Source organism: Agrobacterium tumefaciens, from assembly GCF_031801495.1.
In the GTDB taxonomy this organism is placed as follows: domain Bacteria; phylum Pseudomonadota; class Alphaproteobacteria; order Rhizobiales; family Rhizobiaceae; genus Agrobacterium; species Agrobacterium tumefaciens_K.
On record NZ_JAOEGC010000001.1, the window covers coordinates 56,586 to 100,098 of the forward strand.

Annotated in this window: 37 protein-coding genes and 2 pseudogenes (1 of these 39 running past the window's edge); 19 read left to right on the forward strand and 20 right to left on the reverse strand. The window is 56.4% G+C overall.

Annotation, left to right across the window (positions count from 1 at the left end):
* From N7578_RS00295 to N7578_RS00330, 8 genes are all read right to left on the reverse strand, one after another.
* Positions 1-438: the 5' portion of an amino acid ABC transporter permease gene (locus tag N7578_RS00295; protein ID WP_311108333.1), read on the reverse strand. Its footprint begins 246 nt before the window's first position; 438 of the gene's 684 nt are visible here — the first part of the coding sequence; the start codon lies at positions 436-438; the stop codon falls past the left edge of the window.
* Between the two features lie 3 nt (positions 439-441).
* On the reverse strand, positions 442-1,164 hold the full coding sequence (locus tag N7578_RS00300; protein ID WP_422646682.1) for an amino acid ABC transporter ATP-binding protein: 723 nt from the start codon (positions 1,162-1,164) through the stop codon (positions 442-444).
* Between the two features lie 53 nt (positions 1,165-1,217).
* Complete coding sequence (locus tag N7578_RS00305; protein ID WP_311108335.1) at positions 1,218-2,051, reverse strand: transporter substrate-binding domain-containing protein; 834 nt, start codon at positions 2,049-2,051, stop codon at positions 1,218-1,220.
* 85 nt (positions 2,052-2,136) lie between these two features.
* Positions 2,137-2,337, reverse strand: coding sequence for a hypothetical protein (locus N7578_RS00310; protein ID WP_311108336.1), 201 nt, complete (start codon positions 2,335-2,337; stop codon positions 2,137-2,139).
* 5 nt (positions 2,338-2,342) lie between these two features.
* Positions 2,343-3,818: an amidase gene (locus N7578_RS00315; protein WP_311108337.1), complete on the reverse strand. Its 1,476-nt coding sequence runs from the start codon at positions 3,816-3,818 to the stop codon at positions 2,343-2,345.
* 5 nt (positions 3,819-3,823) lie between these two features.
* The gene (locus N7578_RS00320) at positions 3,824-5,245 is read right to left on the reverse strand and encodes an MFS transporter (RefSeq protein ID WP_311108338.1); all 1,422 of its coding nucleotides are present in this window, start codon (positions 5,243-5,245) and stop codon (positions 3,824-3,826) included.
* 37 nt (positions 5,246-5,282) lie between these two features.
* The gene (locus tag N7578_RS00325) at positions 5,283-6,212 is read right to left on the reverse strand and encodes a polysaccharide deacetylase family protein (protein ID WP_311108339.1); all 930 of its coding nucleotides are present in this window, start codon (positions 6,210-6,212) and stop codon (positions 5,283-5,285) included.
* Complete coding sequence (locus N7578_RS00330) at positions 6,212-7,144, reverse strand: polysaccharide deacetylase family protein (protein ID WP_311108340.1); 933 nt, start codon at positions 7,142-7,144, stop codon at positions 6,212-6,214. The genes N7578_RS00325 and N7578_RS00330 overlap by 1 nt, the downstream gene beginning before the upstream one ends.
* A gap of 152 nt (positions 7,145-7,296) precedes the next feature.
* On the opposite strand from N7578_RS00330, the gene N7578_RS00335 reads away from it, so the two are divergent.
* The 5 genes from N7578_RS00335 to N7578_RS00355 all read left to right on the forward strand — a co-directional run bounded on the left by N7578_RS00335 (position 7,297) and on the right by N7578_RS00355 (position 15,768).
* Entirely contained in the window at positions 7,297-7,974 is a 678-nt protein-coding gene (locus tag N7578_RS00335) for a TetR family transcriptional regulator (RefSeq protein ID WP_311108341.1), read from the forward strand.
* Positions 7,975-8,231: 257 nt separating this feature from the next.
* Positions 8,232-10,994, forward strand: a complete 2,763-nt coding sequence (locus N7578_RS00340; protein WP_311108342.1) for an insulinase family protein — start codon at positions 8,232-8,234, stop codon at positions 10,992-10,994.
* Between the two features lie 113 nt (positions 10,995-11,107).
* Complete coding sequence (locus tag N7578_RS00345) at positions 11,108-11,632, forward strand: sigma-70 family RNA polymerase sigma factor (protein ID WP_311108343.1); 525 nt, start codon at positions 11,108-11,110, stop codon at positions 11,630-11,632.
* A 93-nt stretch (positions 11,633-11,725) separates the two neighbouring features.
* Entirely contained in the window at positions 11,726-12,748 is a 1,023-nt protein-coding gene (locus tag N7578_RS00350) for a FecR family protein (protein ID WP_311108344.1), read from the forward strand.
* Positions 12,749-12,870: 122 nt separating this feature from the next.
* A complete protein-coding gene (locus tag N7578_RS00355; protein WP_311108345.1) occupies positions 12,871-15,768 on the forward strand; it encodes a TonB-dependent receptor in 2,898 nt (965 codons plus the stop codon).
* Positions 15,769-16,356: 588 nt separating this feature from the next.
* Here N7578_RS00355 and N7578_RS00360 read toward each other — a convergent pair.
* Positions 16,357-18,003, reverse strand: a complete 1,647-nt coding sequence (locus N7578_RS00360; RefSeq protein WP_311108346.1) for a thiamine pyrophosphate-binding protein — start codon at positions 18,001-18,003, stop codon at positions 16,357-16,359.
* Between the two features lie 237 nt (positions 18,004-18,240).
* Positions 18,241-19,254 carry a zinc-binding dehydrogenase gene (locus N7578_RS00365; RefSeq protein ID WP_311108347.1) on the reverse strand — a complete coding sequence of 338 codons (1,014 nt, stop codon included), beginning with the start codon at positions 19,252-19,254 and terminating at the stop codon, positions 18,241-18,243.
* 156 nt (positions 19,255-19,410) lie between these two features.
* Between N7578_RS00365 and N7578_RS00370 the strand changes: the two genes are divergently transcribed.
* From N7578_RS00370 to N7578_RS00400, 7 genes are all read left to right on the forward strand, one after another.
* Positions 19,411-19,836, forward strand: a complete 426-nt coding sequence (locus N7578_RS00370) for an organic hydroperoxide resistance protein (protein ID WP_311108348.1) — start codon at positions 19,411-19,413, stop codon at positions 19,834-19,836.
* A gap of 19 nt (positions 19,837-19,855) precedes the next feature.
* Positions 19,856-21,034, forward strand: a complete 1,179-nt coding sequence (locus N7578_RS00375) for a thiolase family protein (RefSeq protein ID WP_311108349.1) — start codon at positions 19,856-19,858, stop codon at positions 21,032-21,034.
* Between the two features lie 152 nt (positions 21,035-21,186).
* On the forward strand, positions 21,187-22,284 hold the full coding sequence (locus N7578_RS00380; protein ID WP_311108350.1) for an SDR family oxidoreductase: 1,098 nt from the start codon (positions 21,187-21,189) through the stop codon (positions 22,282-22,284).
* 1 nt (position 22,285) lies between these two features.
* On the forward strand, positions 22,286-23,068 hold the full coding sequence (locus N7578_RS00385) for a cyclase family protein (RefSeq protein WP_311108351.1): 783 nt from the start codon (positions 22,286-22,288) through the stop codon (positions 23,066-23,068).
* Between the two features lie 26 nt (positions 23,069-23,094).
* The gene (locus N7578_RS00390; protein ID WP_311108352.1) at positions 23,095-23,919 is read left to right on the forward strand and encodes an aspartate/glutamate racemase family protein; all 825 of its coding nucleotides are present in this window, start codon (positions 23,095-23,097) and stop codon (positions 23,917-23,919) included.
* A gap of 60 nt (positions 23,920-23,979) precedes the next feature.
* The gene (locus N7578_RS00395) at positions 23,980-24,216 is read left to right on the forward strand and encodes a hypothetical protein (RefSeq protein ID WP_311108353.1); all 237 of its coding nucleotides are present in this window, start codon (positions 23,980-23,982) and stop codon (positions 24,214-24,216) included.
* A 541-nt stretch (positions 24,217-24,757) separates the two neighbouring features.
* Positions 24,758-26,188: an NAD-dependent succinate-semialdehyde dehydrogenase gene (locus tag N7578_RS00400; RefSeq protein ID WP_311108354.1), complete on the forward strand. Its 1,431-nt coding sequence runs from the start codon at positions 24,758-24,760 to the stop codon at positions 26,186-26,188.
* Between the two features lie 198 nt (positions 26,189-26,386).
* Here N7578_RS00400 and N7578_RS00405 read toward each other — a convergent pair whose 3' ends face one another.
* From N7578_RS00405 to N7578_RS00435, 7 genes and pseudogenes are all read right to left on the reverse strand, one after another.
* On the reverse strand, positions 26,387-26,785 hold the full coding sequence (locus tag N7578_RS00405) for a hypothetical protein (protein ID WP_311108355.1): 399 nt from the start codon (positions 26,783-26,785) through the stop codon (positions 26,387-26,389).
* A gap of 993 nt (positions 26,786-27,778) precedes the next feature.
* Positions 27,779-28,585 carry an aspartate dehydrogenase gene (locus N7578_RS00410; RefSeq protein ID WP_311108356.1) on the reverse strand — a complete coding sequence of 269 codons (807 nt, stop codon included), beginning with the start codon at positions 28,583-28,585 and terminating at the stop codon, positions 27,779-27,781.
* A gap of 173 nt (positions 28,586-28,758) precedes the next feature.
* Complete coding sequence (locus tag N7578_RS00415) at positions 28,759-29,307, reverse strand: 3-hydroxyanthranilate 3,4-dioxygenase (protein WP_311108357.1); 549 nt, start codon at positions 29,305-29,307, stop codon at positions 28,759-28,761.
* Positions 29,308-29,331: 24 nt separating this feature from the next.
* On the reverse strand, positions 29,332-30,288 hold the full coding sequence (locus N7578_RS00420) for a dihydrodipicolinate synthase family protein (protein WP_311108358.1): 957 nt from the start codon (positions 30,286-30,288) through the stop codon (positions 29,332-29,334).
* A 408-nt stretch (positions 30,289-30,696) separates the two neighbouring features.
* Positions 30,697-30,855 (reverse strand): annotated as a pseudogene (locus N7578_RS00425) (ATP-binding protein); the annotation flags it as partial.
* Between the two features lie 2 nt (positions 30,856-30,857).
* Positions 30,858-31,058: pseudogene (locus N7578_RS23725) on the reverse strand (IS21 family transposase); the annotation flags it as partial.
* Positions 31,059-31,146: 88 nt separating this feature from the next.
* On the reverse strand, positions 31,147-31,863 hold the full coding sequence (locus N7578_RS00435; RefSeq protein ID WP_311108359.1) for a hypothetical protein: 717 nt from the start codon (positions 31,861-31,863) through the stop codon (positions 31,147-31,149).
* Between the two features lie 202 nt (positions 31,864-32,065).
* Here N7578_RS00435 and N7578_RS00440 point away from each other — a divergent pair, with 202 nt between their 5' ends.
* Positions 32,066-32,977, forward strand: coding sequence for a LysR family transcriptional regulator (locus tag N7578_RS00440; protein ID WP_311108360.1), 912 nt, complete (start codon positions 32,066-32,068; stop codon positions 32,975-32,977).
* Between the two features lie 77 nt (positions 32,978-33,054).
* Here the strand turns inward: N7578_RS00440 and N7578_RS00445 are convergent, their stop codons facing one another.
* Positions 33,055-34,002, reverse strand: coding sequence for an ABC transporter substrate-binding protein (locus N7578_RS00445; RefSeq protein WP_311108361.1), 948 nt, complete (start codon positions 34,000-34,002; stop codon positions 33,055-33,057).
* Between the two features lie 554 nt (positions 34,003-34,556).
* Between N7578_RS00445 and N7578_RS00450 the strand changes: the two genes are divergently transcribed.
* The 3 genes from N7578_RS00450 (at position 34,557) to trpC (ending at position 37,169) form a co-directional block, all read left to right on the forward strand.
* Positions 34,557-35,354: an ABC transporter ATP-binding protein gene (locus N7578_RS00450; RefSeq protein ID WP_311108362.1), complete on the forward strand. Its 798-nt coding sequence runs from the start codon at positions 34,557-34,559 to the stop codon at positions 35,352-35,354.
* Positions 35,351-36,175 carry an ABC transporter permease gene (locus N7578_RS00455; RefSeq protein ID WP_311108363.1) on the forward strand — a complete coding sequence of 275 codons (825 nt, stop codon included), beginning with the start codon at positions 35,351-35,353 and terminating at the stop codon, positions 36,173-36,175. The genes N7578_RS00450 and N7578_RS00455 overlap by 4 nt, the downstream gene beginning before the upstream one ends.
* A gap of 202 nt (positions 36,176-36,377) precedes the next feature.
* The gene (gene trpC, locus N7578_RS00460; RefSeq protein ID WP_311108364.1) at positions 36,378-37,169 is read left to right on the forward strand and encodes an indole-3-glycerol phosphate synthase TrpC; all 792 of its coding nucleotides are present in this window, start codon (positions 36,378-36,380) and stop codon (positions 37,167-37,169) included.
* 120 nt (positions 37,170-37,289) lie between these two features.
* Here the strand turns inward: trpC and N7578_RS00465 are convergent, their stop codons facing one another.
* Positions 37,290-37,766 carry a MarR family transcriptional regulator gene (locus tag N7578_RS00465; protein ID WP_311108365.1) on the reverse strand — a complete coding sequence of 159 codons (477 nt, stop codon included), beginning with the start codon at positions 37,764-37,766 and terminating at the stop codon, positions 37,290-37,292.
* Positions 37,767-37,956: 190 nt separating this feature from the next.
* Here N7578_RS00465 and N7578_RS00470 point away from each other — a divergent pair, with 190 nt between their 5' ends.
* The gene (locus N7578_RS00470; protein WP_311108366.1) at positions 37,957-39,564 is read left to right on the forward strand and encodes an ATP-dependent acyl-CoA ligase; all 1,608 of its coding nucleotides are present in this window, start codon (positions 37,957-37,959) and stop codon (positions 39,562-39,564) included.
* A gap of 931 nt (positions 39,565-40,495) precedes the next feature.
* Positions 40,496-41,509 carry an NAD-dependent epimerase/dehydratase family protein gene (locus N7578_RS00475; protein ID WP_311108367.1) on the forward strand — a complete coding sequence of 338 codons (1,014 nt, stop codon included), beginning with the start codon at positions 40,496-40,498 and terminating at the stop codon, positions 41,507-41,509.
* A gap of 423 nt (positions 41,510-41,932) precedes the next feature.
* On the opposite strand, the gene N7578_RS00480 is transcribed toward N7578_RS00475, so the two are convergent.
* Positions 41,933-42,676, reverse strand: a complete 744-nt coding sequence (locus N7578_RS00480) for an SDR family oxidoreductase (RefSeq protein WP_311108368.1) — start codon at positions 42,674-42,676, stop codon at positions 41,933-41,935.
* Positions 42,677-42,766: 90 nt separating this feature from the next.
* On the opposite strand from N7578_RS00480, the gene N7578_RS00485 reads away from it, so the two are divergent.
* Positions 42,767-43,321: a helix-turn-helix domain-containing protein gene (locus N7578_RS00485; RefSeq protein ID WP_311108369.1), complete on the forward strand. Its 555-nt coding sequence runs from the start codon at positions 42,767-42,769 to the stop codon at positions 43,319-43,321.
* Positions 43,322-43,513: the final 192 nt, after the last annotated feature.

Below are 43,513 nucleotides of genomic sequence, written 5' to 3' on the forward strand. Positions count from 1 at the left end.
CAGGACCACATAGCGCAGCGTCTGGGCATTGGTCATGCCGGTGGATCGCGAGGCCTCCCATTGCCCCGGGCCGACGGCTGAGATCCCGGCCCAGAAAATCTCCTCGGCAAAAGCTGCAAGAATAAGAGAAAGTGTCAGCCAGAGGACCCACGGTGCAGACAGACTAATGCCGACGCTCGGCAGGCCGAAATAAAGCAGCAGAACGACCGAGAGTGGAGGAACGGCACGAAAACAGTCAACGAAAAGGCGTAAAAACCACACAACGACCTTGTTCGACACAAGACGGATCAGCGCCAGCGTAAGTCCGAACATCAGACCGGCGATCACGATCGCCAGCGACAGATAGATCGTAATCCAGGCGCCTCGCAGCAGATCGGGGAGATATGTTTGCGCGACTGCCCTGTTGAAGAAGAGATCGACAAGACCGGTTATATCCATCGCTCAGTGTCCGTGCGAGAGGAATTGGCAAGCGCGGCTTTCCGGCCCACGCGCCAGAATTTCGGCAGGCGTTCCGATCTCCACGATCTGCCCGGCCTCCATGAAGGCAACCCGGTCCGCAGCCTCGCGGGCGAAGCGCATCTCATGGCTGACAACCAGCATGGTCATGCCCTCATTCTTCATATCCATCATCGCCTGCAGAATTTCGCCGACAAGCTGTGGATCAAGTGCCGAGGTCGGCTCGTCGAGAAGCATGACTTTCGGCCCAAGCGCAAGCGCCCTTGCGATGGCGACTCGCTGTTGTTGGCCGCCGGAAAGCTGCGATGGATAATGCGTCAGGCGGGCACCCAGGCCCACCCGCATCAATTCGCGGTGCGCGATCTCCCGCGCCTCGCTCGTCGATTTCTTCTGCACCCTCTGCAATGCCAGCATCACATTCTGCTCTGCCGTCATGTGCGGGTAGAGGTTGAATTGCTGGAACACCATGCCGATGCGCTGGCGCATCTTGTTGATGTCCGTTGCCACGGCAGTGATATTGATCCCGTCGACAACGATCGCGCCGTCCGTCGGCTCTTCCAGCCGGTTGCAGCACCGCAGAAGAGTGGATTTTCCAGACCCCGAGGGTCCGATCAAGAACACCAGTTCACCCGGCATGACGCGCAGGTTGATGTTGTTGAGAACATTCACGCCGTTGAAGGACTTATACAGAGCATGAATGTCGAGCATGGGCTGCGCGATCGATTGCGACATGGTTCTAGGCCTTAATCAGTCAATCTGTTTCAGTTGCACGACAGTTCGTGCGGCGTCGCATCGTAATTGCCGAGGCCAACCGGACCGAAACCCGCCTGCGGGGTCACTTCCAGCGATCCGGCCTCAGGCGTCACGCCAAGCCATTTTTCATAAAGCGATGCTGCCGTGCCGTCCGACTTGATGCATTCGATTACGGTTTCGACCTGCTTGCGCAGTTCCGGCGAGGATTTAGGGATTGTATAGGCAAAGTAACGGCCGGTGGCTTCCTTCAGGTCGGCAGCCTTCAGTGCCGGATTCCGCTTGGCGAAGGTCAACGCAGTCGGCACGTTCATGATGGCCGCATCCGCGCGCCCTGCCTGAACGGCCTGCGCGGCATCGCTGAGCGAAGCATAGGACTCGATCGTCCAGCCGATTTCGCCGGCCTTCTCGCGCGCCCACTTCTCGTCGGCATTACCCTTGTTGGCGGCAATGACCTTGCCCTTCAGCTGGTCATAGCTGGTCAGCGCCGGCGCATCCTTTTTGGTCACGAAGGCGAGATCGGCAGACCAGATACCTTCCGTCAGGAGAAAGATGTCGGAGCGTTCCTTCGTTACCGTCATCGGAACCGATAGCATGTCGTAGGTACCCGCCTGAAGGGCCGGAATCAACGCCGAGAATGCCATCGCGTCGATGGTAATTTCGCGCCCGAGACGCTTCGAAATCTCTTTCGTCATATCGACGGTCAGACCTTCGATGGAACCATCCATCTTCGGTTGGGCGAAAGGTGGCGCATTGCCGTCGAGCGCACTCTTCAAAGGTTCCTGAGCGGAGGCGGGCCCAGCCAAAATGGCGAGCAGGATGGAGATGGCGTGAATTTTTTTCATGATCGTTCCCTTTTTATATTCAATCAGGCTACAGAATTCGAATGGACATTTCAAATGGATGTTTCATCCGCCTTTTGTTATTTTCTCATGCTTCCAGATCGCGGCGCGGTCCTACCAGTGGCTGGAAGGTTTTATCCGTGACTCGTGGGATCTTGCGCCCCACTTCAAGCGCCTTGCGAAACGTGATGGCAGCCGCGGCCAGTTCATCGCCGGTGGGGGCCGTCTCGCCGCAACCGGTCCATAGCGCCTGGACGGCGAGAACCAGATCCTTGGTGTCCTTGGACATGCGACTTACCCTTCTGCCGTAATGGCGGTTGAAAGAACGTGCTGCGGCTCTGCCCGCATCGGGTTAGGGGTCAGAACCTGTTCCAGCGCCCACGCTGCACGCATCAGCAGCGCTTCTTTTTTAAATCCGGCCGCCAGCTGCACGGACAGCGGCAAGCCCTGTGGCGAAAAGCCGGCGGGTAGCGCCAGAGCGGGATGCCCGGACAATGAGAACGGACTGCCTGCCGATCCCGCCGTGTAGGAAACCACCGCCGGATTGTCGTGAATGGGCGGCGCCACCCGATAGGTCATCGGCAGCAAAAGCACATCTACCCTGGAGAAAATCTCATCTGTGCGGGCAACAAGCGCCCGCCTCTGGCGCAGCGCGGCCAGATAGTCCGCGGCGCGTAGATACATGCCCATGTCGAGCTTTTCGCGCAGCGAACGACCCATCAGGTGCCGATGCTCCAGATAGTCGCGTTCGTGAATGGAAAAACTTTCCGCCCGGTTGATCGGCATGGCGATCGAGCGATATTCAGATGGCGCGATCGGCAGGTCGAGCTCGATCACCTCGGCGCCCAGTTCCGCAAAAGCGGCCGCGCTTTTGGCAAGCGCTTCGAGAATTGCCGGCTCTGGTGCGGCGTCGCCCGGATCGAGATTGCGCACGAAACCGATCGTCAGGCCTTTCACTCCATCCTTCAGGCCGGGGAGTGTCGGCTCAACCGGCGCGGAAAGGCTGACGGGATCGTCTTCATCGAAACCGGCAATCGCATCATAGATAAGTGCTGTGTCTTCGGTACTCAGTGCAAGCGGGCCGGGTGTATCGAAGCTCCAGCAGTTCGGCATCACACCATGACGGCTGATGCGACCGAAGGTAGCCTTCAGCCCGACGAGACCGCATGCAGCGGCTGGCAGGCGTACGGAACCGCCCGTATCGGTTCCAATGGAGAAGAATGCCGTGCCCGCCGCTACGGCAGCAGCCGAACCGGTAGACGAGCCTCCGGTAAAATGGGCAACATTCCAGGGGTTACGGCTTGGAGGCGCATCTAGATCGAAATGCACGGCACCGGTTCCGGTGCCGTATTCCCAGGTGTTCAGCTTGCCCACGAGAATGGCTCCGGCCGCTTCGAGCCGCGTCACCAGCGTTGCCGTTACCTTCGGGTCATGGCGCTGCGGCACACGCGAACCACCGGTCGTCTCCAGACCTGCCGTATAGATGTTGTCCTTGACCGCGAAGGGAATACCGTCGAGCGGCCCCAGCAGCGCTCCGTTCCTCGCCCGCTCATCAGATGCGGCAGCATTCCTGCGAGCCGCATCCCTGTCCATGCGCAGATAGGAATAGATCACCCCATCAACAGCGTCGATGCGGGCGAAAACGGCCTCAAGCAACGCCGATGGCGCTATTTCGCCGCTGGCAATCTGCCGCGAGGCTTCCGCCACCGACAGGGCGGCAAGGTCCATGTTGGCCTCTTTCACCGCTTCTGTCTTTTTTGCATTTCCCATACGCGTCAGCTCCTTGCACTGTATGCCTTGTGGCGGCTGACGTCAGCGCCATCGGCATGTTGTAATCCGAGGAAGAACAAGCCGGACACAGCGGTCAGGCCGGCAATGATGAAGATGGAAGCCGAGATGGCCTCCGCGGGCACGCTCACGCCCATGGACTGGATCTGCGCCACCAGCACCGCCGCAACGGAGATGCCGAGCCCCATCGAGAGCTGTTGGCCAACACCGCCAAGCGAGGTGCTCGCGCTTTGCCGCGCCTTCGGAATGTCGGCAAACAGCAACGTGTTTGTCGTGTTGAACTGAAGCGACCGCATGACACCGAACAGAAAGACGATGCAGACCATGGCCGCAAGCGGAGTATCGGCCTCAACCATCCCGACCAGCGCAATCGTCACTGCGCCGATCATGGCATTACCAAACAGCGTGACCTTGAAGCCGAACTGCGCCAGCACACGCCGCATCATCGGTTTCAGCGCGATCGCGCTTGCGGCGACGATGAAGACGATCCAGCCAGCATCGGCCGCGCTCCAGCCAAAACCGATCTGCAATTGCAGCTGAAAAAGGAATGGCAGGGCATTGAAGCCGAGGCGCGAAAGGCCGCCACCGAAAAAACCCACCCGGAACAGGCGCAGTTTCAGAAGCGTCAGATCGAGCACCGGTGCCGCGCACCGCTGCATATGGCGTGCATAGGAGAGCGCACATACCGGGAGCACCGCGATCATGGCAATAATGACTGGCATCGGCAGGAAGACATGCACCAGCTGGTCGAGCAACAATTGCGCCGCGCCAAGGAATACGGCACAGACCACGAAGCCCCAGAGGTCGAAATTATAGCGTTCTCCCGGCTCATCCGGCGGCAGAAGACGGGCGGCGAAAATCATGCCGAGAATGCCGAAGGGTATCTTCACGAAGAAGATCCATTGCCAGGAAAGATAAGTGACCACATAACCGCCGATCAGCGGGCCGAGCACCGGACCGATCAGCGCCGGCGTCGACATCCAGGCAATCGCCGAGGCAAGCTGATCCTTGGGCGCTGCTCGAATGAGAAGCAGCCTTCCGACCGGCGTCATCAAGGCTCCGGCAACTGCCTGCAGGGCGCGCATGACGACCAGCGTCGTCAGATCCTGCGCCAGCGCAGCCCCTACCGACAGCAGCATGAATGCGCCCATCGCCCACAGGAAGATACGTTTTGCGCCGAAGCGATCGGCGAGCCATGCGCTTGCCGGGATCACGGCCGCCAGCGTCACCAGATAGATCGAGAGCGCCAGATTGATGCGCAGCGGCTCGATGCCGAAGTCGGCCGCAATCGCCGGGATTGCGGAAACCATAATCGTGCTGTCGAGTCCTTCCATCAGGAAGGCGGCCGAGATCGAAAGGGAAAGCAGCATGAGACTGCGCTCCCCTGACAGGCGAGACGTTGAAACCATTTTTGGTCTATCCGGTGCGTGAGGTCACGGCCGGGCGCTAAAGCCCGATCGTCGCCTCCATGATTTCGGGAACGGTGACGCTTTTGGCGCCCTCTATCGCGAAAATCTCGTCAAGTATCCGCTCGAAGGCGGCAATTCGGTAAGGCTGCCCCATGATCCACGGCGATAGATTGATCGTCAGAAGGCGCCCATGACCGCTTTCCTTCGCCTCCTTCGCCAGCCGTCTGGCAGCCGCCACGAAGCTTCGTTCCACGTCCTTGAGAGGCTGCTTGCGCACGGCGAGCATTTCGCGGTCGGAAAGCTCCATCGTTGAGGGCAGCGCCACAATGGAGCCGGCACCTGTGTCAAAGCGATAGGGCACCTCGTCATTGACCCAGTCGGCCATCGCCGTCACGCCGGCTTCCAGCAACAGGCGCGGTGTGCGCGTCGACTGCGACCAGGACGGCGAATGCCAGGCGACCGGCTTCACGCCAAAACCGTCGAAGATGGCCAGCGTCTCGGCAATCATCTCGGCTTCCGTCTTTTCGTCCAGCCCTTCATGGTGGATCGAACCGGCATCGAGGCTGGCCGCCACGATTTCCCAGCCTTCGCTCAAAATCTCGCGCATCAGGATCGGGTAACGCTGCGCCACACGCGCATTGAGGAATGCGCTGGCGGTCACGCCCCTTGCCTTCAGTGCATCCATCATCCGGTAGATGCCGACACGATGACCGTAATCACGCTGGGTGTAGGTCTGCGTATCCGGCCATGCCCGGTTCGGCGCGCCGACCGGCAGAAAAGGCTTTCCCGAAATGTTGAGCGGGAACCATTCGACGGCAATCTGGATCCAGACGCCGAGCGTGGTGTCGCCGGACCATTCAATCCGGCGCTCGCTCCAGGTGTCGCGCCAGGCGTAGAAATCGTGATCCATCTGCCGGTGACGGCGCAGAGGTGTTTCGAGATACTCGGGACCGGTCGGACGGATCATCACAGCTCTCCCTCAAGCCCTGAAAGCCAGGCAGACATCTGGTCGTAGTGGTTCTCGTAATACCAATCGGCGATTTCGCGGGCCGTCGGATACCAGACGTGCTCATGCGATTTCACGTAGTCGAGGAATTCAGCAAAAGCGTCGATTCGATGCGGATGCCCCAGAACAAAGGGATGAATGGCAAAGCACATGACGCGAGCGCTGTCGGCTCCTTCGATATAAAGCCGATCGAACTGCGCCTTCAGAGAGGCGAACATCTCGTCCACCGAGTTATTGTTCCAAGCCGCCATCGGAACGTCGTTCATCTCGATGGAATAAGGCACCGAAATCAGCTTGCCGCTTTTCAGGTTGAGCGGCATCGGCTGATCGTCGTGAAAGTAGTCGAGCGTATAGTGAATACCTTCCTGCGCCAGAATTTCCTGGGTTTCGAGGCTGGGCGTGATGGCCGGCGTCAACCAGCCATCCAACCGCTGCCCGACCTTCGCCAATGTCTCGCGGGAATCGATGACCACCTGCCGCTGCTCTTCCGGAGTCATGCCGTAGAAGTAGCGGCTGTTGTAGACTCCATGGCTGAAAAGCTCCCAGCCCAGATCGTTGCAACGCTGGATGATGTCCGGATAGTGGTCGCAGACCGCTACGGAAAGCGAAACCGATCCGCGGATGTCGCGCTTGGCCATCTCGTCGGCAAGGCGACGGAAGCCGATGCGGTTACCGTAATCACGCGAGGAATAATACAGAATGTCCGGAAGGGTACGGAACGGATAACGATTGGGATTGACGGGCGGCTGCCATTCGTAGTGCTCGATATTCGGCGCCAACCAGAAAGCGAGGCGCGCTCCGCCCGGCATGGAAATCTTCGGCCTACCCCGCATCGGCGCATACCGGTACTGGCCTGTATCAACGTTTGCTTGCATGATTTCTTTTACCGTCACGTCCCCTGCTCCATTCACAACATGTTTTATCAAACACATCATTGAAACATTTGTTTCGAACATTATATTCAAACATCTGCTGGTGCAAGTCTGTTTTTTTCGGTAGACAATTCAGAACAAAGAAAAGCAGGCGAGACAGGGATGGAGACCTTATGGAAGAGGACGAGGCGACAACACGTCGGAGCGAAACACGCGACGCAATCCTGAATGCCGCCAAAGAGCTCGTTGCGCGCAAAGGCCCAAAAGGCACGACCGTGCGCGATATCACCGAGGCTTCCGGAGCCAACACGGCAGCGGTCAATTATTACTTTCAGTCGAAAGATGCGCTCGTCCGCCTCGCAACTCAGGAGATCACCGGCGACGTGAACCAACAGCGCCTAGCGCGTCTCACCGAAATGGAAGAGGCGGCAGGTGAAGCGGCTCTTACGCCCCGCCAGATCCTTGAGGCCCTGATCGAACCTATCCTGACGGCTTCCCGCTCCAGCGACGGCGGAAGCCTCTACGTGCGAAACGTTTTTCAGATGCGCGTTGATGCCCGCGCCGGATACAACAATTTCAACATCAACAGTCATGCCGCTCATCGATTTATCAAGGCGATGCAGAAAACCTTTCCTGAACTCGACTTGGAAGATGTCATCTGGAATTACGAGTTCGCCCGCGGCACGTCTGTCCATCTTTTGGCAAATCTTGATCCTGTCTCCCGTCGCTTTGAGCAGCTGATGATGCCGCCTGGTGAAAGCTTGCCGCAAACTCCTGGATTTGAGCTTGGCAAAAGCGCCGTCGAGCGAGTGATTGCAATCATACTGCGCGGGTTCGGTAACCCTCTATAACATCCTACAAAGACAGGCCGTTCATACCTGCCGTCTCACTCCGCTTGAGCCCAGCAGCACGTATGGAGGCATCGGTCCGGCGTTTGGAATTGTGTGCCGGCGCATTCACGACGGACGCCGATGGCGAGGATCGCATCTGGCGAGCAGACGCTTTCGATATTTGACAAGCATCGTCATGTTTTCTACGTGGTGGTCATATGCAACATCGTCGGTCTGGCCGCTTCCGCGCAGACATCGGCTTACTTCAGGAAAATAGCATGCTGCGTCGGACGCTTAGCACCCTTGTCGGCCTGGTGATCCTCGCGGGTTTTCCCGCACGTGCAGACCAGCCCGCCTGGGATCCTCGTCTTGTCACCGGCACGCTCGGCAATGGCCTTACCTATATCCTGCACGACAGCGGCAAGGCGGAAGATCCCTTCAACATCAGGCTGATCGTCCATGCCGGCTCCGTCGATGAGCCCAAGCCGAGCGGCATTGCCCATATCCTCGAGCACATGGTGTTCCAGTCAAACAGGGCACATCCGCGGAGCATGCATCACTATTTCCAGCAGATAGGCTGGCGCACCGGCGTGCAGATCAATGCCATGACGCGGGAGACTGAGACCCAGTACATGGTGCGCACCCGCCCTGACGATGCGCTCGACCTCGAAGGCTCCTTGAGGCTCGCCTCCGATCTCGCCTTCGGGGCCGAACTCAAGGCCGAAGACTGGGAGAAGGAGCGCTTCGTCATCCTTGAGGAACTCAGACAGGGCAACAGCCTTGCCGATCGCGTCAGCCGCCAGAAGAAAGCCATCCTGCGCGTCGGCTCCCGCTTCACCGACCGCCCGACGATCGGCACCAGGGAAGGGATCGAAGCGACCACCATCGATGAAATCCGCGCCTTCTACGAGCAGTTCTACGTCGCCTCCAACATGACACTTATCGTCTCTGGCCGCATAGAGACGATGAAAGCCAAGGCGGTGATAGAGGAGACGTTCGGCAAGGCGCCGAGCAAACCGGCCCCCGACCGCAGCTACGTCCCGCTGCCGCTGAAGGAGGGGCTTGAGGTCGGGCTGGTGCAGGAGCCGCGCGGCTCCTCTTCTCAGGTCACCTATGCGTTTCGCCTACCAATGCCGGAGCGACGGAGCGACGCGGGCCAGTTCGCCTACCTGCAGAAATATTTTCTCACCCGCCTGATCCGCGACGCCGTGCAGGCACAGGCTCCACACCATGCCAAAACGGTCGACAGCCTGACGGCGGTTATGCAGGAGCCGACCGAGGAGCGGCTGATCCTCGCCTTCAACGCCCGTACGGAAAACCACGACGCCGCGCGAGCGATCCTGCTGGAGGCCGTTGAAAGACTGCGACGCGAAGGGCTGTCGCGGGAGGGCTTCGACGACGAGATGGCACGCGTCCGGCGCATCAACGAGAACAATATCGAGGCCTCGAGCTTCAGGACCTTTGCCGAATGGGAGGATCGCATCGCCTCCGCCGTGCTGACGGGCTCGGTGGTCGACGATCCCCTCCGTCGCGCCGAGCGGACCAAGGCGCTGCTTGATCGCATCACGTTCGAAGGCTTGAACGCCAGACTGCGCGCCATGCTTTCGACCAGCGATCAGGTGCTGTTCTATCAGGTACCTGGCGGCCGCGAGGTCACACTTCCTTCATCAGCATCCGTGATTGCGGAACGGGATCGTCTGCGTGCGCTTCCAGCCCTGCCTCCTCTGCCCGCAGCCGTCGCAGCGCCTGCGCCGGTGGTCGAAGCGCCGGTACCGGCTTGGCCGAGCGATGCCGGGGTGGCCGAAACCGGCCAGCTCGTATCCGAGCATCATGACGGCAAAACGGCCACCACCGAATGGGTGCTCGGCAATGGCGACCGCGTTGTCTGGCTGGAGCGCAAGACGCCGGATGGCAAGGTTTATCTGTCAGCCCAGTCTGCTCCCGGTTATCTCAACCGCGAATTCGGCAGCATCGCTTCCCAGGCCGCGCTGCAGCTCTGGCCGCAAAGCGGCTATGGCTTCTGGTCGCAGGACGAGTATGACCGCTGGACTGCCACGCAGAAAACACGGTGGAACTGGTCGGTGCAAGACGGCCTCCTGGACATCGCTACCGTCAGCGCCGCGGAACAGCTGCCCGAAATGCTGAAACAGTATGCGGCCGCAATCACCTACGGCACCATCCGCGAAGAAGGCGCTCAGGCCTTCCGTGACCAGATGGCAATGGCAGGCGCATCCGGGGGGGAGATATCCGCGCTTCTCTATGGCGACGCGGCCGACAGACGGGATCAACGTGCCGCAGACCTCACGGCGTCGGACCTGCAGCGCATCGCCCGGATGCATCTCGGCCAGCCCGTCACCTGGTTTGTCGTCGGGCAGAAGCCGACGGATGCGATCCGCACGGCGTTCACCCGGATCATCGGCGCTATCGAGCGCCATGACCGGCTGACGGCGACACCGCTCCTGCAGCAGGACGGTCGCCGGGAAACCGCCATCGCCAGTTACGACGACAATCGCGCCCGGGTAGAGCTTACCTTCTTCACCCCTATGAACTGGACGCCGGAGGCAGGCTTCATCATTTCCGCACTCACCCCGATGGCGCAGCAGGCGCTGAAGAACGAACTGCGTAACAGGCTTGGCGGCATCTATTCGCTGGAAATGGAAACCCGGCTCGATCCCGACACGAACAGGGCCATCTCGACGCTTGCGTTCTATTGCGCGCCGGAACGAACCGAGGAATTGAAGCAGGCGGCGATCCGGGTGCTGGCCGACATGGATGAAACGGTCGGTCAGGCGGATATTGGCAGGTTGCGGCAGGATATCATTTTTGCCGAGACCGCAAGGCTCGATGATCCCAATACCTGGCTGCGACGGCTGGCACTGAGCTATCGCCGCTATGGCGATGCCGGATATCTGGAGCGTATGGGCGGCCTGGCGGAGCGCATCACCGCTCCGCGTCTGATGGCCCATGCCCGGCACGTCTTCCGCACCGACAATCTGGTCGCCGTCATCAAGGGGCCGAAGAATCCACAAAACGCGGAGTGAGTGCGCTTTTGCCCCATCGGCATGGCTTGCATCGCGTCTTGCTCATGCAATAATAGATGACTAACTTTGTCCGGTTTTCGGGCATTCCTGATTGACTGCAAACCAGAGTTCGAATGAGCCTCAACGTGGAACGACTTGACGATGTGTATCTGCACATGCGTCAGACCCTGCGAAAGGCGATCCTGCGCATCGTGCAGAATGATGCCGAGGCGGACGAGCTGACCCAGGAAGCCTATCTGCGGGCGCGTAGGGCTTTGCAGGATACAGTGCCTGACAATCTCGAAGCCTTTCTCTGGCGCACCGCCCGCAACCTGGCGCTTGATCACCTCAGGCGGCGCAAGGTGCGCTCGATATTCGAGAAGCACGATGCCACGGAGACGGATATCGCCGAAATCCCCGATGTTGGCCCGGATTTGGAAGAACAGGCGATCCAGCGCGAGCGGCTCCGCCTGTTCACACAGGCGCTTGAGGCCCTGCCCAGACGCGTGCGCCAGGTCTGGCATCTCGGCCGCATCGAGGGCCTCTCCTATCCCGAGATCGCCCGCCTCCTTGGGGTTTCGCCCAACACCGTTTTCAACGACATGAAACATGCCATGGGCGTGATGCTCGATCTCAAGACGAGGATGGATCGGTCATGAGGCGCGTGAGATCATGCGGTTGGGATTTTTTTGTGATGGCGTGCATCGTGAAACGTCATACATCGGGAAGCTGCACAGATTGGGAACACAGTGATGACGTCGCTGCGTGACGACACAGCACAGAACGCCGATTACCGGCACGAAGACCCCGCGACCGATCAGGCGCTGGAATGGTACGTCCGCATCGAGGCGTCAGGCGAAGCCGGCATCGAGGATCGCCTAGCACTGGAGGCGTGGCTGGAACGTGCCCCGGAAAACCGTGCTGCCTACGACGACGTCAGGGCACTGTGGAACTGTCCCGAGCTGACGGTGGCGACGGCGCAGCTCTATCCCCCCTCATCCACCGTCGCGATGCCTGCGAACGAACCACGCCGGATCCGCCCGCGGGTATCCCGGCGCGGCTGGCTCGTCGGCATGGGTCTGGCGGCGTCACTGCTGCTTGCCGTCGGCTTCGGTCCTCAGATCTCAGAAATCGCGACTGAATGGACCGCGGACTACACGACCTCATCAGGGAAAACAGCAAGCATCGTCCTGCCGGACGGCTCGCGCGTGCAGCTCAACAGCCGCACGGCCCTTTCGCTCGATTTCGCGGACAGCCATCGCGGCGTGACGCTGCTCAGGGGCGAAGCCTGGTTCGAAGTGGCCCATGACACCGCCCGCCCCTTCACGGTTACTGCAGGCTACGGCACGGTGCATGTCACCGGCACCAGTTTCGATGTCAGCCGCGACGAGGGTGAAGATACGGTGCATCTCGTCACGGGTCGCATCTACCTGACATCGCGTAACGGCAAGAGCGGCCCGCTGCAGCTTGCGCCGGGCGAGGCCGCACGGGCCGATGCATCCAGCATCACCCCCATATCCCCCGAGGATGCGGAGCGTCGTCTCGCATGGCGTGCCGGCTGGGTGGTGCTGTCCGGCACACCACTGCGCGAGGCACTATCGGAGCTACAGCGCTACACGTCAGCGCACATTATGACGGTTAACACCGCCATCCTCGATACGCCGGTGAGCGGCAGCTTCCGCATAGGCGAGGCCGACGATGCGATCCGCACCATCGTCACCGCAGCCGGTGGCACGACGAGCCGGATTCCCGGCACCTTCATAATCATTCGCTGAACGGTCAACTTTTTTTGTGAGATTTGTCCGGCCTGAACGTCATCGTTGTTGAAAGCCGCAGCACATGAGGTGCGGCGGGGGACGAAGACAGGATGGCAAGGCTCGATCGGGCCGGAAATGGAATGACAGTGCGTGTAGTATCGGTGCGCAGGCGCAGGCTTGCGGTGTTCATGGTGTCCACGGCCCTCGCCTCGGCTCTTTCGGTCGCCAGCACCGCGCAGGCGCAGCAGACGCAGGGCGCCTCTGTCGCCGTCCGGTCCGTTCAGGTCTCCATTCCCAGCCAACCGCTCGACCGTGCCATCAGCGCCTTCATCCGCCAGACCGGCGTGCAGGTCGGTTATGCTACGGCACTGGTTGCCGGCAAGACCTCCACCGCGATCTCCGCCCGCCTCGATCCGATCGCGGCCCTTCGCACGCTGCTGTCGGGTTCCGGCATCGGCATCCAGGTCACGGGTGCGCGTACCGTCTCGCTGATCGGCGGCACCGCGACAAACATCATCGATGATGATTCCACCGTCCTCGATACCATTACCGTGACATCCCGCCGGGGCCTGACGCTCGGCACGGACAGCGTTGCCGACAGCGGCACCACCAGCCTCGATTCCACGCAGCTCGGAATCCGCACCGATGGCGGCGGCGACGCCAACACCTTCCTGCGTGGTCTGCCGAATGTGCAGTACCAGAACGACACGGAGGATGAGGGAGGCGTCGATGGGCAGGATATCCTCAACCTGCGTCCGCTCGGCGTGTCGATTTCCGGCGGCCGAACCTACGAGAACAACTTCATCCTCGACGGCATCGGCATCAACACGGTGACGGGCACGGTGGAACAGATTGCCGTCAACGCCAACGGAGGCGAGCTTTCAGATACGCTGCCAACAGTCAACGCCAACCGCATCTATGGATTGCACGCGCAGACGATCTTCGTTCCCGATGACTTCATCGATTCCGCCACGGTAATCGACAGCAATGCCCCAGCGGAATTCGGCTCGTTTCAGGGCGGCGTAGTCGAATACAAGCTCAAGGATCCGGCAAAAGATCGCTGGCGCAGTTCGGTTTCGGTCGGATACCAGAACGACGATATGGTACGCTACAATGTCGGAACGGAGGACGGCACCAATCCCAACGCCATCGACGCGCCGGAATTCGTGAAGCACAAGGCGTCCGTTTCGGTCAGTGGTCCGGTAACGGACAACATCTCGATGATCGGCCAGTACAGCCACTCGGATGCCTGGACAGAAAAGGCACGAGACTACATCTACGGCGACGACAAGATCGAATCCACATCCCGCAATGACTTCTATCGCCTTCAGTTCAACGCCGAGACGGATTTTGGCCTTTTCAAGCTCGAAGGCCTGCACACCGACTACAATCAGGAATTCCAGCATGCCAGCTGGCGCGACCTGAAGATCGATGTCGCAACTCAGAGCTACGCGCTCAAGCTGGAAAACGAATACGAGTTCGAGGATTTCTCGCTTGGCGGCGTGCCATTGTCAGATGTCAAGCTGACGAGCCGGGTGACCGCCTCCAAGTCAGATACGCTCAATCTTGGTGGTGACGACATCGCCCGAGGCTGGACCGGCAGATACAGTACCGGGGGTCGCATTTTCAATGAAAGCACGCTCGACTGGTGCCGCTTTGACCCGAGCCGCAGCAGCTGGTCGTGCAATGAAGGCGGCAACGGCTCGGAGCGCGGCCAGGGGCAGAAGGAATACAAGTGGGCCCAGGAAGTGACCGGCGACGTTGCTACCGGCAGCTTCAAGGCGGGATACGAGATAGGCATCACCGAAGCGCACCGTTGGCGCGCTAGGGACTATATCAGCTATACCTATCGCGCGGCGGCATCTTATCCAACGCTTTACAACAACGGCTTCAGGACCTTCATCTGCAACACGACAGAGGAATGCACCTCAGAGCAGTTTGCGGCATCCAAGGGTGTCGCCAAGGCTTTCGACGTCACGGTAGAAGTACTGGCAGCAAACAGCTATCTCGAACTCGACCAGACCTTCGGATGGCTGAATTTGCGTCCCGGCATCCGTTTGGACTATGATGACTACCAGGACAATATGAACGTCGCGCCGCGTCTCGTTGCAACGCTTACGCCGACAGAAGAGCTGAGCATCACCGGCGGCTACAATCGCTATTACAACGGAGCGAGCCTGTCTCACGCGATACGCGACCAGCAGCCGAGGACCATTACCTATACCCGTAATCCCAGCAACACCACCAGTATCGTCGGGGATTTCGGAACGGCGACACAGACCTACTATACAACCTCCGCGTCGAACCTTAAGACGCCCTATACCGACGAACTCTCGGCCGCGATCAGCTGGACGGACCCTCTGACGGGTGGCCAATGGCGCTTCCGCTATATCGACCGGCAGTCGAAGGACCAGTACGCTTCGATAACGTCGAACGAGAACAGTCACATCCTCACCAATACCGCAAGCGGCGAATACCAGTCCTTTACCGGCGAATACGTCAAGGATCTGCCGACCTTGGGGCTGAACCAACTCGACAACGCCGCCATTTCGGCCTCGCTCACATGGTCCGCCAACAGTTTGACCTCCGACAGTTACTTCGCCGACGAGGATGATCTCGAGGAGCGCATCTACTACAAGGGCCAGTCCTACACGCAAGGCGGCTTCAACGTGGTCACCGGGAACATGGACATTCCGCTGCGCGCGCAGATGGGCCTCACCTCACGCTGGTTCGAGGATCGGCTGCAACTTGGCGTCGCAGCGAACTACAACTTCGCCTACCGCGGCGTTGAAGACACCGAGGACACGATTACGGTGGATGGCATCAACCACGCCGTCTGGGAGGACAAGGATTTTTCAGCGGTCCTTACCGTCGATCTCACCGGTTCCTACAAGGTCTGGCAGGGCGGCGACGGTGGCCTCACACTCAATTTCAAAGTCTCCAATCTTTTCAACGAGCTGGGCAATACCAAGGCCGATACCGACACACCTTGGGTCGCAGGACGTACGCTCTGGGTCGGCGCCTCGGCAGAATTCTAGAAAGTTTCCGTGTTGAATGGAACCGCTCTAGATCATGTTGACAAAGTGTGGAACCATATCTTCGCAGCGGCCAGAGCGAGGAATGCTGAGAGGGATTTTCGGGTTTCGTCGCATCGGATCGCTTTGCAACGGAACTGCTTGAGCCGGTTGAACATCCTACGATACGGTTCCGATTATTGTAGGCTTGGAAGTCGCCGAGGAGGATTCTTCCGGTTTGCCGACCGACACTGCCAGCAGATCAGGAACGGCACTGTAATCCGAAGCATCGCCGCCGGGCAGGATGAAGCCAAGAGGGCGTCCTTGACCGTCTGCGCGGGCACGGATTTTCGTCGTCAAGCCACGGCGTGATCGACCAGAAGCCTCCTTATAAGTCCCCTTTAGCGTCCGCTGCCTGCAAATGACCGCGAACCGTTGCGCTGTCAATCATATGCTGTCGTCGATCAATCCAAGTTCGGCAGGCGTTTCCAGACGTGCGTCCCAAACACCAGGCATCGTCGTGCTCCCCTGCCCGGGGGCCATTCCGCAGCCCCCCCGACACGATCTTAACCGGCAGTCCCGAAGGGAAAGCTGCACAAATTGGACTTCCACCTAGTGTTCTTTCATAGCCTCTTCCAGCCACCAGGAGCTCTTTTTGGTCACCTTCGCATCTATCACGAGCGGCCTCTCAAGACCTTGCGAAAGCAAGTCGGCGACGCGTTCAAGATCTGATCTGGTGCGGACGGTGACGCCATCGGCGCCGTACCCACGCGCGATCGATGCGATATCAGTGTCTGGAAATGTCACGGTTTCCACCGGATGCCCCTGGGGGCCGAAGTGGTATACCTCAGCGCCATAGGCATGATCATTATAAACTATGATTAACATGCCTAATTTCAGGCGCACGGCGGTTTCGAGCTCGGAGATACCCATGAGAAACCCACCGTCGCCGCAGGCCGCCACGGGGAACCGCTCGGGCTGTGCAAAGGCGGCACCAATTGCTGTCGCCAGGCCCAAGCCGACGCACTGGAAAGCTTGGGTGAAGGAGAAACTGTTTTCGTCGGGAACCTTGAGATACATACTCGGATAACCGAGAAAATTGCCCGAATCCACCCCGAGAACCCGGTTCTTGGGAATTATGTCGTCCAGCACGATGGAAAGGGTTCTCGGGTCGATTTCAGATCCCGTACTGTCGTCCTCATAGTCAACATCTCGCCAGAGAACCGATTTCTTGATGCGCGCTGCGATCTCGGCTGAACGATAACCACTCGAGCTGTAGCCTTGCTCTCGCAGTGAATCGCTTGCCGCTTTTGCGGTGACAGCCACATCCCCGACAATACCGAGGGCAACGGGCCGGTTTTTGGCCAACTCCCGGGCTTCGAGATCTACTTGAACGAGGGCCGCGCCTTTTCCGATGATGCTTCCGTGGCGCGTGGTCCACTTATTGAGGGTCGTTCCCCACCCTACAACAACGTCGGCATTCCGGATAAGCTCCACGGTCAAAGGCGATGAGAATCCGCCCGAAACGCCGATTGACCAGGGATAGCCCTCAAAAAGCCCCTTAGCGACGGCTCCTTCCGCAACAAGCGCCCCGACGTCGTCTGCAAGGGATTGCAGTGCCTGGCGGGCCTGTGCGCCACGAGCGCCGCGCCCAGCGATGAAAACTGGTCGGCGCGCTCCCTTAAGCACTTCAACCAACTCGGCCACACCGCCGGGTGCGGCACCAGGCTTAGAAAGAGAAACCAACGGTACCACGCCCTCCAAGCTACCCGGCGCACAGATTTCGTCCTGGACATTCAGCGGGAGGTTAAAGAGGACGGTTCGACGGTCGCGGACCGAAAGGGAGAATGCGTTTGCCAAATCCGACAAAGCGGTCGCGGCCGATCGTGCTCGCAGCGAAACTGCTCCCACGGACTGGGCAAGAGCGTCTTGGTCAATGTAGAAATTCGATGCAGGATCCAGAACTTCTCCGCTGAGGATCAGGAGTGGAGTGCGGCTTTTTGCAGCTTCCGCGATCCCAGTGATAGCATTTGACAGGCCGCATCCCTGATGGACGGACACTACCCCCACCTCACCGCTCATCCTTGCATAGGAATCTGCCATCGTCGCAGCCCCGCCCTCATGTCTTGCAGCAACGAACTCGGCCCCTCCCTTGACGAGACCGCAGGTCACATGAAAATTTCCGCTTCCAACGACACCGAAAACTCGTTTCACCCCTAGTTGTGTAAGCGCAATACCAATTGCTTCACCGATTTTCACCAGATTCCCCTTTCGTTGGGCAGTTATTGTCTCTTGCTTTGTTGATCAGCATTCAGCAGAGGCCACCTCTCGGTCGGCGCCATTCTGGCAGTCACCGAGAGACTGGCGACGTGGACGATTTTTTTCCGCTGCTTCGATCACCGCTTTGAAAATGATCAACGGAAGGGTCATGAGAAAGGATATTTTGTGTATCAATCTAGAAGCGCGACCTATTAAACCGGATCGACTGCCGCCCCATCACGGCCGTAATACGACCTTCCCACGGGCCACCCCTTGGTGAAGGCGTTCGAAAGCGGCGGTTGGTTGTCGCAGCGGATGGCTTTCAACGTTCAATCGCAACGTTCCATCGTGGACAAGCTCAGTTAGACCTCCAATTAGTTCCCGAGCACGGGCTTCATGGAAGAGCATCGACACGGGCAACAGCGCAACGCTTGATAACAACCAGTTCGGTATGTCCAACATCAATTCTTTGCCGGCTGTGTACCCCAAAAGGACGGCCCTACCACCGGGGCGGACCCAGCCAATACGTCCCCGAAGTTGAGGCCCACCGACCGTGTCCACGAGGAGAGTTGCGTTGCGTGCCTCAGCCATCTTGGCGACTTTGTCTTTGTCGGAAAGCGCTACGGTTTCGGCAGCATCCGCAACGGAGGATCTACGCTCCTCGCTTGAAACAACTGCAATAACATGGGCGCCAGCCCGACTTGCCATCTGCACTACGACAGACCCCACCGCACCTGACGCCCCGGTTACGATGACTACTTCTCCCGAGGCTTTTTGCGGCCCTGTCGGCCACCTCCCCATCTGCGCAATATCATGCAGCGCTACATACGAAGTGGTCAAAGGACTGTAAACCGTTGCAGCGAGCTCCGGTGACAGAGCCTGTGGCACTTCCCTTATGGCGCTGTCTGGAACTGCTACATATTCGGCCCAAGTTCCGTCTCGTTTCAGGCCGATGCCGCCGCCCCGTAATGCGACACGAGTGCCGGGCGTAAAACGTCCCGATTTGACAACAATTCCTGCACCATCGGTACCGCCGACATAGGGAAGATTGGGTTGTATATCGAACTTCCCGGTCATCACCGTCAGATCCAGGTGGCTGACAGTCGCCGCTTCGATCTTCACCAAAGTTTCACCTTCAGCGGCCGTAGGCAGCGCAATACGCTCGAGGTGTGGCGGCTCGTTCCAAGCAAACACTCTTAGCGCGAGCATGCCGGCACAATCTTCGTTCATTCCGGCTGTATCGATTTTCATCCGTCGTTCCCACGAAACATCGCCATCAGTTAACCAGCATTCACCGATCGAATTAATACACGGGAAAAAATGAATTCATAACAAAAATATGAATTGTCATATATTTTGGTTTGCGATGTCATCGGGCCTGTTCTAAAACGCGGAAGAGAGATCGTTATGAAACCTGAAAAAATCTTGTATCAAGCTGAAGTTAGGGCTTTTGGCGGGCGTGACGGGCGGGCGGAAAGCAAGGATGGAAGCTTCCAGCTGCGTCTGGACGTCCCTAAGGAACTCGGTGGCCCCGGTGGCGCAGGCAGTAATCCGGAACAACTTTTCGCCGCAGGGTATGCAGCCTGTTTTCTCGGCGCCGTAAAGCTAGTTGCTCGTACGCGTAAGATTGCACTACCCGACGATGTATCCGTATCCGCTTTAGTCGGCATTGGACCTGTGGCTGTCGGTTATGCGCTGGCTGTAGAGTTGATCGTGGAGCTGCCTGGGATTGAAAACTCAATTGCCCATGAAATCGTGTCAGGCGCACACGAGCGCTGCCCGTATTCAAATGCGACTCGCGGCAACATCGATGTAAAACTGACCATAGCCTGATGAGCTGGAGATCGCGCCAATGGCCGGCAGTTTGAGACATGCCTACGATGATGTTGTTCTTACGGCACCTGTCACGGTGCCGTATAGACGATACTCTATCGAAAGTACTGCTTGGTGGGTCGGCCGTGCTTTGGCCGAACTGGTCAAGGCTTCAGGCATTTCCCACCGCGACTTCGACGGCTTCTCTTTGTCGAGCTTCTCAACCGCACCTGACACCGCAATAGGTCTCACACAGCATTTTGGTTTGAGCCCGCGGTTTATAGAGTTTGTACCGATGGGTGGCGCCTCGGGCATCGTATCGCTGAAAAAGGCGGCACGAGCCGTACAATGCGGAGACGCCAAAATCGTGGCGTGCATTGGTGCTGACACAAACCACGTCGAGTCCTTTAGGAAATCTCTGGAGAGTTTCTCGCGCTTTTCGCAGGATGCGGTTTATCCGTACGGAACGGCCGGCCCTAATGCCAGCTTTGCACTGATCGCTAGCAACTATATGCGCAAGTACGGCGCAAAGCGTGAGGATTTCGGCAAACTCGCAGTGTCTCAGCGTGTCAATGCTCTCAAGAATCCCAATGCCCTAATGAAGAAGCCGCTGACACTTGAAGCGTATCTGGCCGCACGGCCGATCGCTCCTCCGATCCATCTCTTCGACTGTGTGATGCCATGTGCCGGAGCCGACGCATTCCTGGTCATGCGCGAACAAGATGCTCGCGCCCATGGATTACCTTTTGCCAGACTTTTATCTTCAATCGAAAGGCACAACGCGTCAACACCCGACGACGTGCAGGAGAGGGGCGGATGGGTTGTGGATATCAAAGAGTTGTATTCAGCCGCTGGCGTCAGACCTTCGGACATAGACGTCGTGCAGACCTACGACGACTACCCGGTGATATCAATGATGCAGTTTGAGGATCTCGGTTTCTGCTCCAAGGGAGAAGGGCCAGATTTCGTGCGTCACCACGATTTCACGATTGGTGGGACGTTTCCGCATAATACCTCCGGTGGTCAGCTTTCAGTAGGTCAGGCTGGGGCAGCAGGAGGGCATCTCGGGATTGTGGAGGCCATGCGTCAAGTGATGCATATAGCATCGTCACGACAGGTCCCTGGTGCGCAGCTAGCGCTAGCTGCTGGCTTCGGTATGATTAATTTCGATCGTGGGCTTTCATCAGGTGCGGTGATAATTGCAGGACAGAATTACTAATGGCTCTGGTTGCTAAACTTAAGCGAAAAAACCCGCTGGCAAAAACCCCTGTTCCGCTTCTGCCACCTGGAGCGCGAAGCCGCAAAGCCCACGACTTAACAAGAGCTGCCGCCCATGGACGCTTTGCCCTGCACCGTTGCGGGAACTGTGGGATGTTTTGCTATCCAGCGCCCGAAGCGTGCCCGGCCTGCCTGGGCGATGATCTGGCTATAACTGATGCTCCCGCGACAGGAACCGTGCTTTCGGTGACGAATGTCGAACTACCGGCTAGCAACTATTTCAGGGAACGTGCGCCATGGCTTGTCGGTCTGGTGAAAATGGATTGCGGTCCAACCGCACTTTGTCACCTTCATCCCACGAGCCGGGAGACGATGCCGGTCGAGCTCTACCTCAAGCTCGACGAAGCGGGACAAGCTGTTCTCTACGGCGCACCGAAAGGTGCAGATCTGACACAAGACAAGAAATGGCGCGAAATGACCGCACATCCAAAAAATCGTCGCGTCCTGATCACCGACGGCCGCCACCCGATCACTCTGCCTCTCGTCGAAGCACTCATCGAGGTCGGCGCTGAGGAAATTTATGTCGGAGTTCCCGACGCATGGGTTCCGCATCCCCATCTCAACCCGCTCAAAGCGCTAGAAGATGTTTTCCTGGTACCGCTCGATCTTTCGGATGAGAGATCGGTTGAAAATCTCGCACGCGACTATGGCGCCAAGATCGAGATTCTGATCAACACGGCTGACTACATCAGGCCCGGAGATATCCTTGCGGCAAATCAGATTAACGTAATCAAAGAGGCAATGGAAAGAGTTGTGTTCGGCACGTTGCGGCTGGCGCAAGCAATTGCCCCTGTGATGCGCTCTCGCGGAAGCGATGGCGCACGCGACGCTGTCGCGTGGGTGAACCTGCTTTCTGTGTTTGGTCAAGCGCAGGTACCCGATTTAGCGGCATATTCAGTTTCTCAAGCCGCGGCTCAAGCCCTGTCGCTTCACGTCCGAGCCGAGCTGGCCCAGGGCGGAGTCCGTTTGCTGAATGTCATAAGCGGCCCTACCGAAAGTGAATGGTATCAGCATTTTCCCCAACCCAAAATAGGCCACAAGGCGCTCGTGGATGCTGTGATGGTCGGGCTCACCCAAGGGCTGGAAGACATCGTTGTCGGCGACTTCGCAAAGGACATTGTCCAGAGATTGGAATCGAATCCAAAAGCCCTTGAGCGCGAGCTCTTATTCAAAAAAAACCAAGGAGTATGAAATGCCGAACTCTGTTCTCTCGCTTCTTGGCCAGGAGTTGTTATCCGGAAAAATCCAGATTGTGGATTTGACTCAGACTCTTGCTCCTGATTTTCCGACAATCGTAATGCCCCCGGAATTGGGAAAATCTTCTGCTGTACGTATCGAATGCATCTCTCGCTACGACGAAGCTGGTCCGGGTTGGTATTGGAACAATGTAACCTTCGGCGAGCACACGGGAACTCATTTCGACGCCCCTATCCATTGGTATACAGGCCGGCATCTTCCGCTGAATTCCGTTGACACATTGCCGGTCGAACACATGATAGCTCCGGTCTGCGTTATAGATTGCTCAAGCGAGGTCGCCCAGGATGCAGACTTTTTGCTAAGCGTGCCAGCGGTTATTGAATGGGAGAGGTTACACGGAAAAATTCCCTCCGGGCACTGGGTATTCATGCGTTCGGATTGGTCTAAAAGGTCTGGTGCTCAATACGCTAATCTTCATGATGATGGAGCTCACACGCCAGGACCGGATTCCGACGTCATCCAATGGCTGATAAATGAGAGAGGGATAATCGGGTTTGGTACTGAAACAATCGGAACTGATGCTGGCCAAGCAGGCCATTTTCATCCACCTTATCCCGCTCACCATTATCTCCATGGCGCCGGCAAGTACGGTCTGCAGTGCCTGTGCAATTTAGATCTACTGCCTCCGACCGGAGCGACGATCCTGTCAGCACCGCTGAAGATATTGAATGGCTCCGGCAGCCCGTTGAGGGTCCTCGCCCTCAAACCGGCAAACTGAGTCCACCGTATTGAAGTTTGAGAGAAATGGCGATGCGAATTTTTTGGCAGAGTTTTATAGACGAGACATCCAGCAAAGAATACCTCGAAAGGCTCTCGAGCTACCTAAATGAGATAGCGGACCCTGGAACCAAGGTCGATGTATTTGGCATGAGTCCACCGGACCGAGCGTTTGGGCGGCTTTCCGAGTTTCGCTGTGCCGCGGTTGCGATTGATAACGGCATCGCGGCGGAAGAAGCCGGCTACGACGCCATTGTCATGGGACACTTTCAAGACCCTGGCCTTTACGAACTTCGATCGGCTGTTTCTATTCCTGTTGTGGGAACAGGTGAGGTGACGCTGCACTACGCTGCGCAGATGGGGCGAAACATCGCTCTCATTTCCATCGACGAGATTTACCGCGTCTGGTTCCTGGAGCAGAGCGATCGATACGGTCTGCGTGAACGTATAAGTCATATCGGCGGCTTGAATGTCATTCCCTCAGATTTCTCGGCTGCATTCGCTGGTGACGAAGAAGCGAAAGTGAGATTAGTCGAGGCATTTTGTGAAATTGCGGAACCAATGGTGAGATCGGGTGCTGACGTGATCGTGCCGGCGGGAGTGCTACCTGGTCTCTTACTCGGTCGTGAACGCGGCCTGCACGTCGGACATGCCCCCATAATCAACTGCGCAGCTGTCGCCATGAAAAGCGTTGAAATGCAGGTCAAGCTTTCGGCCTTAAATGGTATCGAACCAAGCAGGGGGCCGTCTTTCGCGAAGGCGAGCAGACAAGCGATCGAAGATTTCCAGACGACAATGCTAAATGGAAGGGGTAATCGTCCCAACATGGTGAAGACCGACGTCAGCGCCTAAACCCGCGATCATGACTTGGGAGGTCGATCCACTTTCATAGCTGGCATCACTGTTAGGCGAATGTCACTGTTCGATCACAATCGCGAGACACTTGTTGGGCAGAATGTCACGACCTCCATCCTGCAAGCACAGGCCTTCAAAGCCCATTTTGAAGACCTGTGGCTCGAATTTTGCCGCGCCTCGGTGGCGGAGAAGCTGCAGGGCTGGGGCGAGTACCAGACGAAGCACCGCCAGGATCACGAGCCATATCCTGACGACTGGGTTCTCATCCAACGCCCCCTTATCGACAGCATGTGAATTTGCGGTCTGGCCGCGATCAACGCACGCTGGCCTTGCGTCTATGGCCGATCTTCAAAACGACCCGCCGTCTTGGTGGTCAAGTATGATTGGCAAACCGTTTACCCATCAGCCAACCTTCTCTAGCTATAAAACTCGCAGAATGGACTGACGCCGCAAAGACAAAGTTTTTGCTGGACAAGGCGTTGTCAACGGTGCCTGCGCGGCAGGCAAAGCTGATAGGTTTACGCGCTAACTATTTGGACGGTACTTCCTCGCCCCTCACTGCGTTCCCATGTCGACCTGACATGCTTATTTTGGCTGAGCCGCCTTGCTTCATTTCAAGCATCGTGAACCAATGTGGATGTACATTCCCCCATTTTTCCGCTCATTGTCCGGCGCGTTATCCACGAATTCAAAGCTTACATCGCCCATGGATATATTGACCCACATTATGAATTTATCCTGATTAAGTGGGTTGTTATAAGCACTTAAGAAGAGCATCCAAGAGAGCAAGAGGCTGCAGTTCCTCTCGGAAATTTACTTGGAGAAAAATGCTCCCATGACAAATCAATTTGATGTCCAGCTCTACATTGGTGGGGAGTGGAGGAAGACAACAGAAACGCTGCCGATTATCAATCCCGCAGATGAAACGATAATCGGAAGTGTTGCAGTCGCCCAAACGAGTGATCTGGAAGACGCGCTTGGCGCTGCGGCGGATGGCTTCAGGATATGGAGCAAGACCTCGCCTTGGAGACGCTGTGAAATTATCTTGAAGGCAGCAGCGCTCCTCCGTGAGCGCAGCGAAGAAATAGCTACGTCGATTACGGTAGAAAACGGCAAACCGCTCGCAGAAGCCCGACTGGAGGTCATTCGCGGCGCGGAATTTTTCGAGTGGGATGCGGGGGAAGCAGTTCGTCTTTATGGTCGAGTAATTCCAAGTGCACCTGGTATTAGGTACATCGTCCTCCACGACCCGGTGGGCACAGTTGCTGCTTTCTCACCCTGGAATTTCCCAATGAGCCAACCTGCGCGCAAGATCGCGGGAGCAATTGCATCCGGCTGCTCAATTATAATGAAAGCCTCCGAAGAAACTCCTTCGGGCGTCGTTCACATTGCCAAGGCCTTTGAAGACGCAGGATTGCCGCCCGGCGTTTTGAATCTTGTTTTTGGTGTACCATCACACATTTCTGAGTTCCTTATACCGGGCCAACAAGTCCGCATGGTTGCCTTTACAGGCTCAACATCCGTTGGCAAGCATCTCACGGAGCTTGCTGCGCGGCATATGAAACCTGCCCTCATGGAGCTTGGAGGGCACGCTCCCGTTATCGTATGCGACGATGCGGATCCTGTTGCGGCAGGCATCGCCTGTGCAACTCGTAAATACAGAAATTCTGGGCAAGTTTGCACATCGCCTACCCGCTTTTTTGTCCACCACGACCTCTACCATCGCTTCGTCGACGCCTTCACCAAGAAGGCAAAATCGATAAAAGTGGGAAATGGGCTGGATGAAGCCACGGAGATGGGGCCGGTCGCAAATCATCGGCGGGTCGATGCATTGCAGGCGCTAGTGGACGACGCGGTTTCCAAGGGAGCTAGGTTACTGTGCGGAGGCGAACGCCTCAACACCAGAGGTTACTTCTTTGCTCCCACCGCGCTTGCCGAACTCTCTGACGACGCCCGGGCGATGCAAGAAGAACCATTTGGACCTTTGGCTGTCATCAACCCTGTGCGTTCGCTAGATGAAGCCATTGAAAAGGCGAATTCACTCCCCTTCGGCCTAGCCGCCTACGGCTTCGCACGATCAGCCGCGAATGTAGAGCGTCTTGTGAGTGGCATTGAGGCCGGAAACGTGTCGATCAATACGCTTGAGGCATCACGAGCTGAGACGCCGTTCGGTGGGGTCAAGGAGAGCGGCCTAGGCCGCGAAGGCGGTTCCGAGGGAATCCTGCATTATATGACAATAAAAAACGTCTCACATCTTGTGGAGTGACCAACGAAAGTCACATAGCCCACAATGCGCTTGCAGACGTATCGTTAGCGATATCGACACAAGGCGGTCCAGTGGAGGGTATAGTACGGTTGGATTCTATAATCGCGCCCCCCTCCACGAGGCTGTTCCCGACTCTTCGTTTTCATCGGCAGAGCTTTCCAACGTTGCGCGGGCTTGAAAGAATTAGACTGGGCAGGTTCACGTATCTTGACGTGACGGCTGCCTCAACCCCGCGGTGATGCCAAGTTCTTCACCATCTATCCCCGTATAATCGAGGGCGGCTGTGATGATTTTTATCAGGCGTAACGCGTCGCCGCCGGTCTGAGCGGACTGACGCTTGAGCTTGTTTGCCGTATGACACGAGACGAAAGCACCGGGATATGCAGCCACCCCAAAAGGCCGGGTTTTGCGAAGGCCCCAGCCCCCTTTGAAGGACTGGCCTGAAGCCCCACCTACCTTTTTCAAGCGCGTCTTCGTTCTAGCATGCCGTTCTCTTTCCATAAAGATGGTGTGAGCGGATGCCAGAACAAGCTTCCACATAGCGCCGTAGTGATAGCCTAGGTTCCGGAAGCGGTCGCAGCAGAAAACGTCGTTCATCAACTTGCAAGAAAAGTCAGTTGGCGATCAGGGCACCGAAACTGCAAGCCTGCACTTGAATGGAGCTTGCTCAGACTGAGAACACGATCCCATTGAGAGGGCGTGAAAAAGCTTCAAGACGAAATCGGAGCACTGCTTGGCCCGCCCCTCAGCCATTCGACCTGAAGAAATTCAGTGCCGAACTGTGGGAAGACTGAATGTACATCGATGCATCCGTAATCGTCGCGATCCTGCAGAATGAGAGCTGCGCAGACACCCTTCTTGCAAAAGTGGAGGAGGGCAGAAAGCCAATTTTCTATTCGTCGATCACCCTTTAGAAGGGTCTCGGCTTTATCCCGCCAGATGGCAAAGGCAGAAGCGGATCGCAGGCGGAAATCCCCTGGATTTCATTGTGATGGCGCAGCAGAAAATAGAAAGCTTTCTGGCATTGATCGTTGCTCCTGAAATGACGATCGGTAGGGAAACCCACCGGGCGCCATCAATGAAGCGCGTTTATGGTCGAAGCTACCCGAGAGTTCGAGCGATGCCTGATATTATTATGGTCGTAAAAGTCCCCCAGTCCGCGCGGGTCTCATTATTCCCGGCGCGGTGATGATGATTATATTCGGTGTTTTCGGATTGCCCTTATGTAGCGAGGTGACGGTGGGCATTTTGAGCGATATCTTTCAGGGTCTTGACGTCATGCCTCCAGCCCCGCAACTGAGGAGATCGAACGGTCGGATAACGAATCAAAGCCCAGCCATCTTTCCCGAGGCTCTAAGATGCAGATGATGTTCGGATTCCGCTCGTGACGCCACACTCAAGTTGGCGAGCATGCTCCTGCGGCCAGGCCGAAGAGTTTCGTAGGTCACGCTTCCGACAGGAAGCACTCTGGATTATCATCGAATAACAAGAGGCCAACAGTATTTACAGGCGTGAACGAAGGCAAAATAACCCTCACCCGAACTGTTACGGCACCAATAACAAAGGCCTGCCTCTCAGGCTTTCTCGATATCAAATCACGAGGCCTGGAGATCTGTTTTCAATCATACGGACGATGTTGAGAGCTGTTATCTCTGATGTCTTGGGATTGGCGAGCAGCGGCCTATTCTGCAATTGAACCCTGAGCTGCCCGAACTCCCCTTCGGCGAAGATTTCGTGCATATTGCAAGTTGCACTTGGGTCAGCAACGAGATGGATTCTGGTTTTTTCCAAGCCGACCCCCGCAAGCGATGTGATGACAGCCACATTTGCGTTCTTTGGAAAATGGTCGGCTGCCTCACGCGCACTTCCGTCAAAAAAAGTAAAGGGACTGCGAAGGGTTTTAAGATCGCAAAGAGTTTCCGCCCTCGTCCCGAGCCACGCAACAGATGGCTTTATGATTCGATGAGTTACTGAAGACAGGCCCAGCCTGGCAGAGGCTGATAACGCATCGATACCGCCCAACGCACCAGGTGGGATGAGAAGGCTACAGCCTTTTTCCACTGCCAGACGGGTCAGTTCCTGCAAAACGGGGGGATCGACTAGGGCGGAAGTGGATGAAACGGCGAAATCCATTCCCGACAGAAGAGCGGCGCGCCCGTAAGCTAGCACACTATCGCGTTCGGCGACTTCTACAACAAGGTCCGCTTTTGTTTGGGCAATCTCTTCGGGGCTGCTGATGAGCTGAGCGCCCGGTGGCAGATCAGATCGATACTTCGAGACATCGCGGACAGCCACGGCTTCTATCCGTGCTGGCGAAACTCGTTCGGCCAGAAGAGCTGAGACTCGACGGCCCAGCGCACCCCAGCCGACAAGGCAGACAGATTCTTTTTTTGACATGGTTCAAGCCTCGTGCCCCGCTGCATCGAACGGCCAAACCCGACCTGGCTGGGGCACTGATAGAAATAAGCGAAACGAGTATGGCCGGCTACCGTCAACGGTGGCTCGAGGGTCGTAACCCATTTTTTAGCGGGGAGGATAAGGGGTGCTCCCGTCCAGTGGACGGGAGTCAATCAAAGCTTAACCCAGCCTTCCGGCGGGTTTTTCCCGGGATGGACAGTGCGGCACTGGGGGCAAGTTCGAAGCTGCTCGTCGGCGTAGAACTTTTTATAGATGGGAGGAAGGTCTTCAACGATGGATTCTAGATCAACCTCGGCGCGATGTACGAGCGCTGTGCATTCGAAACAATACCATTCAACTGCATCCAGCAGTCCTTCGGGACGCGAAGGCTCGATGACGAGGCCGATGGAGCCCTCTTGGGGACGCTGCGGGGAATGCCGGATGTGCGGTGGCAGCAGGAAAATGTCACCTTCCCGGATCGGGACGTCATAGAATTCACCGCTTTCAGTATCATGCAGCTTTAGAAGCATATCGCCTTTGAGCTGGAAAAAGAACTCTTCAACTGGATCGTCGTGGTAGTCCGTGCGCCGATTTGGCCCGCCCACGATCGTCACCATCAGGTCCGCATCCTTCCACACCTGCTGATTGCCAACCGGAGGCTGGAGGAGATGTTTATGCTCATCAATCCATTTTTGCAGGTTAAACGCGCTAAGTTTTCCCATTTCCATTCCACTCCTTTTGTAATCCTACGCGAGCTTCAAGCCGGAGTTTTCGAACGCCGTGCGGGCAACTCGCTTTTCTTCCTCGGTCAACTCGAGCATCGGTGCGCGAACCGGCCCGCCGACTTGCCCAAGCATTTCCTGCCAGTATTTTTGATGCGCCGTCGGCTTCTCGGCTGGCTTTGAGCTGCGAAATGCGTCGCGCACAGATTGGAGGCTGGCGTGCACTGATCGCGCTTCCTCGATCTTTCCAGCGAAAGCGAGGTCAGTATATTCGCGCATCCGTCGATCGAACTTCGTCTGGTGGGTGTAAGGCGGTGACGAGCAGAGATACAGCTGCCAGCCCAGTTCAACGATGTTGTCGAGCCATTCCTGCTCCGACGCTGTGGAAACAAGTATGCGATCCCCCGCCAGGGCAGTCAGTTTCTTGTAAATTTCTCGGGGAACCGAGTATTTGATCGCAACAACGTTTTCGATATCCGCCAGACGATTACAAAGCTCCGGGCTCATAATGTAACCGCTGTCCGGGTGAGACCACAGCGCGATGCCAATATCCACTTTTGAGGCGATCGTTTCATAGTAGCGCAGCAATGTTTCATCCTGAGCTTTCAAGAAATGAAGCACCGGGGCGTGCACAACAATGTAGTCGGCACCGCAAGCTTGGGCGTGCTGGGCAAGCTCAATCACCACGTCGATATTTTGATCGGAACACGACATTATCGTCTGCGCCCGGGAACCGATGGCGTCGACAGATATATCGAGGACCCTCTTTCGTTCGTCTACCGACATCGAGAAGAACTCGCCTTGCTTCCCCGCTAGGAAAAGGCCATCAATGGCAAGATCATCGATCCAGTGATCAATGTTTCTTCGGAAGCCGTCTTCATCAATGGAACCGTCTGCACGAAAAGGCGTGTTCGCGGCGGCCCAAATCCCACGCATCGTTTCGCGAGCATGGGATTTGGCGTTCTTGCGGTCATATTTCATTCGCTACTCCTGATTCATCCGCCCGTCCTGCCCCACGCGAGGGAAAAAATTGATTTTCAGAGACCGACACGCCCATTAAGGATCAAATTCATGGGTTCATGAACTGGTCGATTTCTTATATATTTATATCGGAATCCGTATGGATGCCCTGGATGGTCAATCTTGACTTGATGGCCTGTTTCAAGCCGTTACAGGACTTTGCAACATTTCCAGCACTTGCGATTGCCTTGTAACAGACGGGGCACTTGACGATGTTCCGGTTGATCCCATCGTTGTCAGTCGGCGTGGAGCGTTGACACGTTATAGGCGTCCAACATTCCCCCCCAAGGACGATAAGCGCCTGGCCTGCCCGGCACCGGCCCGCGTTGCAGAGGGTAGGCAAAGTGCAGGTGATGGATATCTTCGACTTTAGCTTTGAGAGAGGCTTTTGAGGCGCCGAGATTCGTTTCCGGTTCCCACGATCTCGCAATGATGGGTGAGACGGCCGAAGAGTGCCGTCGTAATTTTTGTACCCCCGAACATTGACGGCCATTCGCCGAAGGCAAGGTTCGCCGTGACGATGATCGAGGCGTGTGAGGTAATCGGCAGTGCGCGATCTCCAACCTGGTCGTCAAACCTTTGATCAGCACGATCTCATGGCTCCAGTCGAACTGATAGGCCTCGCCGGGCGCATAGCAGAGCGGCACGTGGGCTTCGGCCGTCACAGCCCCACGATCCTTCGGCCGGCCCTGAACATGGAAGGCTCGGCGAACAGCTGGATCGTATCCACCCGCTTCAACTGCCCCTCCATCCGCCTTCATCCGCAGCAATTTGACGTGTCCAGCGCCCTGCCGCGCTCGGAGTTTTCAAGAGGACCTTTCACGAAACGTCTTTCGGTCGAATAACCAATGTTTCCATCGGGTAGTGAAAATTACCGCCTTCATAAGGTGGGAATTTTTCAAAATCTTCCCGCATTGCAGTTCGTGCAGGGGAATGAAGAGCCTTGGTCAGAGCGGCCTGGTTATCAAACATGACGCGATTTCGTTGCATGTGGTTTGCACGCGCCCAGGGAAGAGAACCGACCCAGTCCACGCGCGTCAATACTTCGATGCTTCTGATAGCGGGGAATGTCCTCATTATCTGAGGGTGGTGCTTTACATAGTGCCGCATCCAGGCATTTTGGTCATGAGCTGGCCCGGGGTAATGTACGAGATAGGAACAGGGTTTTTCGCGCTCGTCAGCGATAGCTTCAGGAGGATCGACAGGAAAATGTCGAACGTACATCGCCTGCTGCGTGACGCGGTTTCCTTCGGCGTCTGAAAAGGCTTTCATTTCCAACAGTTGCTGTAGATTGCCCTCGCTGCAAACAGCCTCTTCGAGGTCTTCGAGATCATTGAAGTAGATCTGAAAGCCGAGGAGCGGTGATTTCTCTGGCGCTCGAAATTGATCTTCAGCACTACCCGGCGTGTACAGGTGAGCTGATGTCATCTTGGGCGTTATTCGAAGCACGTCCGAAATGTCCGCCCATACTTTTTCAGACAGGGTTTGATGTGATGCACCTACTGAATCAACAAAAACCAGATATGCAAATCTCACGGGTTAAGCCTTCTATTCAAAACTTCGTTATCAGATCAATCGGCGTCCCATGGACGTCAGATCGCAAGAGATCGCCTGCCCGTCAAGACGCGCGAGGTATCGAGGGAGAGCTACGCGCAACCGACCCGTACCAAAAATTTGGGATTTACATGAGATTTCATATTGTGCATATAAATTCGATGCTCCATGAACGGTGTCGGATATGAATGTTACGTTTCGTCAGGTAGAGGTTTTTCTTGCTGTTGCCGAACTGGGTAGCTTCACCAAGGCGGCCGAGCGACTGAAATTGGCTCAACCCGCACTTTCGCAAAACGTCAGAGACCTTGAGACAGAGCTGGGTCTTCGCTTGTTCGACCGCACAACACGTAAGGTGGAACTCACGTCTGGTGGCCGTGAATTTCAAGGTTCTGCTCTCCAAATTGTCAAGGATTTGAAGCACGCTGTCCGCAATGCGCATGCCACCTCAAAACGGCAACGAGGTCGTCTGCTTATTGCGACCCCTCCTCTATTGGCATCAGCTATCCTGCCGCAGGCAATTGTCGAATTTCGTGCGCTGTTCCCAAACATAACAGTCGAGATAGTGGACATTCCTACCCACGAAATCGTCGAACAGGTTCGATCCGGCCAAGCAGACTGCGGCCTCGGTACCTTTGTTCCTAACGAGGTAGGAATTGAGCGAATGACGCTGGCCAAAGATAATCTGATGGTGTTTTGTGCGCACGACAGCGAGTACGCAAGCACCCCGAGATTTTCATGGGCCGATTTAAACGGTCGCCCTCTCATCGCGCTTACGCGCGAAAGCGGCATTCGCAGGCTGGTGGAGCTGGGATACGAAGAAGCTGACATCTTAATGGATCCGGCATTCGAAGTTTCGCAGATTGCAACGGCGCTAGCATTTGTGGAGGCAGGTTTGGGCTTCTCGGTATTGCCTGCCTACGCCATCTCCCAGATCCGCGACCGAAAGATTGTTGTTAGAGCGTTGGAGAACCCCTCGCTCGGAAGAGATATCTCCATCATACACGCCACAGGAAGGTCGGCTTCACCTTCGGTGGTAGCGTTTCAGCCCATAATCAGAAAGGCGGCACGCGAAATGGCCGCCGCTCTTGCTCCCTAAACAACAGGTCGACTGGCAGGCTTGACAAGGGGATAGGGTATGTCGCCCCCGTGATCACCCCTATCTGTATGCCAATATTACTGCTTATAAAATCCGCTCAGAATTTTCTTCCGATAATCTACGCGCGTGGGCGTGATTTTCGATTTGACGAGAAAGTCGGCAACAGAGTCGTAGCTCTCATAATCCTTTTCTGTGAAGTCGCGCATCGTGCAATCAATTTGCTTTAGAAACTCCAACGTTTGTTCGAGCGGAATTTTTGCTTGTATGCGCACCGCTTCCGCAGCGCGTTGCGGATCGCGTTTCGTCAAGACGCACGCATCAGCAAGGGCGGCGTTGATAGCTTCAAGCTTTGACTTGTTGGACTCCAGCCACGCTCCGTTTGCCGTGACCCAAAAATTATAGACGTAGCCAACATCTCCGCTCGCTGCGAGGATCTTGCCTCCCTGCTTAACAGCGACGGAGGGAAACGGTTCAAAAAGCCAAAAGGCATCAATGTCTCCGCGCACCAAAAGCGCTGCCATCTCGGGAGGCCCTGCCTTCACAACCTTCAATCGGTTCAGGTCTAGACCATACTTATTGATAGTTAGGTTTGCGAGGTATTCCATCGCACCGCCCGGCACGACGCCAAGAGACTTGATCGTGCTTGGATCCGCAATCTCGCTCCTGCCTGCCATCTTCAGAAACTTACCCGACTGCGTAACGACGGCCACAGCTCTTACGTCACCGCGACCCATTCTGATGATCGTGCTCACCTCAGCTGCGGCCGCGACGTTCACGGTGCCCGCAATGATCGCATCCAAAGCCTCGGGGCCTGCAGCGAAGTTAGTGAACCGCACGTCCACGTTATGCTTGGCGAACAGCCCCTCCTGCTTGGCAACAAAAAAGGCCACATATCCAGGATCGATCCCGACACCGACTTCAACCGGCTCGGCTCGAACCTCATGGACTCCGATGAATAACAGTGCAAGGAGACAGCTAGCAAAAGTGCGGCGTCTTTTCGTTCGACTTTCAGAATTGACTGACATTTCGTTCCCCTTATCGTTTTACTTGTTTCCGATGAATAGCCGCGGTTACAGTTGGAGTTCTCGTTCCGACAATATTTTCGGGCTCTATTTCTAATTCGGTGGGGTATTAGCGCATGCGTGTTCTTACCTGACAACCGCTGCGATCTTATAAGTCCATAAGAACATGATATAAATTTAGCTCGATACAGTAAGTGGCATCAGGGCATTTTATGAACCAACGACGCGCGCCCTCTGACAAATCATCGGATCGAGCTGGCTCAGGGGCGTTCCTTTCACTCTGCCGCAATCCGCCGTGACAGCGCCGAGTCTATCGGTCCCGTGACGGGTTGGATCACTCGTCCATCTTAGAGAGGACGATCCATAAGCGACATCTATATACGCGGGCTATAGATTTATATGACCCTGAAGGTTGTGCGCAGATTTTAAACTTGCTCTTCTGACGTCAGGATCAGCCGTCGCAAGATCGTGTACAGAGCTGACGGCTTTTTCACGGCAATGGAAGACCTTCGAAATGAAGGCGCCCAGACGGATAAGCACAAAAAAAGGGGATCGAAATGCAATGTGGAGTACCTGTTTCACTTACAAACGTGTCGATACAGATCGGTGATTTTGAGATCGCACATGACATTAACCTGTCGGTCGCGGCAGGAGAGTTCATATGTCTGCTCGGGCCGTCTGGGTGCGGAAAATCGACGCTGCTCAATGCTATAGCGGGCTTCGCATCAGTTGCTGGAAACGTGCTGGTGGGGGAGCGAAGCGTTAAAGGCCCGGGAATCGACAGAGGAGTTGTGTTCCAGAGTTCAGAGGCTTTGTTCCCCTGGCTGACGGTCAGGGAAAACATCGAGTATGGAGCTCGCATACGCGGTGTTCCAAAGGACCAACGAAGCCAGGCGGCTGATAGATACATCAAGATGGTTGGTCTTACTCACGCATCCCACAAATACCCCGGCGAGTTGTCCGGTGGGATGCGACAGCGCACGCAGATCGCACGTGTACTTGCAAATGAGCCGGCCGTCATATTGATGGACGAGCCCTTCGGCGCGCTTGATGCACAAACGCGAGAGGTACTGCAGGTCGAACTCGCGAAAATTTCACGCACCACGGGTTCAACGATCGTTTTTGTAACACACGACATCAGTGAGGCTGTGCTCCTCGCAGACAGGATCGTCACGATGACCGCCGGTCCCAGGGCAAGAATCAAGACAGTCACCGAAGTAAATCTACCAAGTCCGAGGGATCTCGATGATCCGCGGGCCGTGGAACTGATGCGAATGTTACGCGACGACATAGCAGTCGAAGTCAATCGGACTTTGGTTGAACAGGGCCTGGCTGCCGAGGGAACGGTCATATGAAAGAAAAAATTCTAACACCGAAGCGCCGGCTCGAGGGCCTGGGGCACAAAAACTGGCAGTACGTGAAGAATAAGGCCACAGCAGCTGCCATTACTGCCTGTTCTATACTCGGTGGGTTGCTGCTTTGGCAAATTGCAAGCTCGCAGATCTCACCACTTTTCCTGCCTTCGCCCTTAATGACTCTCGAAGGACTTTACGAGCTCGCCGAAGACGGCACGCTTATGACATCCATCCTGGCATCAAGTCGAAGAATTCTCACCGGTTGGTTCGCGGGGGTAATAGTGGGGATCCCTCTGGGGATGATCATGGGCTATTTTCCGCTTATTCGGAGGCTTTTTGATCCATATATCGAGTTTTTTCGTTTCGTCCCACCGATTGCGTTCGTCACTCTCGCGGTGATCTGGCTTGGACCTGGAGAAGCTTCGAAGGTCGCCTTGATTTTCTACACGACCGTATTCATCGTGACATTGAATGCCTTGGCCGGAACGCTTGCAGTATCCGAACTGCGCATCAAGGCATCGCAGGCGTTGGGCGCGAGCTCCATGCAGTCTCTCCTTACGGTGATCGTGCCTTCAACCATTCCATACATGATAACCGGTGCGAGAATCGCGATGGGCAATTCGTTTCTGACTATCGTTTCCGCAGAGATCGTAGCGGCTCAGGAAGGGCTCGGCGCACTCATCTGGAACGCACGAAACTTCGGACGGACGGAGTGGGTTTTTGCCGGCATCCTCACGCTTGGACTTCTGGGGTACGTCTTCGATCGAGTGCTCAGGTTCATTGCCAGCAGGACGTTGAAAAGATACGGTATTACAATGTGATAGGCATCGACAACCCCCGATGCGAGAGTTATCCTTGTCGCTAGTGGCGATAACTTCTTCTCGGGACGTTGTTTGATCACGCCCGTTTTTTAACGACCCTCGCGGGCTTGCAGGTCACTCTGTACACGCTCTGGCATCCGACTGATCGCCAGGGCGCCGAAAAGCTTCCGCCGTTTGAAACAAGGATCTCCAGGAACTGGAAATGACCAATGTGTTGGAGAAGATAAAAACATATAAAAGACAAGAAATTGATGTTGCCAAGGCAACCATGCCTTTGTCTGAAATAAGGGCTGGTTGCCTTCGCCAAACTCAGGCCCGCGGTTTTTACCGTGCGCTTAAAACGTGCCAGGAGGCGGGATCGATTGGGCTGATCGCCGAAATCAAAAGGGCGAGCCCCTCAAAGGGTATAATCCGTCACGACTTTGATCCAGCGGCGTTGGCGATTGAATACGAGTTAGGCGGAGCTACCTGTCTCTCCGTCCTGACCGACCAGCCAAGTTTTGGCGGGTCACTGAAATATCTTGGCTTAGCCCGAGACGCCAGTTCTCTTCCGGTGCTTCGGAAGGACTTCATTCTTGATTCATACCAAATATACGAGGCGCGCTTTTGGGGTGCCGACTGCATTTTGCTGATCATGAAGATGCTGAGTGACGATGAAGCGGCGACGTTGTTTCAGACGGCAGCAGACCTTGGGATGGATGTCGTGGTTGAGGTTCACGACGAAAGGGAGATAGAGAGAGCATTAAAGCTGCCGGCCCTTATCATAGGGATCAACAACCGAGATCTTGATAGTTTTGAACTTTCGCTAGACACAAGTGAAAGATTAGCCCCTTACGTGCCAGATGACCGCCTGATAGTCAGCGAAAGTGGCATTTTCACTGCGCATGATTGCCAACGGCTTCGGAAGGTTGGCATTAGCTCGTTCCTTGTAGGCGAGAGCTTGATGAGACAGACGAACGTGGCGGAAGCGACAAAACGGCTCCTACGGCCTTAAACGCCCCGGGCCGGAATTGCCAGTAATCGATGAGTGTCGAGACCGCGACCTAGGACTGAAGTTCGGTGCAGATAACCCGCCTCCAATTCATCAGGCTAATCGAGTGATCGCCGCTTTTAGTCAATCGGACACAGCATTTACGTCGAGGTTTTCCAAGATTCTCCGCAGCTTGTCGAACAAGTCCTCCACCTCTTCATCTCGAAAACCGGAGATCATGCTCTGGGCATGCTTGGTGGCGGCCGGGGCGAGCTGGCGATAAATTTCCCGACCATGGTCAGTAAGCCTTACTTCCACTACCCGTGTGTCGCTTGGCAAAGTGTGCCGGTTGACCAAACCGTCGCGTTCCATCTGGTCGATTAACCGGCTTAAAGCAGACTGAGGTATCAATGTGAGTTTGACCAGTTCACCGATGTTGCGCGGTCCCTTGGTCATGATCACCATCAGAACACGCCAACGCTGAACGGTCACCCCGTACGGTCTTAACCGCTCGAGAAACCGACTGCTTAGCCCTGCGGTCACTAAATGAAAAAGGTATGGCAGATAGCGCTCCAAATCGGAGACATCAGCGCCGTTAGTTTTTTTTTCAGTCTCGGTCATGACGATTTCCATAGCTTTGGGCATATCGGTAGCATGTCAACGCCCGGTTATCATCCTCGTTTCGACAGCTCAAGTTTACACATCTTCCCATTTTCCACTCGACAGAGAAATATGATTTATCATATAACTCCCTTGTACCCAGCTATTGGTTTTTTGTACACACTGCTATTCAAATGGATAAGGAATAAGCATGACGGGCGCGTTCGATCCTGCAACCGAGTTTTCACCACCTCTAAGGACCGTTCCAGCTCTGCTGGAGCGACAGGTCAGCCGGTATTCAAACCGGAAACTCTTTTCATGCCAGGGAACCAACTGGACATTTCTTGAGGCATTGAAACAAGCCGCGGGTTATGCTGGCACCCTTATCTCGGCTGGCGTGAAACAGGGTGATCGCGTGGCCGTCATCTGCTCAAACCGACCTGAATTCATGTCCGTGTTCCTCGGATGCGCTTGGATGGGAGCGGTTTCGGTTCCGATCAACACGGCTTCCCGTGGCTTCCAGTTGCAACACATTCTTTCCAACTCGAAGTCAGAACTTCTCGTAATTGAGGAACAGTTTCTCTCCGCGCTTGAAGGTCTTGATTTTGAAAATCTGGACATAAAACTTGTTTGGGTTGTCGATGCGGCGAATGAACAAAGTTGGCCAGCCCTTCCTATTCAGCTCACGGGTTTTCCGCATGCTGGAGAAGCCACGGCGCCTGCCCCGATCGGGCCGGGTGATCCGCTGACGATCCTTTACACCTCCGGGACAACGGGGCTCTCAAAGGGAGTGATTTGCCCTCACGGGCAGTTCTTCTGGTGGGGTGTTTACACGGGTCGGCAACTTGGCGTTAAGGAAGGAGACATTCTGCATACCCCGCTACCACTGTTCCACACAAACGCTCTGAATTCATTCTTCCAGGCGTTGATACACGGCGCAACACAGGTGGTCGAAGCGAAGTTCTCTGTGTCCCAATTTTGGTCGGTTATGGGCGCTTCCGGCGCAACGATAACCTACCTGTTGGGCGCTATGGTCCCGATGTTACTGTCGAAACCGGAGACGGAAAAGGAACGAAATCACTCCATCAGGGTCGCTTTGGCACCTGGTGTACCTCAACATGCGAGTGAGGAGTTCCATCGGCGGACGGGCATCACCCTTCTCGAGGGATACGGTACCACAGAGAGCAACGCAGTCATCGGCTCGACGACGGAAAACAGGAAAGCGGGATGGGTTGGGTGTTTGGTCGATGGCTTCGAAGCAATGATAGTCGACGACGAGGACAATCCTCTGCCAGATGGTCACGCGGGCGAACTCATATTGCGCGCTCGGGAGCCTCATTCGATGTCGCAAGGCTACTATGGAATGCCGGACAAGACCGTGGAAGTTTGGCGTAACCTTTGGCTTCACACCGGAGACCGAATGGTCCGAGATGCGGACGGCTTCTATCGTTTCGTTGACCGCATGAAGGACGCTATACGGCGACGCGGCGAGAATATTTCTTCATATGAGGTCGAACAGGTTCTGATCGCGCATCCAGCCGTTGCGATAGCCGCCGTCTTTCCGGTCGCCTCCGAGCTGGCAGAGGATGAAGTCATGGCAGCAATCGTACTGCGTGAAGGTCATTCGCTAAGCCAAGAGGAAATTATCCGCTTCTGCGAGGGAAAGATGTCTTACTTCGCGATACCTCGGTTCATAGATTTTCTCCATGATCTGCCAAGGACCGAAAACGGCAAAGTCCAAAAATTCAAGCTTCGTGAACGAGGCCGAACCGAGAATACATGGGATCGAGAAGCCGCCGGCATGATTTTACGCCGGTAGGGCCGACATTAACCAAAGTCTCACGTGGTTGCCCGGGGATTTTCCTGCGTCTACGGCGTGACCACGTGGCCAACTCCGGTAGTCTTGCTCTGTTGGGGTTGATCCTGGCCAAATCGGGAGCGTGCGTACCTTTCGCAGCCCCTTCCGTATTTGATTTGAGCTACGGATGGTAAATACACAGGCGCCGTATCGAGTTTGTATCTTGGGCGAGCGGCGAAGAAACTCCATGGTGAGTAACAGCTCCGAGACAGATGGGCCATTTGCATAGTGCGACGCACCTCTTTGGAAGTGCGTCGCTGTCTGCGTTTTTCGCAACGCTGAAAGAATTTGATGCAGGCTCGATGAAGCTGGACTGTCAAGTTATCGATAGCGAGGAGCATTGGGGCGAGCGCCTCTGGTGCTCCGAGGGCTTCCGCATCCTGGAAAACAGTTAAAGTATGCGAAGATATCCCCCACGATTATCCACGCACATCTCTGGTCTGCGTCGGCGATACCGACCTCGTACGCGAGACAACGCCCTCCCTCAGCTCGCTATCCTGGAACATCAAGCAGTTGGGACGGATCACGGCCACCAAACGGGGCGTCTCTTGTGGGATAATGAGCAGCCGCCTGTGGCAGTGATCAATCTCGCGGATCAGGTCGGTATCGATGGGCCAGACGCGCTGTCATTGGCTACGCTCGGCGCCAGAAGCGCCGCGTGCGTCGAACCTCGTAAGGCTGACCGAGCGGATAGCCTTTCTACGACGGTGGGAGATCGATCCCAAGTTTTGGCCCTGGCGACCGAGCCGCAAAGCGCGGCGACATCAATTTGCATTACGGGAGCGAATGCTCACACACAGCCGCTACGCAACATGTAACATATTTCATAATTTGTATTGTGTAACAATCTGGACTGTGACACCTTGCTGTACACGACACCAGGGAGATCTTCATGACCCAGCTTCCTTCACAGAAGGCACCCCGCCTTGCCTTCGTTACCGGGGGATCCGGTTTCGTGGGTAAACATCTTGTTCGACGCCTGCTGAACGATGGCTGGCGCGTCCGCGCGCTTGGTCGCAGCGTCGGGGCGCGGGCGAGCGTTAAGGCTCTCGGCGCCGAACCGGTTGAGGGCGACCTTTTGGACCGCGCCCGGTTGGCCCGTGCGATGGAGGGGGTCGATGTCGTTTTCCACGTCGCGGCGCATTTCAAGCTCTGGGGCCCGATGCCCCTGTTCCACCAGATCAACGTCGAGGGCACGCGCAACGTCGTGGAGGCAGCGGAGCGGGCCGGGGTGCGCCGCGTCGTCTATGTCAGCGCCGCCGCTGTCGTCATGGGCCGCGCCGAACCGCTGCATGGCGTGACCGAAGATATGCCCTTGCACAAGATGCCGTTTGCTCCCTATGCGACATCCAAGGCCGAAGCGGAGGAGGTATTACTGGCGGCAAATGGCCGCCACGCCGGTTTCTCCACAGTAGCCATCCGGCCTCCATTCATATGGGGTCCTGACATGCCGGCTCTCGATCACATGGTCGAGATCGTTCGCTCCGAGCAATTTCAATGGGTTGATGGCGGCGAGCAGGCACTCTCCTCCTGCCATGTCAGTAACCTGTGCCACGCACTGATCCTGGCCGCCGACCGCGGGTCAGGCGGGGAGGCCTTCTTTGTGAGCGACGGCGAAGACACGACACTGAAGTCCTTCCTGACACGACTCCTGGGCAGCCGCGGCGTAACGCCCAAGGATCGCTCCGTATCGTTCGGTGTTGCCTGGATGATGGCAGGTTTGATGGGTGTAGTCTGGCGGACCCTCCGCCGCGAGGGCGAGCCGCCGATCACCCAGCAGATGCTACGACTGATCGGCAAGGATTTCACCGTCGACATAAGCCGCGCGCGCAATCAACTCGGCTACGATCCGATCATCTCCCCGACTGATGGCATGTGTCAGATGCAGGTGAAAGACCTTCGCTGAAATCGGCGCGCAGCCCTTTCACGAGACAGACGCTGCTTCGCCTATCTCCATATTTTCGACCTCTCGGAACATCCGTTCCCGGATCGGCAATGGCCCCAAACCTTGCTGCACAAGTGTTTGGGCCGAAATGCGTACAGGCATTGCACCGCCTCGCAGCATGGACGACTGACAATCAGGCGCTATGGACTTGAGCCGCACGGCCAGAATGATCGATGGCAGTAAGCCTCTCGCCGAGCGATACGGGCATTCGCGACGATCAAGACCTTTCGCTCGATGTCCGAGCGGAATGCGCCACGGGGCCTCCCTACGCCTGCGCGAGGCCCAGGGTCATCCAGCAAGAAGTTCCGGAAGGCCTGTCGGCTTCGCACTACCGAAATGCGGGCATGTAGGGAGGGATAAGAAGCGACACCCTAGGTGGAGACTTCAAACTGCTACGAATCCGCCATCCACCATCAACTCCTCACCTCCAACGAAGCTGCTTTCGCTTGACGCCAGAAACAGCACGGTTTTGGCGACCTCGTCAGTATCTGCGAGCCTGCCGAAAGGAATCGCCTTCTTCATCCATTCCTCGGCGCCATCATTGTCTTGAAGGTACGTCGCCATGGCCGGCGTCAGGACCATTCCCGGCGACACAACATTGACGCGAATGCCTCGGCTTTTCAGGTCGACCGTCCAGGTTCGTGCAAAAGAACGGATGGCTGCTTTCGTCGCGCTATATATGGAGAGGTTGGCAAAGCCCTTGCTTCCGGCGCCTGAGCCTGTCAACACGACCGAACCGCCAGCGGACATCAGCGGCAATGCTTTTTGCACCGTGAAGACCGTTCCTTTGACGTTGATGTTGAATAGGCGGTCGAAGTGATCTGCTTCGATCCCCCCGATCGGCGCGGACTCAGACACGCCGGCGTTGGCAAACACCACGTCCACGCGGTTGTGATCTTGTCGTATCCGGGCGTAGAGCCGATCGACCGCAACGGGATCACTGACATCGCCCTGAACGCCCACGACGCCGTTCCCAATCTCCTTGAGTGCTTCATCCAGCCGCTCCTGGCGACGCCCGGTGATGTACACAAAGGCACCCTCCGCGGCAAAAGACTTGGCTGTCTCCAAGCCGATACCCTCCGTTCCGCCGGTGATGACCACCACCTTGTCCCTGAACCGTTCTGCCATGATGAAAGTGCCTTTCCGTTAAAGTGGAGAATTGCTCCACTTTACATATGGAGATATCCTCCGCTTAGCAAGTCGTAGCGAGGTGCTTTTTTGTCGGATCAGATTCCATTACGGTCAGATGCGCAGCGTAATCGCGAGCGCATTCTGGCTGCCGCCGAGGACGTGTTTCTCGAGAGAGGTGCGAACGTCACGCTGGATGACATTGCAAAGCGCGCAGGCGTTGGGATCGGAACTCTTTATCGTCGCTTCCCGACACGAGAAGCGCTTTTGGCCGCCACTTACAGTGCTCGGTTTATCGCTTTCGCTGCATCCAGTCGCGAGACAGACACCGGAATGGATCCACTCGGTGCACTGCGCCGCTATCTTGAACAACTTGTTGGGTATACGAACCTATATCGTGGCCTCGCGGCATTGCTTGGCACGGTTCTTCAGGTCGGGACGCCTGGCTGTGTCGCTACCAGCGCGGAAGGCCATAGGCTTTTGACCAATGCGAAAGCGGCCGACGTGATCAGAGCTGACATCACATTCAATGACATCGTGTGCGTGGCAATGGCTATCTCGCTGGCAACAGAGCAAGAGGCCTTACCAAACGCTCGTATAGCTCATCTTGTCGACATATTTTTAAACGGGATCGCTTCACGTTAAATTTGCCTATGACGGCCTCCCGGAAACGACCGTCTTCGCGGCCGGAGTGAAGGCGCGAAGCGCGCTATGGCGAGACCCGCCTCAGCCTTGAAGGGATGTGAACTTTTGACACCTGGATGCGCATTGCCGGTTGTAACGGTTTCAGTCGCTTCAATGAAGCCACATGAAGCGATCGCAACCAGAGGGAATGTA

Bases quoted from the DNA above. Each gene is read 5' to 3' on its own strand.
- N7578_RS00300 (WP_422646682.1), bottom strand. From the start codon at position 1,164: ATGCTCGACATTCATGCTCTGTATAAGTCCTTCAACGGCGTGAATGTT.
- N7578_RS00305 (WP_311108335.1), bottom strand. From the start codon at position 2,051: ATGAAAAAAATTCACGCCATCTCCATCCTGCTCGCCATTTTGGCTGGG.
- N7578_RS00310 (WP_311108336.1), bottom strand. From the start codon at position 2,337: ATGTCCAAGGACACCAAGGATCTGGTTCTCGCCGTCCAGGCGCTATGG.
- N7578_RS00315 (WP_311108337.1), bottom strand. From the start codon at position 3,818: ATGGGAAATGCAAAAAAGACAGAAGCGGTGAAAGAGGCCAACATGGAC.
- N7578_RS00320 (WP_311108338.1), bottom strand. From the start codon at position 5,245: ATGGTTTCAACGTCTCGCCTGTCAGGGGAGCGCAGTCTCATGCTGCTT.
- N7578_RS00325 (WP_311108339.1), bottom strand. From the start codon at position 6,212: ATGATCCGTCCGACCGGTCCCGAGTATCTCGAAACACCTCTGCGCCGT.
- N7578_RS00335 (WP_311108341.1), top strand. From the start codon at position 7,297: ATGGAAGAGGACGAGGCGACAACACGTCGGAGCGAAACACGCGACGCA.
- N7578_RS00340 (WP_311108342.1), top strand. From the start codon at position 8,232: ATGCTGCGTCGGACGCTTAGCACCCTTGTCGGCCTGGTGATCCTCGCG.
- N7578_RS00345 (WP_311108343.1), top strand. From the start codon at position 11,108: ATGAGCCTCAACGTGGAACGACTTGACGATGTGTATCTGCACATGCGT.
- N7578_RS00350 (WP_311108344.1), top strand. From the start codon at position 11,726: ATGACGTCGCTGCGTGACGACACAGCACAGAACGCCGATTACCGGCAC.
- N7578_RS00355 (WP_311108345.1), top strand. From the start codon at position 12,871: ATGACAGTGCGTGTAGTATCGGTGCGCAGGCGCAGGCTTGCGGTGTTC.
- N7578_RS00365 (WP_311108347.1), bottom strand. From the start codon at position 19,254: ATGAAAATCGATACAGCCGGAATGAACGAAGATTGTGCCGGCATGCTC.
- N7578_RS00370 (WP_311108348.1), top strand. From the start codon at position 19,411: ATGAAACCTGAAAAAATCTTGTATCAAGCTGAAGTTAGGGCTTTTGGC.
- N7578_RS00375 (WP_311108349.1), top strand. From the start codon at position 19,856: ATGGCCGGCAGTTTGAGACATGCCTACGATGATGTTGTTCTTACGGCA.
- N7578_RS00380 (WP_311108350.1), top strand. From the start codon at position 21,187: ATGTTTTGCTATCCAGCGCCCGAAGCGTGCCCGGCCTGCCTGGGCGAT.
- N7578_RS00385 (WP_311108351.1), top strand. From the start codon at position 22,286: ATGCCGAACTCTGTTCTCTCGCTTCTTGGCCAGGAGTTGTTATCCGGA.
- N7578_RS00390 (WP_311108352.1), top strand. From the start codon at position 23,095: ATGGCGATGCGAATTTTTTGGCAGAGTTTTATAGACGAGACATCCAGC.
- N7578_RS00395 (WP_311108353.1), top strand. From the start codon at position 23,980: ATGTCACTGTTCGATCACAATCGCGAGACACTTGTTGGGCAGAATGTC.
- N7578_RS00400 (WP_311108354.1), top strand. From the start codon at position 24,758: ATGACAAATCAATTTGATGTCCAGCTCTACATTGGTGGGGAGTGGAGG.
- N7578_RS00405 (WP_311108355.1), bottom strand. From the start codon at position 26,785: ATGAACGACGTTTTCTGCTGCGACCGCTTCCGGAACCTAGGCTATCAC.
- N7578_RS00410 (WP_311108356.1), bottom strand. From the start codon at position 28,585: ATGTCAAAAAAAGAATCTGTCTGCCTTGTCGGCTGGGGTGCGCTGGGC.
- N7578_RS00415 (WP_311108357.1), bottom strand. From the start codon at position 29,307: ATGGGAAAACTTAGCGCGTTTAACCTGCAAAAATGGATTGATGAGCAT.
- N7578_RS00420 (WP_311108358.1), bottom strand. From the start codon at position 30,288: ATGAAATATGACCGCAAGAACGCCAAATCCCATGCTCGCGAAACGATG.
- N7578_RS00440 (WP_311108360.1), top strand. From the start codon at position 32,066: ATGAATGTTACGTTTCGTCAGGTAGAGGTTTTTCTTGCTGTTGCCGAA.
- N7578_RS00445 (WP_311108361.1), bottom strand. From the start codon at position 34,002: ATGTCAGTCAATTCTGAAAGTCGAACGAAAAGACGCCGCACTTTTGCT.
- N7578_RS00450 (WP_311108362.1), top strand. From the start codon at position 34,557: ATGCAATGTGGAGTACCTGTTTCACTTACAAACGTGTCGATACAGATC.
- N7578_RS00455 (WP_311108363.1), top strand. From the start codon at position 35,351: ATGAAAGAAAAAATTCTAACACCGAAGCGCCGGCTCGAGGGCCTGGGG.
- trpC (WP_311108364.1), top strand. From the start codon at position 36,378: ATGACCAATGTGTTGGAGAAGATAAAAACATATAAAAGACAAGAAATT.
- N7578_RS00465 (WP_311108365.1), bottom strand. From the start codon at position 37,766: ATGACCGAGACTGAAAAAAAAACTAACGGCGCTGATGTCTCCGATTTG.
- N7578_RS00470 (WP_311108366.1), top strand. From the start codon at position 37,957: ATGACGGGCGCGTTCGATCCTGCAACCGAGTTTTCACCACCTCTAAGG.
- N7578_RS00475 (WP_311108367.1), top strand. From the start codon at position 40,496: ATGACCCAGCTTCCTTCACAGAAGGCACCCCGCCTTGCCTTCGTTACC.
- N7578_RS00480 (WP_311108368.1), bottom strand. From the start codon at position 42,676: ATGGCAGAACGGTTCAGGGACAAGGTGGTGGTCATCACCGGCGGAACG.